This window comes from Stenotrophomonas sp. ATs4 (assembly GCF_051861585.1).
GTDB classification, from domain to species: Bacteria; Pseudomonadota; Gammaproteobacteria; order Xanthomonadales; family Xanthomonadaceae; genus Stenotrophomonas; species Stenotrophomonas maltophilia_AS.
This window is the reverse complement of record NZ_JBLYPK010000002.1, coordinates 1-56,765: the sequence shown is the minus strand read 5'-3', so window position 1 is coordinate 56,765 and position 56,765 is coordinate 1. Positions and strand designations below refer to the sequence as shown.

Annotated in this window: 50 protein-coding genes and 1 pseudogene; 31 read left to right on the top strand and 20 right to left on the bottom strand. The window is 64.3% G+C overall.

Going from position 1 to position 56,765, the window contains the following annotated elements; genetic code table 11:
* Positions 1-102: 102 nt before the first annotated feature.
* The 3 genes from ABR323_RS03430 to ABR323_RS03420 all read left to right on the top strand — a co-directional run bounded on the left by ABR323_RS03430 (position 103) and on the right by ABR323_RS03420 (position 2,517).
* On the top strand, positions 103-1,017 hold the full coding sequence (locus ABR323_RS03430; RefSeq protein WP_439448220.1) for a LysR family transcriptional regulator: 915 nt from the start codon (positions 103-105) through the stop codon (positions 1,015-1,017).
* Positions 1,017-1,901, top strand: coding sequence for a methylenetetrahydrofolate reductase (locus ABR323_RS03425; RefSeq protein ID WP_439448219.1), 885 nt, complete (start codon positions 1,017-1,019; stop codon positions 1,899-1,901). The genes ABR323_RS03430 and ABR323_RS03425 overlap by 1 nt, the downstream gene beginning before the upstream one ends.
* Positions 1,902-1,989: 88 nt before the next feature.
* Positions 1,990-2,517, top strand: a complete 528-nt coding sequence (locus tag ABR323_RS03420; RefSeq protein ID WP_439448218.1) for a DUF6622 family protein — start codon at positions 1,990-1,992, stop codon at positions 2,515-2,517.
* A 77-nt stretch (positions 2,518-2,594) separates the two neighbouring features.
* On the opposite strand, the gene ABR323_RS03415 is transcribed toward ABR323_RS03420, so the two are convergent.
* Together ABR323_RS03415 and ABR323_RS03410 are read right to left on the bottom strand one after the other, a co-directional pair.
* Positions 2,595-3,125, bottom strand: a complete 531-nt coding sequence (locus tag ABR323_RS03415; protein WP_439448217.1) for a contact-dependent growth inhibition system immunity protein — start codon at positions 3,123-3,125, stop codon at positions 2,595-2,597.
* A 123-nt stretch (positions 3,126-3,248) separates the two neighbouring features.
* On the bottom strand, positions 3,249-4,151 hold the full coding sequence (locus tag ABR323_RS03410; RefSeq protein WP_010485668.1) for a LysR family transcriptional regulator: 903 nt from the start codon (positions 4,149-4,151) through the stop codon (positions 3,249-3,251).
* A 109-nt stretch (positions 4,152-4,260) separates the two neighbouring features.
* Between ABR323_RS03410 and ABR323_RS03405 the strand changes: the two genes are divergently transcribed.
* The 5 genes from ABR323_RS03405 to ABR323_RS03385 all read left to right on the top strand — a co-directional run bounded on the left by ABR323_RS03405 (position 4,261) and on the right by ABR323_RS03385 (position 9,690).
* Entirely contained in the window at positions 4,261-5,382 is a 1,122-nt protein-coding gene (locus tag ABR323_RS03405; RefSeq protein ID WP_439448216.1) for a 4-oxalomesaconate tautomerase, read from the top strand.
* Between the two features lie 75 nt (positions 5,383-5,457).
* Complete coding sequence (locus ABR323_RS03400) at positions 5,458-6,516, top strand: ABC transporter substrate-binding protein (RefSeq protein WP_439448215.1); 1,059 nt, start codon at positions 5,458-5,460, stop codon at positions 6,514-6,516.
* A gap of 14 nt (positions 6,517-6,530) precedes the next feature.
* Complete coding sequence (locus ABR323_RS03395; RefSeq protein WP_049447912.1) at positions 6,531-7,364, top strand: ABC transporter ATP-binding protein; 834 nt, start codon at positions 6,531-6,533, stop codon at positions 7,362-7,364.
* Positions 7,348-8,124, top strand: coding sequence for an ABC transporter permease (locus tag ABR323_RS03390; protein ID WP_439448214.1), 777 nt, complete (start codon positions 7,348-7,350; stop codon positions 8,122-8,124). The genes ABR323_RS03395 and ABR323_RS03390 overlap by 17 nt, the downstream gene beginning before the upstream one ends.
* 132 nt (positions 8,125-8,256) lie before the next feature.
* Entirely contained in the window at positions 8,257-9,690 is a 1,434-nt protein-coding gene (locus ABR323_RS03385; protein ID WP_439448213.1) for an OprO/OprP family phosphate-selective porin, read from the top strand.
* Between the two features lie 25 nt (positions 9,691-9,715).
* On the opposite strand, the gene ABR323_RS03380 is transcribed toward ABR323_RS03385, so the two are convergent.
* Together ABR323_RS03380 and ABR323_RS03375 are read right to left on the bottom strand one after the other, a co-directional pair.
* Positions 9,716-10,963, bottom strand: coding sequence for an arsenic transporter (locus ABR323_RS03380; protein WP_439448212.1), 1,248 nt, complete (start codon positions 10,961-10,963; stop codon positions 9,716-9,718).
* Between the two features lie 191 nt (positions 10,964-11,154).
* Entirely contained in the window at positions 11,155-13,731 is a 2,577-nt protein-coding gene (locus ABR323_RS03375) for a glycoside hydrolase family 3 N-terminal domain-containing protein (RefSeq protein WP_439448211.1), read from the bottom strand.
* A gap of 216 nt (positions 13,732-13,947) precedes the next feature.
* Between ABR323_RS03375 and ABR323_RS03370 the strand changes: the two genes are divergently transcribed.
* Positions 13,948-14,994 carry a LacI family DNA-binding transcriptional regulator gene (locus ABR323_RS03370; RefSeq protein ID WP_439448579.1) on the top strand — a complete coding sequence of 349 codons (1,047 nt, stop codon included), beginning with the start codon at positions 13,948-13,950 and terminating at the stop codon, positions 14,992-14,994.
* 61 nt (positions 14,995-15,055) lie between these two features.
* On the opposite strand, the gene ABR323_RS03365 is transcribed toward ABR323_RS03370, so the two are convergent.
* Together ABR323_RS03365 and ABR323_RS03360 are read right to left on the bottom strand one after the other, a co-directional pair.
* Positions 15,056-16,564, bottom strand: a complete 1,509-nt coding sequence (locus ABR323_RS03365) for an MFS transporter (RefSeq protein WP_439448210.1) — start codon at positions 16,562-16,564, stop codon at positions 15,056-15,058.
* A gap of 66 nt (positions 16,565-16,630) precedes the next feature.
* Positions 16,631-19,297, bottom strand: coding sequence for a TonB-dependent receptor (locus tag ABR323_RS03360; protein WP_439448209.1), 2,667 nt, complete (start codon positions 19,295-19,297; stop codon positions 16,631-16,633).
* Positions 19,298-19,541: 244 nt separating this feature from the next.
* Between ABR323_RS03360 and ABR323_RS03355 the strand changes: the two genes are divergently transcribed.
* Together ABR323_RS03355 and ABR323_RS03350 are read left to right on the top strand one after the other, a co-directional pair.
* Entirely contained in the window at positions 19,542-20,423 is an 882-nt protein-coding gene (locus ABR323_RS03355) for an AraC family transcriptional regulator (protein WP_439448208.1), read from the top strand.
* A gap of 89 nt (positions 20,424-20,512) precedes the next feature.
* Positions 20,513-20,908, top strand: coding sequence for a cupin domain-containing protein (locus ABR323_RS03350; protein WP_439448207.1), 396 nt, complete (start codon positions 20,513-20,515; stop codon positions 20,906-20,908).
* A gap of 90 nt (positions 20,909-20,998) precedes the next feature.
* On the opposite strand, the gene ABR323_RS03345 is transcribed toward ABR323_RS03350, so the two are convergent.
* The 4 genes from ABR323_RS03345 to ptsP form a co-directional block, all read right to left on the bottom strand.
* On the bottom strand, positions 20,999-22,252 hold the full coding sequence (locus ABR323_RS03345; RefSeq protein ID WP_439448206.1) for a carbohydrate porin: 1,254 nt from the start codon (positions 22,250-22,252) through the stop codon (positions 20,999-21,001).
* 14 nt (positions 22,253-22,266) lie between these two features.
* Positions 22,267-23,961: a PTS fructose transporter subunit IIC gene (locus tag ABR323_RS03340; RefSeq protein WP_439448205.1), complete on the bottom strand. Its 1,695-nt coding sequence runs from the start codon at positions 23,959-23,961 to the stop codon at positions 22,267-22,269.
* An 86-nt stretch (positions 23,962-24,047) separates the two neighbouring features.
* A complete protein-coding gene (locus ABR323_RS03335) occupies positions 24,048-25,004 on the bottom strand; it encodes a 1-phosphofructokinase family hexose kinase (RefSeq protein WP_439448204.1) in 957 nt (318 codons plus the stop codon).
* Positions 25,001-27,511: a phosphoenolpyruvate--protein phosphotransferase gene (gene ptsP / locus ABR323_RS03330; protein ID WP_439448203.1), complete on the bottom strand. Its 2,511-nt coding sequence runs from the start codon at positions 27,509-27,511 to the stop codon at positions 25,001-25,003. The genes ABR323_RS03335 and ptsP overlap by 4 nt, the downstream gene beginning before the upstream one ends.
* Before the next feature lie 156 nt (positions 27,512-27,667).
* Here ptsP and ABR323_RS03325 point away from each other — a divergent pair, with 156 nt between their 5' ends.
* The 5 genes from ABR323_RS03325 (at position 27,668) to ABR323_RS03305 (ending at position 32,450) form a co-directional block, all read left to right on the top strand.
* Positions 27,668-28,651: a LacI family DNA-binding transcriptional regulator gene (locus ABR323_RS03325; protein ID WP_439448202.1), complete on the top strand. Its 984-nt coding sequence runs from the start codon at positions 27,668-27,670 to the stop codon at positions 28,649-28,651.
* Between the two features lie 156 nt (positions 28,652-28,807).
* Positions 28,808-29,401, top strand: a complete 594-nt coding sequence (locus ABR323_RS03320; protein ID WP_439448201.1) for a TetR/AcrR family transcriptional regulator — start codon at positions 28,808-28,810, stop codon at positions 29,399-29,401.
* A 1-nt stretch (position 29,402) separates the two neighbouring features.
* Positions 29,403-30,587: an SGNH/GDSL hydrolase family protein gene (locus ABR323_RS03315; RefSeq protein WP_439448200.1), complete on the top strand. Its 1,185-nt coding sequence runs from the start codon at positions 29,403-29,405 to the stop codon at positions 30,585-30,587.
* Positions 30,588-31,116: 529 nt separating this feature from the next.
* Positions 31,117-32,157 carry an alpha/beta hydrolase gene (locus ABR323_RS03310; protein ID WP_439448199.1) on the top strand — a complete coding sequence of 347 codons (1,041 nt, stop codon included), beginning with the start codon at positions 31,117-31,119 and terminating at the stop codon, positions 32,155-32,157.
* A gap of 17 nt (positions 32,158-32,174) precedes the next feature.
* Complete coding sequence (locus ABR323_RS03305) at positions 32,175-32,450, top strand: hypothetical protein (RefSeq protein ID WP_439448198.1); 276 nt, start codon at positions 32,175-32,177, stop codon at positions 32,448-32,450.
* A 63-nt stretch (positions 32,451-32,513) separates the two neighbouring features.
* On the opposite strand, the gene ABR323_RS03300 is transcribed toward ABR323_RS03305, so the two are convergent.
* Positions 32,514-32,906, bottom strand: coding sequence for a response regulator (locus ABR323_RS03300; protein ID WP_439448197.1), 393 nt, complete (start codon positions 32,904-32,906; stop codon positions 32,514-32,516).
* Between the two features lie 261 nt (positions 32,907-33,167).
* Between ABR323_RS03300 and ABR323_RS03295 the strand changes: the two genes are divergently transcribed.
* From ABR323_RS03295 to ABR323_RS03270, 6 genes are all read left to right on the top strand, one after another.
* A complete protein-coding gene (locus ABR323_RS03295; protein ID WP_439448196.1) occupies positions 33,168-33,458 on the top strand; it encodes a hypothetical protein in 291 nt (96 codons plus the stop codon).
* Between the two features lie 159 nt (positions 33,459-33,617).
* The gene (locus ABR323_RS03290; RefSeq protein WP_439448195.1) at positions 33,618-34,139 is read left to right on the top strand and encodes a ferritin-like domain-containing protein; all 522 of its coding nucleotides are present in this window, start codon (positions 33,618-33,620) and stop codon (positions 34,137-34,139) included.
* 38 nt (positions 34,140-34,177) lie between these two features.
* Complete coding sequence (locus ABR323_RS03285; protein WP_439448194.1) at positions 34,178-35,086, top strand: manganese catalase family protein; 909 nt, start codon at positions 34,178-34,180, stop codon at positions 35,084-35,086.
* A gap of 363 nt (positions 35,087-35,449) precedes the next feature.
* The gene (locus ABR323_RS03280) at positions 35,450-35,917 is read left to right on the top strand and encodes a BLUF domain-containing protein (protein ID WP_439448193.1); all 468 of its coding nucleotides are present in this window, start codon (positions 35,450-35,452) and stop codon (positions 35,915-35,917) included.
* Positions 35,914-36,681 carry a DUF72 domain-containing protein gene (locus tag ABR323_RS03275; protein WP_439448192.1) on the top strand — a complete coding sequence of 256 codons (768 nt, stop codon included), beginning with the start codon at positions 35,914-35,916 and terminating at the stop codon, positions 36,679-36,681. Before ABR323_RS03280 ends, ABR323_RS03275 begins: the two co-directional genes overlap by 4 nt.
* Entirely contained in the window at positions 36,674-37,408 is a 735-nt protein-coding gene (locus ABR323_RS03270) for a DNA-formamidopyrimidine glycosylase family protein (RefSeq protein WP_439448191.1), read from the top strand. Before ABR323_RS03275 ends, ABR323_RS03270 begins: the two co-directional genes overlap by 8 nt.
* A 39-nt stretch (positions 37,409-37,447) precedes the next feature.
* On the opposite strand, the gene ABR323_RS03265 is transcribed toward ABR323_RS03270, so the two are convergent.
* The 3 genes from ABR323_RS03265 to ABR323_RS03255 form a co-directional block, all read right to left on the bottom strand.
* Entirely contained in the window at positions 37,448-37,945 is a 498-nt protein-coding gene (locus ABR323_RS03265; RefSeq protein ID WP_439448190.1) for a YciE/YciF ferroxidase family protein, read from the bottom strand.
* Between the two features lie 112 nt (positions 37,946-38,057).
* Positions 38,058-38,474, bottom strand: coding sequence for a low affinity iron permease family protein (locus tag ABR323_RS03260; RefSeq protein WP_439448189.1), 417 nt, complete (start codon positions 38,472-38,474; stop codon positions 38,058-38,060).
* A complete protein-coding gene (locus ABR323_RS03255) occupies positions 38,471-38,725 on the bottom strand; it encodes a hypothetical protein (RefSeq protein WP_439448188.1) in 255 nt (84 codons plus the stop codon). Before ABR323_RS03255 ends, ABR323_RS03260 begins: the two co-directional genes overlap by 4 nt.
* Positions 38,726-38,993: 268 nt before the next feature.
* Between ABR323_RS03255 and ABR323_RS03250 the strand changes: the two genes are divergently transcribed.
* Positions 38,994-41,642 (top strand): excinuclease ABC subunit A, encoded by a 2,649-nt coding sequence (locus ABR323_RS03250; protein ID WP_439448187.1) that lies wholly within the window; start codon positions 38,994-38,996, stop codon positions 41,640-41,642.
* Positions 41,643-41,714: 72 nt separating this feature from the next.
* Here the strand turns inward: ABR323_RS03250 and ABR323_RS03245 are convergent, their stop codons facing one another.
* The 3 genes and pseudogenes from ABR323_RS03245 to ABR323_RS03235 all read right to left on the bottom strand — a co-directional run bounded on the left by ABR323_RS03245 (position 41,715) and on the right by ABR323_RS03235 (position 44,872).
* Positions 41,715-43,223, bottom strand: coding sequence for a S1 family peptidase (locus tag ABR323_RS03245; protein WP_439448186.1), 1,509 nt, complete (start codon positions 43,221-43,223; stop codon positions 41,715-41,717).
* 826 nt (positions 43,224-44,049) lie between these two features.
* Positions 44,050-44,148, bottom strand: a pseudogene (locus ABR323_RS03240) (alpha/beta fold hydrolase); the annotation flags it as partial.
* Between the two features lie 274 nt (positions 44,149-44,422).
* Entirely contained in the window at positions 44,423-44,872 is a 450-nt protein-coding gene (locus ABR323_RS03235) for a multidrug/biocide efflux PACE transporter (RefSeq protein WP_439448185.1), read from the bottom strand.
* A gap of 166 nt (positions 44,873-45,038) precedes the next feature.
* On the opposite strand from ABR323_RS03235, the gene ABR323_RS03230 reads away from it, so the two are divergent.
* The 8 genes from ABR323_RS03230 to ABR323_RS03195 all read left to right on the top strand — a co-directional run bounded on the left by ABR323_RS03230 (position 45,039) and on the right by ABR323_RS03195 (position 54,131).
* Positions 45,039-45,935: a LysR family transcriptional regulator gene (locus tag ABR323_RS03230; RefSeq protein WP_439448184.1), complete on the top strand. Its 897-nt coding sequence runs from the start codon at positions 45,039-45,041 to the stop codon at positions 45,933-45,935.
* A gap of 124 nt (positions 45,936-46,059) precedes the next feature.
* On the top strand, positions 46,060-46,356 hold the full coding sequence (locus ABR323_RS03225; protein WP_439448183.1) for a transporter suffix domain-containing protein: 297 nt from the start codon (positions 46,060-46,062) through the stop codon (positions 46,354-46,356).
* A 71-nt stretch (positions 46,357-46,427) separates the two neighbouring features.
* Complete coding sequence (locus tag ABR323_RS03220) at positions 46,428-47,024, top strand: TetR/AcrR family transcriptional regulator (RefSeq protein ID WP_439448182.1); 597 nt, start codon at positions 46,428-46,430, stop codon at positions 47,022-47,024.
* Positions 47,025-47,131: 107 nt separating this feature from the next.
* A complete protein-coding gene (locus tag ABR323_RS03215; protein WP_439448181.1) occupies positions 47,132-48,259 on the top strand; it encodes an efflux RND transporter periplasmic adaptor subunit in 1,128 nt (375 codons plus the stop codon).
* Positions 48,256-51,306: an efflux RND transporter permease subunit gene (locus ABR323_RS03210; protein ID WP_439448180.1), complete on the top strand. Its 3,051-nt coding sequence runs from the start codon at positions 48,256-48,258 to the stop codon at positions 51,304-51,306. Before ABR323_RS03215 ends, ABR323_RS03210 begins: the two co-directional genes overlap by 4 nt.
* Positions 51,307-51,311: 5 nt before the next feature.
* The gene (locus tag ABR323_RS03205) at positions 51,312-52,685 is read left to right on the top strand and encodes a TolC family protein (RefSeq protein WP_439448179.1); all 1,374 of its coding nucleotides are present in this window, start codon (positions 51,312-51,314) and stop codon (positions 52,683-52,685) included.
* Between the two features lie 67 nt (positions 52,686-52,752).
* Entirely contained in the window at positions 52,753-53,403 is a 651-nt protein-coding gene (locus ABR323_RS03200) for a TetR family transcriptional regulator (protein WP_439448178.1), read from the top strand.
* Positions 53,404-53,906: 503 nt separating this feature from the next.
* Positions 53,907-54,131 (top strand): hypothetical protein, encoded by a 225-nt coding sequence (locus tag ABR323_RS03195; protein ID WP_439448177.1) that lies wholly within the window; start codon positions 53,907-53,909, stop codon positions 54,129-54,131.
* 252 nt (positions 54,132-54,383) lie between these two features.
* On the opposite strand, the gene ABR323_RS03190 is transcribed toward ABR323_RS03195, so the two are convergent.
* The 3 genes from ABR323_RS03190 to ABR323_RS03180 all read right to left on the bottom strand — a co-directional run bounded on the left by ABR323_RS03190 (position 54,384) and on the right by ABR323_RS03180 (position 56,422).
* Complete coding sequence (locus ABR323_RS03190; protein WP_439448176.1) at positions 54,384-54,773, bottom strand: hypothetical protein; 390 nt, start codon at positions 54,771-54,773, stop codon at positions 54,384-54,386.
* Positions 54,774-54,854: 81 nt separating this feature from the next.
* On the bottom strand, positions 54,855-55,211 hold the full coding sequence (locus ABR323_RS03185) for a hypothetical protein (protein WP_439448175.1): 357 nt from the start codon (positions 55,209-55,211) through the stop codon (positions 54,855-54,857).
* A gap of 455 nt (positions 55,212-55,666) precedes the next feature.
* Complete coding sequence (locus ABR323_RS03180) at positions 55,667-56,422, bottom strand: tetratricopeptide repeat protein (RefSeq protein ID WP_439448174.1); 756 nt, start codon at positions 56,420-56,422, stop codon at positions 55,667-55,669.
* Positions 56,423-56,765: the final 343 nt, after the last annotated feature.

Genomic DNA, 56,765 nt, shown 5'->3' with positions numbered 1-56,765 from the left:
AGCAGGCTGGCAGGCAACCGAAGGCATGACCCGATGCTAGCCACGCCTTTCCATGACGTAAAATGGTATTACTTCACCAATCCATGAGTGAGATTCATCGTCATGCTGGAACGGATCCACCTCAGCATCGTGCAGCAGGTCGAGCAGCAGGGCTCGCTCACCGCCGCGGCCGGCGTGCTCAACCTGACCCAGTCGGCGCTCAGCCACAGCATGAAGAAGCTGGAGCAGCAGCTCGGCACCGATGTCTGGCTGCGTGAGGGCCGCAGCCTGCGCCTGACCCAGGCCGGGCAGTACCTGCTGGCGGTCGCCAACCGCGTACTGCCGCAGCTGGACCTGGCCGAGGAGCGGCTGGGCCAGTTCGCACAGGGTGAGCGTGGCGCCCTGCGCATCGGCATGGAGTGCCACCCCTGCTACCAGTGGCTGCTGAAGATCGTCTCGCCGTACCTGGCCGCGTGGCCGGACGTGGATGTGGACGTCAAACAGAAGTTCCAGTTCGGCGGCATCGGCGCGTTGTTCGGCTACGAAATCGACCTGCTGGTCACCCCCGATCCGTTGCTGAAGCCGGGCCTGAAGTTCATCCCCGTGTTCGACTACGAGCAGGTGCTGGTAGTGGCCAAGAGCCACGCTCTGGCCAAGGTGGATTACGTGAAGCCCCGCCAGCTCAGCCAGGAAGTACTGATCAGCTACCCGGTGCCGTTCGAGCGCCTGGACATCTACAACCATTTCCTGCTGCCGGCCGGCATCACGCCGCGCCGCCACAAGGCCATTGAAACCACCGACATCATGATGCAGATGGTGGCCAGCGGCCGCGGCGTGGCCGCCATGCCGCGCTGGCTGGTGGAGGAGTACGCCGCGCGCATGGGCGTGGTGCCCGTGCGCCTGGGTGCCAAAGGCATCCCCAAACAGATCTATCTGGGTGCGCGCGAGGCGGATACCGGCATCGACTACCTGCAGTCCTTCATCGAACTGGCCCGTAACAGCTCGCCGCTTGCCGGCAATGCAGGCGGAGCCCGTTGATGCCCGCACCTGGATCACTACGGGCGGAAGCCTTCATCAACACCTTTTCACTGGAAGTCAGCGCGAAGGCCATGTCTGCGCTGCGCGCCGAGGCCGCCCGCATAGCGCGTGGCACGACGATCTCCATCCCCTACCTGGCCAGTGAGGATGACGACGCACGCCTGGCCGCCGCGCGCACGGTGCGCGCGCTCGGCTTCGAGCCGATGCCGCATCTGTCTGCCCGCCGCATCGGCTCGCATGCGGCGCTTGAGCGCTTCCTGGAGCGTGCTGCCAGCGAGGCCGGTGTCGAGCAGTGCCTGGTGATCGCCGGTGACCTCGCCACGCCTGCCGGACCGTTTGCTGACAGTGCTTCGATCATCGAGACCGGACTTCTTGAGCGTTTCGGCGTCAGAGTCGTGGGTATCGGCGGGCACCCGGAAGGCCATCCGGTGATGAGCAGTGACGATCGCTGGCAGGCGCTTGAACGCAAGTGCCGGGCCATCGAATCGCGCGGCATGGCACCCTTGATCATTACCCAGTTCGCCTTCGATGCCGATATCGTGCTTGCTTGGCTGGCTGTACTGCGCGCTCGTGGCATCAACGTTCCAGTGCTGGTCGGTGTGCCGGGGCCGGCCAGCATCAGCAGGTTGCTGCGCTACGCCGCGATGTGCGGCGTGGGTGCCAGTGCATCGATGCTGGCCAGGTACGGCGTCTCGATCGGTCGGCTGCTCGGCACGGCGGGGCCGGAGGTGTTTGTCGACCGTCTCGTGCAGGGGCTGACCGACGCCCATGGTCTGGTCAGCCCGCACCTGTTCCCGTTCGGTGGCATTGCGCCGTCACTGGACTGGATAGAGCGGCACCGGGTGCGTGCTTCCACTGCCGGCAGCGTAATCGGCGATGGCTGACAGCTGTCACTGGCTGCAACCGGGGTGAAAGCGAATAGTGAGCGCCAAGGCGAGGGCACCTCGCCGCCACTCAGCAAGGGGATCGCTCATGAACATGCTCCAGCAACTTGCCTCGCAGACGCCGCTCTGGGTCTGGCTGCTCCTGGCCTTCCTGATCACCCGTGGCATCGCCGCCATGAAGCCGGCCGAGACCTCACTGCAGAAGCTGGCGATCGTGCCTGCCCTGTTCGCCGCATGGGGTGCGTGGTCGATCAGCCATCGCTTCGGCGCGTCGCTCACGGCTTGGAGCGAATGGCTGGCCGGCATCGCCACGGGGGCCGCGCTTGGTTGGTTGCTGCTGAATCGGTTGAAGCTGACGTTGGACAGCGGTACCGGCAAGCTCTGGCGCAGCGCGGACTTCAGCCTGCTGCCGCTGCTGCTGGTCACCTTCCTGGTGAAGTACGGCTTCGAAGTCGCATTTGCGGTGTCGCCTTCGCTGTCCGCCAGCGCCGGTTTCAGTGCTGGCTACCTGCTGCTGGCCGGTGGATTCATTGGCATCTTCGTGGGCAAGTACTGCCGCTATCTGGCCTCGCTGCGGTTGGATGCGGCGGGCAAGGGGCTGGAAACCGCAAGCTGATCAATCGGGTAGTGCCGGCCGCTGGCCGGCTCCGCAAGTCACCGGCAATCGAGTTCGGCGTTGCCATCAGATACACATTAAGTGCACCGACCAAAAGCCAAGCGTAACGCAGCGCCTACATCAGAAGGGAAACTGCCGCTGGGGATAATGACATAGTCACTCTCACTTATGCCCTTGCCACTCCAGGCCTCCAGCCTTTCGTGATGACTGGGGCGAATAGTTATCTGTCCCCCCTTACTTTCGATGGCGCATTTTTTCATATCTTTAAATAATGCACGCTTGGTCTTGTAGCCATAGCGCTCCAAACTTCTGCCAACCCATTGATCATATCGCTGATTGGTCAGGTTGTAGTCGTAGAGCTCCATATCAAAAGTAGCTTCAGGATGAATCCAAACATCCTCTCGCTGCTCGGGAAGCACAAATCGGCTATGAGCCAAGGCGTCAAGTACAGCGAGGCCTAGGTCTTTATCGCCAGCGTCAGGGCTGAAAAAATGCTCCACACCCTGCGGATCTGCCTGGCTACTTCGATAGCCAGAAAAAGTTCTTACGCAAATAAAATCTTTATTTATTTTCGCATCTGCCCAAGCTGTTTTTACGACATCGCTCATCTTGATCTGCCTTGGTAATTTTCACCGCAACACCCCTGCTTTGACCGCACTCAATAGCTCTATTAATTTGATCCCGCTGAGCACCGTCATAACCTTATCACTGTGCGCCTGCCAGACAGTGCCTCAAGCTTCCCCGCGCCACTGGCTCATCAGCATCTGAAGGAACCGCTCGGCGGTGGGCGAGAGCAGGGCGCCCCGGCGGCGGACGATGCCGATCGTGCGCGATACCACCGGGTTGCCGATGGCACGTGTCACCAGGGTGGGATGATCCCCGTCCGGCGTGGCCATCTTCGGCAGCACCGACACGCCGATGCCGGCCTCGACCATGCCCAGCGACGTGGACAGGTGGGTCACTTCGTAGTGCCAGCTCAGCTTGAGGTTCTCGCGCGCCAACGCGCCGTCCAGCAGCGTGCGGTTGCCACTGGTGCGATGCACGGTGATCAGCTGATGCTCGGCCAGATCGGCCCATTCCACCTTGCGCTTGCGGGCCAGCGGATGATCGCGCCTGCACGCAAGCACAAACGGATCCTCGGCCAGTACGTCGAAGTCGAGATTTGGATCGTTGGCGCCCATGAAGTTGATGCCGAACTCGACTTCGCCGCGTTCCACCGCCTGTAGCCCCTCTGTGGCAGGAATATCCAGGATGCGGAAGCGCACATTCGGGTGCGCTTCGTGGAAACGCGCCATCACGCTGGGCAGGAAGTAGAACGCCGCCGTAGGCAGGCACGCGATGGTGACGGTGGCGCCGCGGGTGTCCTCCCGGCCACGCAGTGAGAACAGCGAACCATCGAACTCTTCCAGCATGCGACGCACCAGCGGCAGCAGGTTCTCGCCGACGGCGGTGGTGCTGACGCTGCGCGTGGTGCGCTCCAGCAGCGGCGAACCCACGGCCTGCTCCAGTTTCTGTATCCGTCGGCTGAGCGCTGGCTGGGAGACGTGCAGGATTTCAGCGGCGCGATGGAAGCTGCGTGTCTCCGATACCAGCAGGAACGCGCGCAGATCCAGGATTTCGCAATTGATGCTCATCAGGTATCAATCATCCAAAAATCAGCAATTCACAGATCAATTGGGGTCATGCCAGTATCGAATCACAGAGGGGTCATTCATCCCATATACGCATCAATCTAGCACACGTATGTCCAACGATCTGCTCAGCATTCCCTGCGTACTCATGCGCGGCGGCACCTCCAAAGGCCCGTTCTTCCTGGCCAGCGACCTCCCGGTGGACATCGCCGAACGCGATCGCCTGCTGCTGGAAGTGATGGGCTCGGGCCATCCGTTGCAGATCGACGGCATCGGCGGAGGCAACGCGCTGACCAGCAAGGTGGCCATCATCGACCGCTCGAGCCGGGCGGACGCCGACGTGGATTATCTGTTCGCCCAGGTTCGGGTGGAGCAGCAGGTGGTGGATACGTCCCCTAACTGCGGCAACATGCTGGCAGCAGTGGGCCCGTATGCCATCGAGCGTGGGCTGGTGCAGGCGCAGGATCCGCAGACCGAGGTGCGCATCCACAACGTCAACACCGGCAAGCTGATCATTGCCACCGTGGAAACGCCGGGCGGCAATGTGGTCTACCGCGGCGATACGCGTATTGCCGGCACGCCGGGCTCGGCCGCGCCGGTCAGGCTTTCCTTCCTGGATGCGGCAGGCGCCCGCACCGGCAAGCTGCTACCCAGCGGGCACGCGCAGGAAACCATCGATGGCGTGCCGGTCAGCCTGGTGGACTGCGCCATGCCGATGATGCTGGTGCGTGCCGAAGACCTGGGCGTGCGTGGTGATGCCTCGCCCGCCGAACTGAACGCGGACGCCGAGTTCATGCGCCGGCTGGAAGTGCTGCGCATCGAGGCGGGCGCCCGCATGGGCATCGCCGATGCCGGCAACAAGGTCATCCCAAAGCCGGTGCTGCTGTCGGCACCGCAGCACGGGGGCGATCTGCAGGTGCGCTATTTCATGCCGCACCAATGCCATACGGCCCTGGCCATTACCGGTGCGGTCGGCCTGGCCACCGCTGCCGTCACGCCGGGTACGTTGGCCCACACTTTGGTCGGATGCCTGTCCGTTCCCGGCAGCATTACCCTCGAACATCCGAGCGGGACCCTGGAGGTGGGTCTCAGCCGCAGCTCGAGCGACACGCCGGTGATTGCCAGCGTCGTTCGCACCGCACGCCGCCTGTTCGAGGGACGGGTGTACGCGACATCGCCCGCACCGGCCACGGCCAGTACCACCCAAGCCCGCCAATGGACGTCAGCGGCATGATCTGAAACCGGATGGGTCGGCACAGGCGTGCCCGCCCACCACCACAACGTAGATGCTTCACTCCTGGGAGGGATGATGTACAAGCAGTTCCTGATGGTCGCGCTGTGCGCGGCCGGGCTGGCCGCGGCCGGCTGCAGCAACGGCGGGCGCGCGGAAGGCGCTTCCACCGGCGGTGGTGACAACGCACCCGTGCGCATCAGCGTCGGTTCCTACAACCTCAACAACCTTCCGTTCTTCATTGCCGACGCCAAGGGCTATTTCAAGGACGTCGGTCTCGAAGTGAAGACGGAGAACTTCGCGCAGGGCGGCTCCAAAGTGTTGCAGGCGCTGGTGGCCAACTCCACCGACGTGGCCGTCGGCTTCTACGACCACACCATCCAGATGCAGGCCAAGGGCAAGGACGTGGTTGCCTTCGTACTGCTCTCGCGCAATTCGGGCCTGGTGATGGCCGGCCGCGAGGATGCCACCTTCGATCCTGCACGACCGGAAACCATCAAGGGCCAGAAGGTCGGCATCACCGCACCGGGCTCCTCGTCCGACTTCTTCGTCCGTCACTTCCTCGCCCAGCACGATATTCCGGCCGACAGCATTTCGCTGATCGGTGTCGGCTCCGGTGCTGCTGCGGTCGCCGCGCTGGAGCAGGGCAAGATCGACCTGCTGGTCAATTACGATCCTGCCGCCACCCTGATCACCGAGCGCAAGGTCGGCAGGATCCTCCTCGATGCGCGTAGCGACGACGGTGCCCGCCAGGTCTATGGCGGGCTGTACCCGACCTCGGTGATGTACGCCAACCAGAGTTTCCTGGACAAGCGCCCCGAAGCGGCCGAGAAGATCGCCCGCGCCGAGCAGATGGCACTGAAGTTCATCGCCGACAACAGTGCCGAAGAGATCGTTGCCGCGCTGCCCGACAGCTACGTCTCCGGTGACCGCGCAACCTATGCCCGCGCGGTGGAGAACGCCCGCGCGATCTTCACCCGGGACGGCCGCTTCACGCCCGCCGATCTGGAGACGCCGTTGAAGGTGCTGCGTGAATTCAACACGGATGTGGCCAAGGCCAACATCGACCTGTCCAGGACCTACACCAATGCCTTCGTCGAGCGTGCCAACGCTGCGGCGCCGGCTGCCCAACGTTAAGCGGAGGTAACCCCATGGCCCTCAATGCCACCGTGCGCCAGTTCAATGGCGCACCGCAGCTGGAGCCCGCACAGACCATGGTCGCCATCAACAAGGTGACCATGTCCTTCGGCGAATTCACCGCCGTACGTGATGTCGACATCCAGGTGGGTGACGGCGAGTTCCTTGCCATCGTCGGTCCTACCGGCTGCGGCAAGAGCACCATCCTCAATTCCGTTGCAGGCCTGCTGAAGCCGTCTTCCGGCCAGGTCAGCATCGACGGCCGCGCCGTCAGCGGTGTGCAGGAGTCGGTGGGCTACCTGTTCCAGCAGGACGCGCTGCTGCCGTGGAAGACGGCTTACCAGAACGTTGAACTCGGCCTGCGCTTCCGCGGCGTGCCCGAGGCCGAACGCAAGGCCAAAGCCAATGCGTGGCTGGCCAAGGTCGGCCTGACCGGCTTCGAGCATCGTTACCCCCACCAGCTGTCCGGTGGCCAGCGCAAGCGCGTGCAGATGGCGCAGGCGCTGATCGTCGAGCCGAAGGTGATCCTGATGGATGAACCCTTCTCGGCGCTGGACATCCACACCCGCCACCTGATGCAGAACGAGCTGCTGCGGCTGTGGCAGGAGGACCGGCGCTCGGTGATCCTGATCACCCACGATCTGGAAGAGGCCATCGCCCTGGGCGATCGCGTGGTGGTGCTGTCCTCCGGCCCGGCCAGCCGCGTGGTGCGCAGTTTCGATGTGGATCTGGAGCGGCCGCGCAACGTGGCCGAGATCAAGCTGGATGACCGTTTCACCGACCTGTACCGCGATATCTGGGCCTGCCTGCGCGGCGAAGTGGAGAAGAGCTATGCACGCCAAGACTGACAAGTTCATCCAGCTGGCCCTGGTGGTCGCCGTGTTCGGTGGCTGGGAAGGCGGCATCGCGCTGGGCGTGATCGATCCATTCTTCTTCCCTGCGCCGACGGCGATCGTGCAGCAGGCCTGGACCTGGCTGTCCGATACCTCGTTCTACCAGCATGTGTACATCACGCTGACCGAAACCGCGCTGGGCTACATCATCGGTACCGGCCTTGGCGTGGCCGGCGGTGTCTGGCTCGGCCTGAGCCGGCGCTCGGCGCGCATCCTGGATCCCTTCATCAAGGGCTTCAACGCGATTCCGCGCGTGGTTCTGGCGCCGATCTTCGTGCTGTGGCTCGGCCTGGGCCTATGGTCGAAGGTGGCGCTGGCGGTCACGCTGGTGTTCTTCACCACGTTCTTCAATGCCATGCAGGGCGTGCGTGAGGTGAACCCGGTGGTGCTGGCCAATGCCCGCATCCTCGGGGCGAGCCGCAGCGACCTGCTGCGCCATGTCTACTTCCCGGCAGCGGCGAGCTGGATCCTGTCTTCGCTGCGTACTTCGGTCGGCTTTGCGGTGGTCGGTGCGATCATCGGCGAATACCTCGGCGCCTCGGCGGGCCTTGGCTACCTGATCGCGCAGGCAGAAGGCAACTTCAACGCCGTCGGTGTGTTCGCCGGCATCATCATCCTGGCCGCCTTCGTGCTCGTCATCGACGCCCTGCTGGACGTGGTTGAGAACAAGTTGATTACCTGGCGTCCCAACGCCCAGGCACAGGCCACCAGTTGACCGGGCCAGGCTGAGCCCGCCTGCCGCGCCGCCGGGGCAATCCGGCGGCGTGAGCTTCCTCGCCCGATCTTCCCCCGCACCACCGCAACAGGCCAGCGCCAGGCCAGGGGGCCGGCTGGCCGGAGAGAGCCCATGAATCATTCCACCGTGCTGCCGATGGCAGCGCTGTCGGTCGCGCTCGGCCTGCTGTTGGCCAGTGGCCATGCCGACGCCCAGTCCACGTCCTCGCTTCCTGCGCCGCTGAGCCAGGCCGAGCTGTCACGCCTGGTGCAGCAACAGGCGCTGCAGATCCAGCAACTGGAAGCCCGCCTCCGCGCCGTGGAGGGCGGGCAGGGCACCGCGGCCGCACCGCCCGCGCAATCCGTGCCTGCGCTGGAGACGCGGGTGGCCGCACTGGAATCCGGACAGTCCAAGCTGCCCAAGGTTTCCTGGGCCAAGGGCGCACCGGAGTTCAGCAGCGCCGACGGCAATACCGTTTTCCGTCCCCGCGGCCGCTTGTTCGTCGACGCCTCCAGCACTGACGGATCCGCAGTCAGCGACCGCAACGTTTCGGGTACCGAGATCCGTTCGGTGCGACTGGGTGCCGAGGGGCGCTACGGCACTCTGGGCTGGGTGGTGGAGGGCGACTTCGCCGACAACGCGGTGGCCTGGAAGTCGGTCTACGCCACGCTGGACCACACGCTGTTCGGCCTGCCGGCCGATCTCACGATGGGCAACCGCTTGAACGATCGCGGTATCGATGGCTCCAGCAGCACCTCCAACACGCCGTTCCAGGAGCGCAACGTGGTCGGCACGTTGATGCTGCCGCAGCGAGGCCTGTTTGGTGTCGGCTTGACCGAGCGCGTGTATGGAAAAGGATGGCATGCCAGCCTGGCGGTGGCCGGCAACGATCTCAACAACGCCGGTACCGACAACGACAGCCAGACCTGGGCCACGCGCGTCCATTGGAATCCTGTGGACACCGCTGCTGCCACGCTGCATCTGGGGGCATGGGCCTTCCACGAGAAGATTCCTGCAGGAGCCAGCGGCGTGGTGCGCAGTTCGGCCATCGCCGGGCACTTCAACGATCTGGTCAAGATCACGCCGGGCACGCTGCTGGGCGCCGAGCGCAGCACCGCCTACGGTGCGGAACTGGCCGGCTTCTTCGGCCCGGCGTGGGCAACGGGCGAGTGGGGTACGCGAAGCCTGCGCGGGGCCGATGCCAGCGGTCGCTACGATCGCGACCACGAGGCGTGGGCGATCTCGGCCGGCTGGTTCCTGGCGGGCGCGCTGCCCTCCTATTCGGGCAAGGCCGGCACCTGGGGCAAGGTGAAGGTAGCCGATCCGGTGACGCGCGGCGGCAGCGGCGCGTGGGAGCTGAAGGGCCGTTACGAGGACGTGGACTATGCCGAGCTGCCCAGTGGCGGTACCGGCCACGCGTGGACACTGGGCGCAAACTGGTACCTCAACGATTTCAGCCGGGTGATGTTCGAAGCCGTGCGTTGGCAGACCCACCACCGCAGCGGCAGTGCGGCGGGCAGGGATGAAGGCACCACCTTCAATACCCGCCTGCAACTGGTCTTCTAGGGCCGGGGCGCCGCCTGCATTCTGGTCACAGCAGCAACAATGCTGCGATGAGTGCAGGCGGCATCACCAGCGCGCCCACGCGCAGGAAGTCGAGCGCGCTGACATGCTCGCCCTCGCGGCGCAGCGCCACCAACCACAGCATCGTGGCCAACGAGCCGGTCACCGACAGGTTCGGCCCAAGGTCCACGCCCACCAGCAGCGCGGCGCGGGTCTGTGCCGGCAGGTCGGCCATCTGGCCCAGCGAGCCTGCGGCCAAGCCGACCGGCAGATTATTGGCCACGTTGCTCAGCAGTGCGGCCACACCACCGGCCAGCCAGCTGGCCTGGTGCGGTGACATATTCGCCAGCGCCTGCAGCGCGCTGGCCGCACTCTGGATGACACCGGTCTGCGCCACCGCTTCCACCAGCACGAACAGTCCGGCCACCAGAGGTAGCACGCCCCAGGAGACATGTCGCAGCAGCGGCAGCGGGCTGCGGCGCTGGCGTACCACCACCACCGCCACGCTCAGCGCGCCGGCGCAGAACGTGGCCAGACCCAGCGGTCCGTTCAGTGCGGACGTCACCAGCAGCACGCTGCCGGTGAACAGCACGCCCAGTGCGCTCAGCCGTCCGCCGTCCGTCAGCGGGCGATGCTCCGGCGCGGCTACCAGCGGTTGCGCGATCTCGCGCCGATGGACCCAGCGCAGCACCAGATACGTGGCACCGATCGCCGCCGCGGAGGGCAATGCGAACTGCACCAGCCACTGCAGCAGCGGCGGCATGTGCTGTCCGTAGACCACCAGGTTGGCCGGGTTGGAGATGGGCAGCACGAAACTGGCCGCATTGGCGATGAACGCACAGACGAACAGGTAGGGCAGGGGATTGGCGCGGGCCGCCTTGCAGGCCGCGTAGACCGCCGGCGTCAGCACCACGGCCGTGGCATCGTTGGACAGGAACACCGTCACCAGCGTGCCGACCAGGAAAACCAGGTCGAACAGGCGTCGCCCCGACCCGCCCGCATGGCGGACCGCATACAGCGCCAGCCAGTCGAACAGCCCTTCGCGGCGGGCGAGCTCGGCCAGCACCATCATGCCGACCAGGAACAGGTAGACGTCACGCCCTTCGGCGACTGCGTGCCAGGTAGTGCCGAACGACACGATGCCGCTGAGCGGAAGCAACGCGGCCGCACCGAGCGCCCACACATACTCCGGGATGCGGAAGGGACGGAACAGCAGGCCGACAGTGGCAACGGCCACCGCCATCCAGATGATGAGCGAAGAATGGGAAGCGAGCATGGAGTAGGGGCGTGCGCGGTGCCGTCCATCGACCCTGCCGCCGGTTCTCCGGTGCATTTGATCGGCGTGCAGGCGCCCGCTGCGATCAGTGCAAGTGCCGGGGTTGCGGCATCATACCGTGCCGGCCGCCCAGCGAATGCCCTGGCGCGGTGCGTTCCGTGACGGCCGCGCCAAGGCATTCAACACCGCGCCTACTGCGTCGCACACTCCACCTTGCGGTCGAACTCGGTGCCCAGTACGACCGAGGTGATCGCAAGCGTTGTGCCCTTTCCGGCGCGCAGCGCAAACGGCACGTTCAAGCGGCTCATGTCTGCCCCGGCCTTGGCCAGGCACTTGAGGGGAACGCCCAGCCTGACCCACTCATTGCGCGGCGCCGCCGACAGCGCAGGGCCCAGCGCAACCTCGCCAGCACACGTCGCCCCGCAGGCGGTACCGAGTGTCACTGCGGATTCCGCCGGGAGCTGTTCGACACGCACGGTCGCTACCACGGAGAGCTCGCCGTTGGTCTCGCGCGTGAAATCCAGCGGAGTATTGGCCTGCAACGCCACCGTGGCCGGCGCCCGGAAACTGAACTGACGCGCGCCCTCCTGCACATCGGTATTGATCGCGACCATCGCCAGTGACTGGTCGGCAGTCGTTGCATTGGGATGCACGACATCGGTCGATTCGCCATTGGCGGCAGTCAGGCGAAGCATCAGGCCGGTGCCGGCCACACCACGATCGAACAGGGTACCGCTGCCCGTGGCGTCCGGATCAATGCCCGCGTCCTCGGAAAGAGCAGGCAGGTTTCCCTTGTCGGCATAGGTCAGGCCGTATCCGAAGGCGAACTGCGGGTCGTAGTCCTTCTGCCCCACGTTGTTCTTGTACTGGTTGGCGCGGCGTGGCCAGGAGTAGCTCAGCTTTCCGCGGAAGTCGTGTTGCACGCGCCCATCGACCCCACGCAGCAGCACATCGGCCACGCCTCCACCTTCCGATCCCGGCAGCCACGCAGCCACGAAGGCATCGGCGGCGTTGATTTCGCGGTTGAGCCACAGCGGGCGCCCGCTCAGGAAGACCGCAACAACCGGAATGCCGTCGGCCTTCAGGCGCTGCATCAGTTCCAGGTCGCCGGACTTGCCGTTCTTGAACATCAGGTTCGGCAGGTCGCCCTGGAACTCGGCGTACGGCTCTTCGCCGAACACCACGATGGCCACATCGGGTCGGCTGCGGTAACGACCATCGGTCACCAGCTCGGCCTGGCCGCCGCCCGATTTGACTTGGGCTGCGATTCCCTCCCAGATCGTCTCCGCATTCGGGAAGTCCTCGCGGCGCGTGCCATCGCCCTGCCAGCTCAACGTCCAGCCGCCGGCTTGGCGGCCCATGTCGTTGGCACCATCGCCGGCCACCAGCACGCGCTGCTTCGGCGACAGTGGCAGCAACTGGTTCTGGTTCTTCAGCAGCACCAGTGATTCGCGCACGGCCTGCCGCGCGATCTGGCGATGCGCCGGCGCGCCGAGCAGCTCGAACCTTCCGCCCAGTGCGCGCTCGGAGGGCTTGGGCTTGTCGAACAGGCCCATGCGCACCTTCACCCGCAGGATGCGGCGCACCGCGTCGTCCAGCCGTGCAACTGGCAGGCTGCCGTCCTTGACGTGTGCCAGCGTGCTTTCGTACATGCCTTTCCAGCTGTCCGGCGCCATGGCCATGTCCAGGCCGGCGACGTAGGTCTTCGCGCAGTCGGTGTTGCTGCAGCCCTTGATCTGTCCGTGGCCGTTCCAGTCACCGACGACGAAGCCGCCGAAGCCCATCCGGTCCTTCAGCACATCGGTCAGCAACGGCCTGTGCCCGTGCATCTTCTCGCCATGGAAGCTGTTGAACGACGCCATCACCGACTGCGCCCCCGCATTGATCGCCGGCAGGTATCCGGCCGCGTGGATGTCGCGCAATGCCGCCTCGCTGACGGTGGTGTTGCCCTGGTCCTTGCCGTTTTCGGTTCCGCCATCACCAAGGAAATGCTTGACCGTTGTCATCACATGGTGGTCGTCAAGGAAATCGGCTGCGCCCGCCTTGCCCTGCAGGCCTTCGACGAACGGCCCTGCATAGCTGGCCACCAGCGCAGGGTCTTCCGAGTAGCCTTCATAGGTGCGGCCCCAGCGGTCATCCTGCGGAACCGCCACGGTTGGCGCGAATGTCCATTCCATGCCGGTCACACGGGTTTCGGCTGCGGTGATCCTTGCGATCTCGCGCAGCAGTTCCGGGTTGCGCGCCGCGCCCAGGCCGATGTTGTGCGGGAAGAGGGTGGCGCCCACCACATTGCTTTGGCCATGCATCGCGTCGATGCCCCAAATGATCGGGATGGCCTTGCCGCCATTGCGCGTGTCCATCGAGGCTTCCCAGAACGCGTCAGCCAGCGCCAGCCACTCAGCGGGCCTGGCGTTGTAGCGGCCACCCGGATCAGATGCGCCACCAGCAAGGATTGAGCCCAGTCGATATTTGCGCACGTCATCAGGCGTGACGCTGGCGATATCGCCCTGCACGATCTGGCCGACCTTCTCCTCCAGCGTCATCGACGCGATCAGGGCGTCGATGCGTCGCTCCATGGCCGGATCATTGGCCAGCGGCCAGGCCGCCTTCGGCCAGTTTGCAGCTGTGATCGTGCCTGCTTCGTGCTGCGGGGCCGGGGCCGCGCCGATAGCGGGTCCCAGCGCCAAGGCGAGGGCGGCGGTCAGCATCAGCTGGTGTGGACGGAAACCGGGGTTGCGCTTCGCACGATCGGAATGACGGAAGTTCATGGGAACGATCATCTCGGATGGGTGGCTTGAAGAGGCGTGCAGACCAGAAAGCAACCTGACAGCGTTGTCAGTCGAATTCGAGCATACCCAGCCCTTGGGACGATTGCTTGCTGCACAGCGGCATCGGATTTGAGGATAAAGTTGCATCTGCATCCACATCCCGTGGTGCAGGGTTCCGGTACTGATGGTGAGGCTATGACGGGCAGAGGGCGGGGGATGCCGGGACCTGAACAGGTACTTGCAGGCAGGCCGGGGCGCGTGCGCATCGAGGATGTTGCGGCTACGGCCGGGGTCTCCATGAAGACCGTATCGCGGGTGCTCAACAACGAGCCGAACGTCTCCAAGAGCACGCGTGCCCGGGTTGATGCGGCGGTGGAGAAGCTGCGCTATCGCCCCTTGCCCTCGGCGCGGGTGCTCGCCGGCCGGCGTTCCTACCTGATCGCGATGCTGTTCGATAATCCGTCCTCGAACTATCTGATGGAGATCGAGATGGGGGTGCTCGATGCCTGCATGGAACAGCACTACAACCTTATGCTGGCGCCGCTGATCTACGACGCAGCCGATATCGTGGAGAAGGTCGAGTCGTTGATCATGCAGTCGCAGCTCGACGGCGTGGTGCTGACGCCACCGCTGACCGACGACAGCGCCCTGCTGGAGCGCCTGGTCGACCTGGGCATCCCGTATTCCAGCATTTCGGCAAAGGAACAGAACCGGAACGTGGGCGTGGTGGTGGATGAAATCGGCGCGGTGGTTGCGTTGATCGCACACCTGGCCTCGCTCGGCCATACCCGCATCGCCCATATCAAGGGGCACGCCGCGCACGGGGCAAGCATGTGGCGCCTGGCGGGCTACCGTGAAGGCCTGCGCAGGGCGGGGTTGCGCTACGACCCCAGCCTGGTGCTGGAGGGCGAGTTTTCATACGAATCAGGCTACAACGGTGCCAACGCGCTGCTTGATCGGCCTGATCGGCCGACCGCCATCTTCGCCGCCAACGACGACATGGCGGCGGGGGTCATCTGCGCGGTCTTCGAGCACGGTCTTTCGGTGCCGGGTGATATCTCGGTCTGCGGTTTCGATGACACCCCGATTGCCCGCCAGATCTACCCGGCGTTGACCACCGTCTGCCAGCCCACCCGTGAGATGGGCCGGCGCGCGGCCATGGAGCTGATCAAGGAGGTGCGCGAGCTCGGTAGCGGTGGTGTGGTCGATATTGACTACGCCCTGCAGGTCCGGCGATCCACGGGACCGGTCCGTCACGATTGAACGCAAGCCAACGACCTGCCGGCGCGATCAGCAGGCCGCGCTGGCAGGGCGGGGGCGCGGCTCAGTGGCCCCCTTCGGTCGCCAATCGCTCCAGGTCAACGCCCTGGCGACGAAGCGTACGGCCGGCTGCCCAGGCGTAGAAAGCGAGATAGCAGAAACACAGCACGCCGATGATGAAGCTGTAATGCACGCCGACCTTGTCGGCCAGTGCACCCTGCGCCCAACTGACGATGCCGCCTCCCATGATCATCATGATCAGCAGGCTGCTTGCCTGGTTGGTGTGGCGGCCCAGGCCGCTGATGGCCAGGGTAAAGATGCACGGCCACATCGTGCTGCAGAACAGCCCGACACTGATGAAGGCGATAACACTGGTCATGCCGGTGGTGAACATGCCGATCAACTGCGCCGCAATGCCACACACGGCGAAGTACAGCAGCATCCGCGACGGATTGCCCTTGCTGGCCAAGGTTGCAATGATCATCAGAGCGATCACCGGTGCGTAGTGCAGGAACTGTGCGGAGTCGTGGCCTGATACCGCGTTCACAGCAAGGTAGATGGCGAACGCGACGAACGGAAGCACCAGCATCAACAGCTTCCGGGTGCCTGCGCGCACATCGAACGCGCCTGCGGCGCCGCCCCAGCGACCGATCATCAGGCTGGCCCAGTACAGCGACACGAACGGGGCGATCACCGAAGTTTCCAGGCCCAGTCCACCCTTGCTCAACGGCTGTTCAAGGTAGGCAGGAAGATTGTCGATGGTCGATACCTCCACGCCAACGTAGAGGAAGATCGCGATCATGCCCATGACCAGCTGCGGGTAAGCGAGCGCAGATCCGGGGCTTCCTTCCTGATCAGCTTCAGCCACACCTGCCGGGATGGCCGCATGCGGCTGGACATGATTGGGTACGGACGAAAACCAGAGCAGCACGGCCACCAGCACGAAGGCGGCGCCCAGCACCAGATAGGGAATCTTCACGCTCTCGATGCTGGCTTCGGTATTGCCCGCAGACACACTGCCGAAAATGGCGATGCTGACCAGCAGCGGGCCTACCGTTGCGCCCAGATTGTTGACGCCGCCGGCCATGGTCAGGCGCTGCGATCCGGTAGCCGGGTCACCCATGATCACTGCCAGCGTATTGGCCGCGATCTGCTGGAGCGAGAAACCCAGGCCCACGATGAACAGTCCGGACAGCATCAATGCGAACGAGCCGGTATTGGCTGCAGGATAGAAGAGCAGGGCGCCCAGTGCCGAGACCAGCAGGCCGATGCAGATGCCGTTGCGATAGCCCACCCGATGCAGCAGGTCGTTGCCGATGGCACGGGAAACGGCGATGTAGATCAGCGAACCGGCGGTGTAGGCAACGTAGAAGGCCATCGCCACGTACATGCTCTGCGCCTGGCTGAGATGGAACGCCTTCTTGAACACCGGAATGAGGATGCCGTTGCTTGCGGCAACGAAGCCCCAGAAGAAGAATACGGTGATGAGTACACCAAACTGCGACCAGCGGGTTGTGTGTTTCATGATTCTCATGTCATGTCGGACAGGGCGACGCTCTGCGCGTTGACGCACTGGGCGGGAACAGGTGATCGCGCGTGGAGGGCCGGCGAAACCGGCCCTCCTTCATGGCGGCGTTGCTCAGAACTGGTAACGCAGACGCAGGCCGTAGCTGCGCGGGTCGTTGAGGAAGCGAACGTTGATGCCCGATCCAACCAGCGCCTTCTGCGAGACATCGTTGCCGAGCAGGTTGTTGCCCCATGCTTCGACCCGCCAGTTGCCGCTCAGTGACGTAAAGCCGATGCCGGCGTTCAACGTGGTCTCGCCGCGCTGACGGTCCGGGAAGCCTGCAGCAGCAGCGCTCTGCGTGCGGTCATGAACCAGTTCGCCACTGACCGGATCCTTGCGGATGAACTCCACGTCCCGGTTGTTGTACTGAGTGAGGAAGAAGGCCGAGCGGTACGAGGCCAGCAGTTGCCAGTCGAACGTGCCAAAGCGCAGTTCAGTCGTATGCTGCAGACGCACGTTGAAGGTGAGCTTCGAGGCCAGCGGCAGTTCATTGCCGGACAGGTCGATCAACGAGGTGGCGCCACCGGCGTCGTAGTTCTGGCTGCGGACGTCGGCCACCGTGCCGCGTTTGATCTCGCTGTCCATCCAGAGTGCGTTGATGTTGACCATGAAGTTGTGCGGGAAGCGCAGGCTGCTCTCCGCCTCCAGGCCATACACCGCCGACTTGCCGACATTGCGGTTGACCAGGGCATAGCCGGTGGCTTCGCCGGTGGTCGGGTTGGTGGCGATCACCGCGAGGTCCTGGAATACCTGGTCGCTGTAGTCGTAATAGAAGCCGCTGACGTTGAAGGTCGAGGTCCGGCCCAGCATCTGGAACGCGTTCTTGCTGCCGATCTCGTAGGCGATGATCGATTCAGGCTTGAACGTCTCCGGAATCTCCTTCGGATCGAACGTATCGTTGAACCCACCCGCCTTGTGACCAGTCGATACCAGGCCGTACAGGAGGCTGTTGTCCGAAACGTCGTACTCGAAGCCAGCGCGCCAGTCGGTGAAACTGAACTTGCTCTTGCCGAACTGCTGGGCGGGAATCGCGCTCACCTGGGCCCAGCTCTGGTAGGGGCAATTGACGGTGTCCCCGCCGATATCGGGACGGTCTACGCAACCAAACGGTCCACCATCGGGTACCGCCCCGATCTGCTGCAGCAGGGTATCGTTACGGCCGTGACGCAGTATGCCCTGCAGCAGGAAGCGGGCCATCTCGGCTTGCGAAGTGATGTTGCTGACATCAAAGTTCGGACGGCTCATAAAGGCCGGCTCGAAGCCCGGAGTTCCCAGGCGCGTGGCGAAATCGCCACCCTGGCCGGGCAGGCCCAGCGACCAGTTTCCGCCGATGCCGTAGCGCGACTTCTTCTCTTCGGAGTATCGCAGGCCGCCCTTCAACCGCAGGCGATCGGTGACGTCGAAGGTGCCGTCGGCAAATATCGCCGAAGATTTGCCGTTGACCTTGGGCATGGTGAACTCGGTGCCCGAGTACCAGCGTCCCTTGTCGACCAGCGAGAGATAGCCGACCCGCTGGTCCTCATTGAAATGGAACAGGCCGGTGGTCCAGCGCAGCCGCGCGTCCTGGTCCGAGGTGAAGCGGAGCTCGTGCACCTGCGACTCCGACTCGGTCAGCCAGTACTGGGTGGAGTAGTTGTCGTAGTCGATGCCGCCGGGGTTGCTCGGCGAGACTGTATCGATGTTGCGGTCCGGCCAGAGGATGCCTTCGCTCTGCGCATTGGTCTGGCGGTAGTCCACGTTGCGGTAGCTGCCGTTGTATTCCACCGCCACCTTGCCGAAGTCGTAGGAAATGCTGGTCTGTGCGCCCCAGTTGGTGCTGTCCAGCTTGCCCTGCGCGCCGCGGTAGATGATCTTGCGCAGATCTACATCGTCCGGCATGTGGCCGGCTCTGGCGGCAGTGTAGACGTTGGCGCCGGGATAGCCGGTACCGCCTTCCTTGCCGATGTCGGCCATGGCAAAGACCGACAGCTTCTCATCGGGCTGGTAGAGGAACGACAGGCGCGCGCCACGGTCGTCCTGGACGCCGGCCGGATCCAGATCCTGCGCGCGGCCCGCATTCTTGAAGGGCGAATCCTTCTCCACCTTGTAGCCGGCCACACGGAACGCAGCGCCGCCGCCGATCGGCAGGTTCAGGGCGAACTCGCCGCCGCGGTGGTCACGATTGCCAACCTCAGCCTGTACGTACCCACCAAACGCTTCCAGATCGGGGCGCTTGGTGATGATATTGAGCGTGCCGGCCAGCGCATTGCGACCGCGCAGCGTGCCCTGCGGGCCCTTGTTGATCTCCACGCGTTCGACGTCGTAGAACATGCCCCCCAGGCCGCGGGGACGGGCGATATACGCGCCATTGATGTGCGGCGCAGCGCCCGGATCACCCAGTTCGGTGTTGTTCGAGGAACCTACGCCACGGATGAAGATCTCCAGGTTGCCTTCCTGGTTGGCCATGCTCATGCCGGGCACCAGGGCCTGGATGTTGCGCAGTTCATTGTTGATGCCCAACGCGCGGGTGTCGTCTGCGGAAATCGCCTGCGCGGTACCTGCGTATTTCTGCAGATCCTGCTCGCGGCGCTCAACGGTGACGATGACGGCATCCAGCGTTGACGCCTCCCGCGCCTCGCTGGCGGTTGTCGTGCTGCTGTCCTTCGATGACTGCGCTGCAGCTGGCAGCGCCCACGCGGCGGCGACTACAGCGGCAAATACTGCCTGTGCGAGTGCGTTCTTCCTGATATGGCCGGTCATAGGGTCCCTCTCTCCCCATAGGTGATGTCTGCACGTTCCGACGCCAAGCGCTGGACGTGGGCCCTTGTAAGCGCCGCCTGACAACGCTGTCAATCAGAATGAACGCTGGATGACCGGATTCTTTTCAAATCAGAGAGTTGAGCACTCAGCAGCGCCTTGTGGCCTGCAGCAATTGCTGCGCTGCGAAACGATTCCGGGCGCTGTCGCGCACCGTCGTGCGGCTGCACAATGACCGCATGTCGAAATGATTGGACTGAACGTGGCCGGGCGCCGGGTAACGGCGTTGGGGGGGGCTACCGGAATGAATGCGATGGCGAGAACAGCAGGATCATCGGACTGGGTGCGGTATGCCGCCCAGCCAGGAAGCATCGAGCGGATCGAGGCCTATTTTGGTGGGCACGGGTATGCACCGCATCGGCACGACACCTATGCCATTGGCCTCACGCTGGCCGGTGTGCAGAGCTTCCATTATCGCCGCAGCCAGCGGTACAGCCTGCCGGGTACGGTGATGGTGCTGCATCCCGATGAGCTGCATGACGGGGAGGCAGGCACGGCAGCCGGGTTCCAGTACCGGATGGCATACATCGAACCGTCGCTGATCCAGAAGGTCCTGGGAGGCAGGCCACTTCCCTTCATCGAGGGAGGTCTCTCCGCTGACATGAGGATCCGTGCCGCGCTGGTTCCGCTGCTGCAGGACATGGCGACCCGTATCGACCCACTGGAAGAAGAGGACGGGCTGCATGCGCTGGCGCAGGCGCTCGTCGATGCCGCCGGGCAAAGGCGTATCCGGCACCGGCCCGACTTCGTAGCCCTGGAGCGCGCCCGGGCCTGCATCCATGATTCGCTGGAACAGGCCATCACGATCGAGGCGCTGGTAGAAGCCAGTGGCCTGGATCGCTGGGAGCTGAGCCGGGACTTTCGTGCGCTCTATGGCACCAGCCCCTATCGTTATCTCACCCTGCGTCGGCTGGACCTGGTACGCCGGTTGCTGCTGGCGGGTCAGAGCATCAATGCGTCGGCGCTGATGGCTGGCTTCTTCGACCAGAGCCACATGGCGCGTCACTTCACCTCCACCTATGGCGTTCCACCGGCGCGGTGGCTGAGGCGGATGAAGAGTTCGCCGTAGATACCCGACAACAGGTTGCACGATCGTACAAGACGTGGAAGCAAGGCCCGCTGCACCATGCGGCCTTCTGCTTGCATCAGGATCCCAACGTGTCGGAAATCTCCAGGCCACGCCAGCGCAACGCCATCAATCTGGAAGAAAAATTCAGCCACTTCAGCGAACAGTGGGCACCCAAAGTCATTGCCGAAATGAACGACTACCAGTTCAAGGTTGTTCGCCTGCAGGGTGATTTCATCTGGCACAGCCATGCGGAAACCGATGAAGCCTTCCTCGTTGTCGAGGGGGAACTGCGCATCGACTTTCGTGATGGCCATGTCCTGCTGCGGCAGGGGGAGCTTTATGTCGTCGCCAGAGGCGTCGAGCACAAGCCCCATGCCGAGCAGGAGGTGAAGTTGATGCTCATCGAGCCCAGGGGCGTTAGGAATACGGGCGAAGCGGGTGGGGAGCGTACAGCGCCGAATGACCAATGGATCCAGGAATTCTGATTCCTCTGCGAGGGGGCGGCGCACGAGGTCAACTAGATCCTGCCCCCCTGGGCAGGATGGGCTGATCCTTGCTCACCCACTCGCACGCCTCTAAAGGCTCCAATCGATCCGCATGCCTGCAATCAGTGCATTCGGCAGGTCATGCTGGCGTGCGGGTTCATTGAACTGGTCGGGATGCACGATGTAGTGCAGGTTCGGAGCGACCCGAAGCTGCGGGGTGACCTGGATGCCATAGCCCAGCTCCATCATCACCTGGCTGCCATGAGGGGTGCCACTGCCGCCCGCTGCGGCACGGGCAAGGCGCAGGTTCTCCAGCGCGATGCCGCTGTATTTCTGCTGGGTCACCACGAAAGCAATGCTGTCCTGCGGTCGGCTGGCCCACGTGCCTTTCTGCACCAGACCCGCCTGCAGGAAATGATCCTCGATCAACTGGCCGGAGGTGCCCTTGAGCGCGGCGCCGAACAGGGTCAGGCCACGGCCGCTGCCATCACTGGTGAGCTGCTGCTCGAAGCGGGCGAACGCGCCGGAGCGACCGTGACGTGTCGCGTACTCCTGGCCACTGAGCCGCGCGGGCATGCCGTTGGCATCGCGGAGCGGATCGCGATAGGTCGAGTTGTCCTGCCAGCCACCGAGCTCGTACTTGGCTTTCAGGCGCGCCGACGCGGGGCTGCGCCAGCCGATCGTGTAGGGCACGATCCAGCCGGTGGCCTGGTTCGTATTCCACTTCAGGCCATGCTGGCCGTCTTCGGCCTGACTGGGATCGACCTGATACGCGCCCACGCGCACGTAGACATCCGGCGTCACCCAGGCCGTGGCATCGGCCATCCAGCTCGATACCGGCCACCAGGTGAAACTGCTGGTGCGGAACACGTAGGTCGGGTTGCCACAGGCCGAGTTGCCCTGGAAGTACTGGCACAGCTCCGAACCAAGGTGGTGGATGTTGGCGACGCTGCGCCCGGCTTCCAGCACCAGTCGGTCGTCCAGCAGTTTCTGCTCAAGGGTCAGGTTGGCCAGGCGCGTACCCTGGCCACCGTAGATTTCCTGCACCGAGGTGCTGTTGCCTGTGCTGCTGTTGGCGAGGTTGGTGCCATGGCGGTTGATGCCGTAGGCCTTTATCGTCGCGCCTCGCCAACCGAACGCAGCGTCCAGGTTTACATCGGCGCCGAACATCAACTGGCCGGCATAGGCCGTGCCGCTGCGCTTGCCGCCGTCGAGCGTGGCGGCCGCTTCGCCCGTGTAGGCAAGCTTGGGGGTGAAGACGTCGCTCGCGTCGGCGGCCGTGGCCAGCGAGGGCAGGGCCGGCAGAATCGCCACCAGCAACAGGCGGCAGGAAGGGGAGGTCATGGGCGGGGCTCCTTTTACAGGGTGGGGGCCGTGACCGGCTTCTTGAGAACGCGCAGCGCGACCGCGGTGACAGCCACGCCGACCACCAGCGCCAGCAGGTAGATGCCAAGGTGGGTGACCGCGTTCGGGATCGGCAGCACGAACACACCGCCGTGCGGAACCTTCAGTTCAACACCCGCTGCCATCGAAATCGCACCGGCCACAGCAGAGCCGAGAATCAGCGGCGGAATGGTGCGCAGCGGATCGCGTGCGGCGTAAGGGATCGCACCTTCGGTGACGAAACTGAGGCCAAGCACGCCTGCGGCACCGGCGGTGCCGCGCTCCTCGGCGGTGAAGCGGTTGCTGAACAGCCACGTTGCCAGCGCAATGCCCAGCGGTGGCGTCATGCCGCCGATCATCGTCGCCGCCATCGGCGTGTAGACCTGGCTGGAAATCAGCGCGGTGGAAAACGCATAGGAGGCCTTGTTGACCGGCCCACCCATATCCACCGCCATCATTCCGCCCAGCAGCAGGCCGAGCAGAATCGCGCTGCTGCCCTGCATTCCGCGCAGCCAGTCGGTCAGCCAGGCCAGCAGTCCAGCCACCGGCGTACCGATCACATACATCATCAACAGGCCGACCAGCAGCGTGCCCAGCACCGGCAGGATCAGCACCGGCTTGAGGCCATCGAGGCTGCGCGGCAGCCGCAGCGCACGATTGATCCAGTGCACGCCGTAGCCGGCGATGAAGCCGGCGACGATGCCACCAATGAAGCCCGCATCCATGTTGACCGCAACCAGTCCACCGATCATGCCAGGCGCGATGCCCGGGCGGTCGGCGATGGAGTAGGCGATGTAACCAGCCAGCGCCGGCACCATCAGCATGAAGCCGGACTTGGCGCCGATCTGGAACAGCGACCAGGCCAACGTGCCCTTGTGTGCATCGTCGAAGGCGTAGATGCCGCCGAGCGCGAACGCCAGCGCAATCAGCAGGCCGCCGGCAGTGACGAACGGCAGCATGAATGACACGCCGGTCATCAGGTGCTTGTAGGGGCCGGTGACCTTGCTCTTCTCGGTGGTACGGCCGGAAACCGCCGTACCCGCGTGCACGCCGGCCTCGGCCAGCGCCTTTCGGATCAGGTTCTGCCCGTCATTGATGGCTGGCTTGGTGCCGCTCTTGAACAAGCGCTTGCCGGCAAAGCGCGACAGATCCACTTCGCGGTCGGCGGCAATCAGCACCAGATCGGCAGCCGCGATTTCCTCGTCGCTCAACGCGTCCTGCGCGCCCACCGAGCCTTGGGTTTCCACCCGGATCGCATGGCCCAACGCCTTGGCCGCCTGCTGCAGGCCTTCGGCCGCCATGAACGTGTGGGCGATGCCGGTCGGGCAGGAGGTGACGGCGACGATGCGCTTGCCGGTGTCTGCCGCGGGTGCGGCCGCCAGCGGTGCCAGCGCAGCACGCGGATCGTCCAGTACTTCGCCGAGGCTCGCGCGCACGATCCGGGCGTTGCCGAAGCGGGAGCTGTCCGCTTCACCGTCACCCACCAGCAGCAACTGTGTCGCGGCAGTGGCATGTCCGGCGGGCAGCGCGCCGGTCACGCCCTGGTCGCTGCGGATTTCGATCATCAGCTCGAGCCCGCGCTGGCGGGCGGCGCGGCGCAGCGCTTCGGCGGCGAGAACCGCTTCGATGCTGCGATCGCCTGCGGCGATGACTACAGTGGAAACTTGCATGGGAACTCCTGGAATGCTTCGGGTTCGTCCTTGCAGGAGGCGCTGTGCGCTGCCCTAAGCCAGCAACAGCGCCTCCTGCAGTCGTCTCAATCCAACCGCTCGATCACTACGTCGCCGCTCCACTGGCGCACCTGCGCCGGATCCAGCCGTCGCGCGTCACCGCTTTCCAGGCGGCTCATCGAGAACGCCGTGGCCAGTCGTGCGCAGCCAGCCAGATCGAAGGAGGGCTCCAGCAATGCGGCAGCGATGCCGGCGACCATGGCGTCGCCTGCACCGACCGTACTGCCCTGCGCCAAATGCGCTGGTCGCGCGACCAGCACGCCGCTGCGATCAATGAACAGCGCGCCGTCGATGCCCATCGAGATCGCTACGAGCGCGACCCCGCTTTCGACCAGGGCCACGCCCGCCGCCTGCAGGGCGTTTCGATCCGGCAGCGGCGTGCCGGTCCAGGCCTCCAGTTCATGGCGATTGGGCTTGACCGCGTAGGGCAGTGCACTCTGTGCGCCGCTCAAGGCAGCGGCAAGCGCGTCGCCGCTGGTGTCCAGCAGTACGCGCGCACCGGCGGCACCGGCCTGAGCCTGCAATCGCGCCCACGCATCGGCCGGCAGCCCGGACGGCAGGCTGCCCGACAGCACTACCGGCAGGTTCGGCTGCAGCAGGGCTGCGAGTCGGCGCGACACCGCGTCCAGATCGGCGCTGGCCAGCGTCAGCCCCGGCAGGTTGATGTCAGTGGTTTCGCCGTTGTCCTCTTCGACCAGCTTGATGTTGGTGCGGGTATGGCCGGGAACGCGCAGGCAGCGATCCACGATGCCCCGCGCCGAGAACAACGCACTGAACACGCCGTCGTTGCCATCGCCGAGCACGCCCAGCGCCGCGGTCGGCACGCCCCAGTCGGCCAGGCACGCGGCCACATTGACGCCCTTGCCGCCTGCATCGTCGCGGCTGCTGCGGGCGCGGTGCACCTGGCCCGGGTGCAAGCGCGCCAGTCGCACGGTCTGGTCGATCGCCGGGTTGAGGGTGATGGTGACGGCGCCGGCGTTCATGCGCGGGCTCCGTCGAGGGCGCGCACCTGCTCGGCGGTCTCGCAGTCCAGCGCGGTGCTGGCAAGCGTTTGCAGATCGGCCAGCGCGTTGCCGCGCAGGCGTGCCTTCACCGCCGGGATGTCATTCGGGGTCATCGATAGTTCGTCCACGCCCAGGCCGGCCAGCAGCATGGCGCCGAAGGGATCGCCGGCCAGACCGCCGCAGACGCCGACCCAGCGTCCATGCTGGCGCGCGCCTTCCACCGTTGCGCGGATCGCGCGCAGCACCGCCGGATGCAGGCTGTCGGCCTCCGCCGCAAGTTCCGGGTTCTGGCGGTCGATGGCCAGTACGTACTGGGTCAGATCGTTGGTGCCGATCGAGAAGAAGTCGGCGTGACGTGCCAGCACATCACTCTGGGCAGCGGCTGCCGGAACCTCGATCATGATGCCGACCGGTACTTCGGGCGCCTCCAGCTCTGCGCGCAAGCGCTCGCAGATGGCGCGCAATGCGATCAACTCCGTTACCGAAGTAATCATCGGGAACATGATGGACAGGCGTGCGCCGTCCTTCGCTGCGCGGTACAGCGCACGCAGCTGTGGTTCCAGAAGGTCCGGACGGCGCAGCAGCAGGCGCGCGCCGCGCACGCCGAGGAACGGGTTCTCCTCATGCGGCAGTTCCAGGTGTGCCACCTGCTTGTCACCGCCGATGTCGAGCGCGCGTACGATCAACGGACGGCCTTCCAGCGCATTGGCCATCGCCATGTAGGTTATGTACTGCTCATCCTCGCTCGGCGTGCTGCCACGCTCGAGAAACAGGAATTCGGTGCGCATCAGGCCGACACCTTCCGCGCCCTGTTCCAGCGCCAATGACACCTGCTCCGGCAGGTTCACGTTGGCGCCGATGTCGATGCGATGGCCATCGGTGGTCTGCGCCGGCTGCGCGCGTTGAGCGGCTTCGCGTGCGCGGATCTTCTGCTGCTCGGCGATCCAGGCGCGTGCCGAAGCAAGATCGGCGTCGGAAGGGGACAGATAGAGCCGCCCGCTGCTGCCGTCGATGATCGCCTCGCGGCCGGCCTGGATCGCCAGCAGTTCGGCGCCACCGGCAACCAGCGCCGGCAGGCCGAGCGTGCGCGAAAGGATGGCGGTGTGCGAGGTCGGCCCGCCCTGCGCGGTGGCCAGGCCAATCACGCGGTTGGTGTCCAGGTTGGCCGTGTCTGATGGCGACAGGTCGGCCGCGAGCAGGATGCACGGGTGCGCGGGCAGGTCGGACAGGCCACCACCGGCGGCAGAAGGATCCAGCAGCGACAGTACGCGGCGGCCAACGTCACGCAGGTCGGCAGCGCGGCCGGCCAGCACCGGGTTGCCCAGCGCCGCCAGGCCCGAGGCGATCTGTTCGATGGCCTGGTGCCAGGACCACGCGACGCCATGGCCTTCGACCATCAGCTGGCAGGTGCGGGTGATCAGGTCGGTGTCGTCCAGCAGGGCCGCGTGGGCCTTGAAGATCGCTGCATCCGAGGCGCCGAGCCGGCGCTGGGTGTCATCCTGCAGCGCGGCCAGCTGCTGGCGGGTACGGGAGAGCGCGTCCTGCAGGCGCGCCCCACCTTCTCCGAGCGGGGTGGGCCGGTCGGCCACTTCGGCCTGCGTGCTGGCCAGTACATGCACCTGGCCGATCGCCAGCCCGGGGCTGGCGCCAATGCCCACGATCGCCACCTGCGCTTCGGGCGGATTCCAGCCCGCGACGGGCGCGGCCTTGCGCTGCGCCGCGCGCTCGGCATCGGCCTTTTCCTGGGCCACCAGCCCGTCCATGACCTTGCGCAGTGCGGCCAGCAGTGCGGAGGCATCCACCCCCTCGGCAGACACACTGACCGCGTCGCCATGGCGCAGCCCGAGTTGCAGCAGCGCGACCAGACTCTTGGCATCGGCCGCCTGATCGCCCGCGCGGACCTGGGCACGGGCCGCGAAGCTACGCGCTGTCTCTGCCCAGCGCGTGGCCGGGCGCGCGTGCAGGCCACTGGGGTAGGCAATGGTCCAGTCGAAGCGCTCGGCCAGATCCGTTGCCGGAATCTGGGCGGTGGTGATCGCACTGCCGCCGGTCAGCGCGTTGACGATCTCGCTCGCGTCGGTGGTCGCAAACAGGCGCTGCAGCGTGGCGTCATCCTGGATCAGCCGGGTCAACCGGCGCAGCAGCGTGATGTGGGTATCGGACTGGGCAGCGATACCGACCACCAGCCGCGTCACCTGGCCCGGATTCCATTCCACGCCTTCCGGCAACTGCAGCACAGCGATGCCATCGCGAAGCACCAGATGGCGGTCCTCGCCAAGCCCATGCGGGATCGCCACGCCGTGGCCGAGGAAGGTGTTGGCCAGTTCTTCGCGACGCCCCATGCTGGCCTGGTAATCCGGCGACACGCAGCCGGCGGCGACCAGCATCTGTGCGGCCTGGGCGATGGCATCCGCCTTGTCGCGGGCCTGTGCGCCGAGGCGGACCAGTTCGCGGCTGACGGGGGCGGGGGAGGGCAGGGGCGACAAGGCGGGCTCCAGGAAAGGTGTGCTGCGGCATATTGGGAACGTTCCCACCGCCTATTTCAATGTGCACTGCACAAAAAGCCAATAGTGCTTTGGCGTTAGCATTGTCCTGAACAGCCGTCTGGCCACGGACAGCACCACTTTCCGGGAACGTTTCCAATGAGCATCAGCATCAATGACGTCGCGCGCGTGGCGGGGGTGTCCAAATCCACGGTTTCGCGGGTGCTCGGGGGCGGCCCGGTCAGCGAGGTGGTGCGTGGCCGGGTCGAGGCGGCGATCCGCCAGACCGGCTATCGGCCGAACCTGCAGGCAAGACGGCTGCGCTCCCGGCACACCGGCATCATTGGATTGATCGTGGCGGACATCCGCAACCCGTTCTTCACGGCGCTGATCCGCGCCGTGGAGGAGGTCGCGTATCGGGAAGGTCTTCGGGTCACCCTCTGCAACACCGACGAGGACCCCGAGCGCGAGGCGCTGTATCTGCAATTGATGCACGAGGAGCGCATCAGTGGACTGATCTTCGCACCCACCCGGACCACGGTGGGTCGCCTCGAACGGCTCACGCTGGACTATCCCACGGTGCTGGTGGACCGCGCCGCACCCGGCGGGTCGATCGACAGCGTGGTGCTCGACAATCCAGCGGCGATGGCGGGCCTGGTCGAACACCTGGTCGAGCGCGGCTATCGCCGCATCGGCGGCCTGTTCGGCAGCACCAGCACCACGGCGGCCGAGCGCCGCGACGGCTATCTTGCTGCGATGCGCACGCACGGGCTGGAGCCGGATTACCGCGAGGTCGAGCCCACGGCCGAGGCCGCCATCGCAACGACCGACCAGTGGCTGGCCGGCCCTTCGCGTCCCGATGCGCTGGTCACCAGCAACAGCCTGTTGCTCATGGGTGCATTGAAAGCGGCCCGCAGCGCGGGGCTTTCGATTCCAGGAGAGCTGGCGCTGGCAGGCTTCGACAACGAACGCTGGACCGAGCTGGTCGAACCCGGCATTACCGTGGTTGAACAGCCCGTTGAAGACATGGGGCGGGCTGCGATGTCGCTGTTGCTGGAACGCCTGCGCGCACCAGAGCTGCCGGTACGCAGACTGGTGATGACGGGGCGGTGTGTGGTGAGGGGATCAACCGCCTTGCGATGAACCGTCAGTCGCTGGGCGTCACGGCCGCCCTGGTCTACGACCAGGCCCAGCGCATCCAAGACGAACAAATATCCGTGCCGCTACCGGGCGCGGTCAGCGTCCTCTTGACGATCCTAATCATATTAGGCATACTCCTATTATGAGTAGGATTGTGACATGCGTGCAGGTCTGACGGTCGAACGCCTCGTCGAGGCGGGCGCGTGCGTGGCGGATGAAGCAGGCTTCGACGCGGTCACACCGACCGCGTTGGCAAGGTTGTTCGATGTGAAGGTGGCCAGCCTCTACTCCCATGTCGCCAATGCGAATGATCTGAAAGCGAGGGTTGCCCTCTTCGCGCTGGATCGACTTGCGGATCATATTGCGGAAGCCATCGCGGGCAGATCGGGCAAAGAGGCTTTGGTCGCGCTTGCGAATGTTCATCGTGACTTCGCAAGGCAGCACCCCGGCCTGTTTGCGGCCACCCGCTACCCGCTTGAAGCCGCGACGGCTGCGCGCAGCGCGGGTGCGAGAATCGCCGTGCTAACGCGATCTGCCTTGCAGGGATACCGCCTGGACGACACTACCGAGGTGCACGCCATCCGCTTGCTGGCCAGCGTCATGTTGGGCTTCTCGTTGCTCGAGCTGACGGGAAACTTCGATCATAGCCAGCCACCGCCCGACCTGTCGTGGCGGGTGTCGATCGAAGCCCTCCACGCCATGCTGTGCCGGCTCTCCGATGACGCAGCTAAAACTAAATCAATAGGAACTTGAGATGTCAGATTCTCAGGCTGGTCGGTTCAGGACACCAATCTCAGCCGCTTTGTTGCGTGGCTGGATCGAACTGGAGGAGACGCCATCGGGCATCCTGCCGCACCGGTTGCCGCAATGGGCTCGGACACAGTGCGAAGACAAGCAGCTTGCAATGGTCGAGCAACAGCCGTCGGGTGTGCGCCTATGTTTCAGCACCGAGGCCACGACGATCGAACTCGAAGCCTTGCCAACAAAGCGCCTCTATGTAGGTATGCCGCCGCGTCCCGACGGAATCTACGATTTACTGCTAGACGGAGCCATTGTCGCTCAAGGCAGCATCGCGGAAGGTAACCTGCTGCGCGTGGATCTGGCGAAGTGGGCAGCCGATGCAAAGCTCTCAGGCGAGATGGAGCCGGGCTCGCCCGGTCGACTGCAGTTCGCAGGTTTGCCCGGCGGCGAGAAGGCGATTGAGATATGGCTGCCGCACGACGAAATTACCGAGCTTGTCGCCCTGCGCACTAACGCACCTGTCAGGCCAGCTCCGCCGTCGGGGCATCGGCTCTGGTTGCACCACGGCAGCTCGATCAGCCAAGGCTCCAATTCCGCTCATCCGAGCGGCATCTGGCCAGCCGTCGCCGCATCCCGCGGGCGCGTTGACTTGATGAATCTCGGCCTTGGCGGCAACGCGTTGCTCGACCCTTTCCTCGCTCGCATCATCCGGGACCAGTCCGCCGATCTAATCAGCCTCAAGCTCGGCATCAACATCGTCAATATGGACCTGATGCGGCTGCGTGCATTTGGAACAGCGGTGCACGGCTTTCTCGATACGATCCGCGATGGCCATCCGACGACACCGCTGTTGATCGTTTCGCCGATCTTCTGCCCCATCCATGAGCAGACGCCCGGCCCCGGCGCACCTGACTTCTCGGACGGGCAACTCAAGTTCCGCGCGACGGGAGACGAAAGAGATGTTGCCAAGGGCGCCCTGACGCTCACCGTGATCCGTGATTCCCTTTGTGCAATCGTTGCACAAAGGAGGGAGCGCGATCCCAACATCCATTATCTGGACGGACGACATCTCTACGGGGAGCAAGACCATGAGCTGCAACCTCTGCCCGATCGGCTTCATCCGGATTCCGCTACCCACAGGCTGATCGGCGAGCGATTTGCAGCGACGATTTTTGGTGGTGATTGTCCGTTCGGCTGATTGCGAAATGGCGACGATGCATCAACAGGTAGATCTGCCGCGCTGATTTCAGGTAAAGGTGGCCCGGCAAAGGGACATGGCGATGGGTGGTGGTAGGAGCATAGTCATTGGACGCATTGGCAGGCCAATCTGGTTCGTGTGCGCATGACTGTCATTTTTTGCTGCCGCCTTGTGCAGCTCCAGATCTGAGCGATCAGCGAATGTATGAGCAATACATGCCATTCATCGGAGCGGCAATGCTTGCTTTCTTCATTGGGATGGCAGTTCTGATCGTCCGTCGATCTGCCTGCAGCGGCGCCTGAAGCGTGGGACAAGAGCGCTTCTATTAGATCCTTCTACTGATCCTCACCCTCGCTGCCATGCGCCTGATTTACCACTTGACTGTGGAGCCGATCCTGTCACTAGAGGGCGCAGATCGATGTTGCAGTGCACGCAGAAATGCTCGCTACGGCTAGTCCCATCCGGCTATAGGATGCCAGCGCGAATCGACGCACACTTCGCCCCGTAAAGGCCGACGGGAGGCCGTGATATGAGTCTGCATGTGGGGAAACTGCGCGGGCTGGCAGTGCTTCTGTTCCTGCTGAATCCTCTGCTTGCCGGCGCGGTGCCGGCAGCGCCACCTGCATCGGCACCCGAGGTGATTCCGCTGTGGCCGCAGGACCACTGGCAGCAACGCGCGCGTGGCCCGGAACGGATCGGCGCCGAAGGCAGCGCGAAAGGTGCTGTCTCGGGAATCAGCAATGCGCGCATGGATATCTACCGACCGCTGAAACCAAACGGAACAGCCGTGGTGATCTTCGGCGGTGGCGGATACTTCCGCATCCAGATTGGCAGCGCCGCCAAGCCGACGGCGCAGTGGCTGCAATCGCTGGGTGTCACTGCCGCCGTGGTGTACTACCGGCTGCCTGCAGATGGGTGGGCACCGGTTTCGCCGTTCCAGGATGGCCAGCGCGCCCTGCGGCTGCTGCGTGCGCAGGCCGCAAGCCTGGGGGTCGATCCGCAGCGCATCGGCGCATTGGGCTTTTCCGCTGGCGGCAATCTGGCCGGTATCGTTGCCACCCGCTTCGATGCCCCGTTGTATCCGCCGGTGGATGCCGCCGACCAGCTGTCAGCGCGTCCGGACTTCCTTGGCATGATCTATCCAGTCGTTTCGATGCGCGCGCCACTGGACCACACCCGGTCGAAGCGGGAACTGGCGAGCCAAGACGACGCACAGCAGGCCTATTCGGTCGAACAACACGTCCGCAAGGACATGCCGCCGGTGTTCCTGGCCCAGGCCGTGGATGATCGCACCGTAGATGTCGGCCACAGCGTCGCGATGTACCAGGCCGCGCATGCGGCAGGCATTCCCGTGGAGCTGCATCTGTTCGAAGCTGGAGGTCACAGCTGGGGATTGGGCAAGCCCGGAACATTGGTCGCGCAGTGGCCGCGGCTCTTCGCCAACTGGGCACGCAGCCACGGCTACCTCGGTCCGCCGCCTGCGCGGCTCCCACCGCACGATGCCAGCGTGATACCCGCGGCTGCGGCTCAGCCACCGCGCTCGCTGGACGATGACGGCGCAGGCGACTGAGTGAAGGGATGGGAGAGATGGAGGGCCCTGCCGATGGACTGGATGTGGCCTTCTCCCGTGTCACCGGCGCCGGCAGTCACACCCACCTGATCGAACTTGCGCGGGGGCGTGTCGGCCAGCGGCGGCTACCATTCTGGCCCATGCGTTGCCTGTCCGTCACTGCAGATGAGCTGCGCGTGATCTCATGCGCTGACTGGACCCGCTTCATCCAGCGGGCAGCGACCGAACAGGCCGATGACACGGCGATGGACAAGCTGCTACTGATCGTCGAGCCCTACACGAAGGCCGCCTGAGCCCGGATATGCGTTACCGCGACGTGCCGCCGGGAGAGGTCCCATGCCCCGGGCGGCGAGGACTCAGTGCGCGGTCGGCGGTGCGCAGACGTCTCCCACCACCTGCTGGACCGCTTCCTGCAGCCGGTCGATATGGAAGGGCTTGGCGACGAACGTCGCACGTCGGTGGCGCACCGGCACCAGCTGGTCGTAGACCGCAGAGACGAACAGGTAGGGGATGCCGAGTTCAGCCAGCCGATCGGCGACTGGAAAAACCACGCCGTCGCGAAGCTCCACATCCAGCACGGCGCCATCGAACCGTTGCGTATCCAGCAGTCCCAGCGCATCGAACACGCTGTAAGCGTGGGTCACCTGGCCACCGCCGTCTTCAAGCGCCTGCTCCATCAGCGCAGCCAGGTCGAGCTGGTCTTCAACCAGCAGCAGGTTGCATCTGCGCTGGCTCATTTCCGATTGCATGCGCGCATGCCTGTGTTGCCTTGGGAACTGCAGTGTGTGCTGTGCTGCATCAACGGCGTGCGTGTGGCGCGTCAGCCCGGCGCGAAGCGGCCTGGGTCCCAACTGCCAGCGCCATGGACACAGCGTGGAAAGCGGTGCGGCGTTTGTTGACGGCGCCTTGGCGGCCGCTATGGATACTGCCGCCGTCCCCGTACTGGAGCCACTGCCATGCTTCGATCCACAACCGATCCCGCCTCACCCTGCGCACTGCGCGTGGAGTGCATGTCACTGGACTGCGGCGGCGCTGCCATCGTGGTGGAGCTGGACCGAACGCCCGCACGCGCATGGATGAAGTCGCTGAAACGAGCCCTGCAGGAGGACGACATCCTGGAGGGCGCCCAGGCCAGGTTCGATGGCCGCTTCGTCTATGTTGTCGGCGTGGAAGGCCGCGCGCACCGGGCCCAGCATCGAGTGCTCCAGGCACTGAAGGCACCCGACGGTGCGCTCGCCCCCGCGGCTGATCCTCGGCGCCCCGCAAGCAGCACGGCACTGTCAGACGCGATGATGGCCTGAGCGCGGAAGGAAAACCGCTCCGCCTCGGCGGATGTTATGACCACATCAGCGTCAGGTGCAGCGCGCACGCGCGGCAGCTCACGCCGGGCGACGAGGAGGTCATTGCCGCCTCGCCACCATGGTCTCCGGAGGCATGTCGCCTCACTACGGGAGATCGAGATGGCAGACCCGAACAACGCCCGAAGCGAGCGCCTGTTGAAGTGGCTGCAGGATGCCTACGCCATGGAGCAGGAGGCGGAGACCATGATGAAGGCCATGGCTTCGCGGATCGAGAACCATCCCCAGCTCGCTGCACGGATCAGCCAGCACGTCCAGGAGACGCAGGGGCAGGCAGCCTCCCTGCGCGAGTGCATTGAAGCGCTTGGAGGAAGCGTGCCGACCGCGAAGGGGTTGTTCGCGGGCATGACCGCAGCCATCCACGCCGCCGGCAACAGCCTGATGGAGGACGAGATCGTCAAGAGTGTCGGCATCGCGTTCGGCTTCGAGAATACCGAAATCGCGACCTACCGGGCCCTGGTGATCGCGGCCGAGCGTGCCGCAGCACCGGACATCGCCGCGGTCTGCGGCCAGATCCTGCAGGAAGAAATCGCCATGGCGCGCTGGCTGGAGGATCACCAGGACGGCCTGGCCGGTGCGTTTCTCAATCGTGACGAAATGCCCGGGGCCCAAGCCAAGCGTTGACCGCGAAGCCAGCCCATGCCAGCCATAGGAGAAACCCCATGTTCTTTCATCACAAGAAGCTGATGTACACCGTACGCGTGCGCGAATCCAACCCGCAGCTCGCCAGCCTCATGCTTGAACAATTTGGCGGCCCGCAGGGCGAGCTTGCTGCCGCCATGCGCTACTTCACCCAGGGACTTGGCGAATGCGATCCTGGCCGCAAGGATCTGCTGATGGACATCGCCACCGAAGAGATCAGTCATCTGGAGATCATCGGCACCATCATCGCCATGCTCAACCGCGGGCCGAAGGCTATCCAGTCCGAAGGGCTTGCCGAGGCCGAGGATATGCGGCTGCTGGGGCAGAACAGCACCAGCCATACCGAACAGATCCTGTACGGCGGCGGCCCGGCGCTGGTCAATTCCAGCGGGGTGCCCTGGACAGCGGCCTACATCGACTCGATCGGGGAGCCTACCGCCGACCTGCGCTCGAACATTGCGGCCGAAGCGCGTGCCAAGCTGGTCTATGAGCGCTTGATCAACGTCATCGACGACCCCGGCATCAAGGATGCGCTGCGCTTCCTGATGACGCGAGAGATCGCCCACATGAAGTCATTCGAGAAGGCGCTGCACAGCATCCAGCCCAACTTCCCACCCGGCAAGCTGCCGGGGGACCCTGCATTCACCGATCTGTACATGGACATGTCGCAGGACGACGGCGCCGACGATCTGCAGGGCAGCTGGAACAGCGGGGAGCTGTGGGAGCGGGTCAGCGACCGCGAGGCACAGGCCGCTTTGGACGGAGGCGACGGCAGCGGAACGGTCGATCTGGACGCGCGCGAGCAAGCGGCGGTGCAGGCCATGACCCTGCGTACGCTTTCCGACCCGGAAGCGCGGCCGACAACCGGTGCCGAGCTGGGCGCAGGGCCGGGGGCCGGCGCGCTGGATCTGCCACCACGGGAGCCCTGATACCGGTGGAGGCCCGGGCGGGTTCCCGCCTCAGGCAGCGTGCGAAAGAAGGTGGGCGGACAGTGTCCGCCCACTCGGGGTGCACAGGGCCAGGGATACTCTCCTTGGAGTGAGCCGCCCGATTGGCGGCGGCGACCATCTTCCAGAGCCGCCAACATGGCTTCATGTGCAAGCGCGTACTTCCTCATGCCTTCTCCACGAATGGACATCCGGCAGAAGGCGTCACAGTCGCGGCGCTGCAATCGGGCGTCAATGCGGTGCGGCGTTGGTGCGTCCAGGTTCGACGCCGCCTCCACACCGGTGTCACCGCGCGTTTGACCCGAATCGCTAAGGTAGCGCTGTCTGCAACAACCCGGTGCTGTCATGCCTCTTCGTGCGATTGCATATGTAAGTGAAGCCACCCGAAACCTGACTTCAGATCGACTGCAGCAGCTTGTCACCGACGCAATGCTGTTCAATGAATCGGTAGATGTGACCGGTGTCCTGTTGTTCGATGGCACCCGTTTCCTGCAATACCTCGAAGGTCCGGAGGCCGGCGTCAACACGGCCTATACGCGCATCCTGGCGGCCGGCAGCCACAGCGGCCTGGTCGAACTCAACCGGGGCAGGGTGGGGCGGCGACAGTTCCCGCACTGGCGCATGCACAGCGTGCGGGTGGATGAGCTGGCGCTGGGAAAGATCGCCATCTCCGACTGGACTGGTTTCGTACGCAGCGCGTCGGCGCTCGCCTCTGGCACCAGTGCGCTCGATCGACTGCAATCGGTAGCGCAGTCTCCGACGGAAGCGGGCGCCGGCCGGTTGTTGGAAACGGACGACCCGGTGGCACCATGAACGCAGCCGCTTGTCCGAACGTGCCAGGCCCGGTAAGCATCGGCTGCGCCGGATGGTCCTTGTCACGGGCAGGGCAGGCAGCGTTCGGCACGGGCGACAGCGTGCTGCAGCGCTACGCGACCCGCTTGCCCATGGTCGAGATCAACTCCTCGTTCTACCGCCCGCATCAAGCCGGCACGTATGCGCGGTGGGCCGCGAGCGTGCCCGAAGGCTTCCGCTTCGCAGTGAAGCTCCCGCGCGCGATCAGCCATGAACGCCGGCTGCGCGACGCGATGCAGCCGCTGGAGCAGTTCCTCGGTGGCATGATGGCCCTGGGCGACAGGCTGGGTCCGTTGTTGCTCCAGCTGCCGCCCAGCCTCGCGTACGAGCCGGCGACCGTGGCGGAATTTCTGCACGACCTGCGCGCACGCACCCAGCTTGATGTTGCCTGCGAGCCGCGCCATCCCTCCTGGTTCACTGCGGACGTGGATGCCCTGCTGAGCGACCACGGCATCGCACGGGTCGCGGCTGACCCTGCCCGGGTACCCGCCGCCGCGGTTCCGGGCGGTGACCGCACGTGGAGCTACTGGCGCTGGCACGGGCAGCCGCAGGTCTATCGCAGCGCCTACAGCGAGCAGGCGCTGGCGGAGCTGGCCCAGCACCTGCAGCGTGAAGCCGCCTCGCAACGCCGTGCCTGGTGCGTATTGGACAACACCGCGCTGGGTCACGCGACCGGCAACGCCCTGCACCTGCAGGCACTGCTGCAGGGGAACGCGCATGCCTGAGGGCCCGTCCATTGTCCTGCTGCGCGAAGCCGCGAGCCACTTCAAGGGTCACGTAGTGCGCGGCGCCTCCGGCAACAGCCGCATCGACCTTTCACCGCTGCAGGGCCGCAGGGTCAAGGCCGTTCGCAGCTGGGGCAAGCACTTTCTTCTGGAATTCAGCCACCACACGCTGCGCATCCATCTGATGATGTTCGGCAGCTGGCGCATCGACGAACGGAAGCCGGCCCCTGCAAGGGTGTCGCTCGCATTCGACAACGGAGAGTTGAACTTCTATGCGTGTTCGGTGCGGTTGATCGACGAGCCGTTGAACGATGTCTACGACTGGCGGGCGGACGTGATGAACGACGCTTGGAATCCGAAGCTGGCCCGGCGCAAGCTGAAGGCGCTGCCGGACACCCTGGTCTGTGACGCGCTTCTGGACCAGACCATCTTCGCCGGCGTCGGCAATATCATCAAGAATGAGGTGCTGTTCCGGATCGGCGTGCATCCGGCCACGCGACTGGGCGACCTGCCACCGCGCAAGCTCACCGCCCTGATCACCCAGGCCCGTGCCTACAGCTTCGACTTCCTGGAGTGGAAACGGCGCTTCGAGTTGAAGAAGCACTGGCAGGTGCACACGCGCAAAGTCTGCCCGCTGTGTGGCGGGTCGATCAGCAAGCTGTACATGGGTACGACCCGGCGGCGCACATTCTTCTGCCCAAACGATCAGGTGCTCTATCAACCCTGAGGCCGCCTTCCGTGGCGGCCGGGGTGCGTGCAATTCGGCTCAGGCGGCCTGCGCGGCCTTGGCATTGCCGCTGCCCTTGGCCAACAGGGTCAGCTTCTCGTCGGTCGCCTTTTCTTCGTCCAGCGTCTCCAGCAGCAACGGCAGGGCATCCTTGTAGCCCAGCTGCTTGGCCAGCGCGGCGATGGTTCCGTAGGAGGCAATTTCGTAATGCTCGACCTTCTGTGCGCCACCGATCAGGGCGGCATCGCGCACAGGGCCCTTGTCGATGCTGTCGATCACTTCCTTGCCTTCCTCTACCAGCCCTTCCATCGCCGCGCACTTGATGCGCTTCAGCCGGATGCCAAGAACCTCCACCACCTGGTCGATGCGCTCGATCTGGCCCTGGGTTTCTTCCAGGTGCGTTTCAAACGCGGTGGCAAGGTCAGGGTTCTCGGCCGCACGGGCCAGGCGCGGGAGGGCCTTGGTCAGCTGCTTTTCGGCGCTGTAAATATCCGAGAGTTCATGGATGAAAAGGTCTTCCGCTGTCTTGATAGCCATGCTGATCTCCGTAGTGGGTGGAGCGCTCAGGGTACGTAGCGCCCGGTTGCGATCAGGCGGGCGCCGGGTGAAGGCAGCATGTGAGCGCCCGTAGGAATGCTGCGCATGGTCTTCACGAACGTGCGCCTGCCTCACACGGCATGCAGCGCTCCTTCTTGGACTTGATGTCGGCGGCCGTCTTCGCCAGTGCCTCGTAGCGCTGCCGAATTTCTTCGAGGTTGGCCGGCTCCATCGACTCCAGGTTCAACAGCTCCTGGTTGGCGTCTTTGGTAACCCGGATCAATTCATCCAGCTTGATGTGCAGCGCGGCAGTATCGGCGTTCTGCGTATGCTGGATCAGGAACACCATCAGGAACGTCACGATGGTCGTGCCCGTATTGACCACCAGCTGCCAGGTGTCATTGAAGTGAAAGGCCGGCCCGCTGGCGGCCCAGGTGATGATCACACCCAGCGCCGCGACGAACGCCCCAAGACTGCCGGACAATCGTGCCGTTGCGGCCGCGACGCGCGCGAAGCCGCGCCGGATCACTGATCACCTCCGGCGGCCTCCTTATCCGTTCCACCGTCTGGCAGCTTGACCCGTTCCCCCAGACGCTTGGCCTGTTCCTCAGGCGTCGGCGCTGCGATGAAGGGCGAGATCGGGTCACTGGCAGGGAATGTTTCCTGCAATGCCTCTTCATGATTGCGATGGTTGTGCCGCTTCGCCTGCAGCGGGCTGACCGGGTCGGGGCTCTGCGCTTCGGGATCTGGGTGGGGAAGGTCTTTCTGATCGCGTTGCATGGTGAATCTCCAGGTTGGGTATCGCTGCCGTGGTGGCGGTCCCAGCATAGGAGCCGCGGCGTGGGCGGCCACATCAAAGGTGCGGCAACGTGGCGTCAAACCTTCAGGCAAGACGCGTTAACAATCAGCCGCATGGCGCGGTTGGCGTGGGCAGCTTGGCGTTCCGACGCTGCATGCAAGCAGACATCCCCTCACACCATTCACTGCGCAGCAGCGAGAATGGCCTACCGCCATGCGCGACCCGCCCACCGAATCCAGGAATGCTGAGATGTCCACCCCCCCCTTTGGCGAGTCGTCATGCGCTGCCGCAGCCAGCGGTTGCATTGAGGTCCGCGGTGCGCGTGAGCACAATCTCAAGAATGTCGATGTGTCCATTCCGCGCAATGCGCTGGTGGTGTTCTCCGGCGTGTCGGGTTCCGGCAAGTCATCGTTGGCCTTCGGCACCATCTTCGCCGAGGCGCAGCGGCGCTACTTCGAATCCGTCGCACCGTATGCGCGCCGCCTGATCGACCAGGCCGGCGTGCCCGACGTGGATGCCATTGACGGGCTGCCGCCGGCCGTGGCCTTGCAGCAGCAACGCGGCGCCAGCAATGCACGCTCATCGGTGGGTAGCGTGACGACGCTGTCCAGCCTGGTGCGCATGATGTATTCGCGTGCAGGCGCCTATCCGGCCAACCAGCCCATGCTGTATGCCGAGGATTTTTCGCCCAACACGCCACAGGGCGCCTGCAGCACCTGCCACGGCCTGGGGCACGTCTACGAGGTGACCGAAGCGCTGATGGTTCCGGACCCGTCGCTGAGCATCCGTGAGCGCGCCATCGCATCCTGGCCGCCGGCATGGCATGGCCAGAACCTGCGCGACATCCTGGTGACGCTGGGCTACGACATCGACGTGCCGTGGAAGAAGCTGCCGAAGAAGGACCGGGACTGGATCCTGTTCACCGAGGAAGCGCCCAGTGTGCCGGTCTATGCCGGCTTCACGCCCGCCGAGACCCGTACTGCACTCAAGCGCAAGCAGGAGCCCAGCTACATGGGCACGTACACCGGCGCGCGCCGCTATGTGCTGCATACCTTTGCCAACACCCAGAGCGCATTGATGCGCAAGCGCGTTTCGCGATACATGGAAGGGCGGTTGTGCCCGGCGTGCCACGGAAAGCGCCTGAAGCCGGAGGCGCTTTCGGTCACCTTTGCCGGTGTGGATATCGGCGAGTTCATGCGGTTGCCGCTGGATCAGCTGGCGGAGCTGCTGGAGCCCATCGCGCAGGGTGATTTCGGTGCACACAGCAAGGGCGCACGTACCAGCAGGCGTGCGACACCACGCGATCGCGCCCGGCGGGCCGCGAGTGGCCGCGCGACCCACGAGGGCGCCCCCGACGTGCGACTGACCTCGGCCCTGTCGGAGGAAAAACGCTTGGCCGCACAACGGCTGGCAGACGGAGTCATGGCGCGGGTGCGTCAGCTGCGTGGACTGGGCCTGGGCTATCTCTCGCTGGATCGCGCCACGCCCACGCTGTCGGCCGGCGAACTGCAACGCCTGCGGCTGGCCACCCAGCTCAGCTCGTTGCTGTTTGGCGTGCTGTACGTGCTTGATGAGCCCTCAGCCGGCCTGCATCCGGCCGACAGCCAATCGCTGTACGACGCACTGGAGCGGCTTCGCGACGGCGGCAACTCGGTATTCGTTGTTGAACACGATCTGGAGCTGATGCGCCGCGCGCAGTGGCTGGTGGATGTGGGACCGCAGGCGGGGGAGCACGGCGGGCGCGTTCTCTACAGTGGCGAGCCCGACGGCCTGCGCCAGGTCCAGGATTCGCGTACGGCGCAGTATCTGTTCGACCAGGTGCCTGCACCTGCCAGCCGACAGCGCAGCGCCAACAGCTGGCTGGAGCTGAAGCGCATCCATCGCCATAACCTGCAGGGCGTGGACGCGCAGGTGCCGCTGGGCCTGCTGACAGCAGTGACCGGCATTTCCGGATCAGGCAAGTCCAGCCTGATGGCGCAGGCGCTGCCTGAGCTGATGCTGCTGCACCTGGGGCACGAGACCGTAGACGACAGCGCCGACAGCGCGCCCACCGACGGGCCGACCGTGATCGAAGCCACGCGAGGCCAGCTGGCCGGCGACGTAGACGCCATTCAACGCGTGGTGCAGGTGGACCAGAAGCCCATCGGCCGCACGCCACGCTCCAACCTGGCGACCTATACCGGCCTGTTCGATCACGTGCGCAAGCTGTTCGCCGCAACGCCCGATGCACGCCGCCGCCGTTTCGATGCGGGCCGCTTCTCGTTCAACGTGGCCAAGGGCCGATGCGAGACCTGCGAAGGCGAGGGTTTCGTCAGCGTCGAATTGCTGTTCATGCCCAGCGTCTATGCGCCGTGCCCCACCTGTCACGGTGCCCGCTACAACGAGGCCACGCTGAAGGTGTTGTGGAACGGCCGCAACGTCGCCGAGGTCCTGCAGATGACGGTCGATCAGGCGCACGCGTTCTTCGCCGAAGAAGATGCCATTGCCCGCCCGCTGCAGTTGCTGCAGGAAATCGGCCTGGGCTACCTGCGGTTGGGCCAGCCGGCCACGGAACTTTCAGGTGGTGAGGCACAGCGCATCAAGCTGGCGACCGAGCTGCAGCGCAGCCAGCGCGGGCGCACGCTGTATGTACTGGATGAGCCCACCACCGGCCTTCATGCATCGGACGCGGACAGGTTGCTGGTGCAACTGCAGCGGCTGGTGGAAGCAGGAAACACGGTGGTGATGATCGAGCACGACATGCGCTCTGTCGCACAGGCGGACTGGGTGATTGATGTCGGGCCGGGCGCAGGGGGTGCAGGTGGCACCATCGTGGCGAAGGGCACGCCGCAGCAGGTGGCACGCGCCAAGGGAAGCAGGACGGCGCCGTTTCTTGCGCGGGAGCTTGCTTCTCTGTAGAGCCGAGCCATGCCCGGCTGACGAAGAATCCACGCACGTGGTTCCAGCGCTGCACTCATCAACAGTTGCGGGCTATGGACAATCAGGGCATCCACTGCAGTGCAGGTTGTACTCAACTGGATCTGCAGTGATTCCTGATGCGTCCTTCAGCGTGACCCGCTCCCTCCAGGTCAGAGGCGGCGGTGGGATGACGGGGGGCGGGTAGAGCACGATGGGATAGAAACAGGTCCATGTGTAGTGGAGCGGGGAGGGGGCCTTGTCCGGCACCATTTCCGTCGCCGGTTCGCAGGGCCCACTTGGGCACACGGGTCGCTCCAGCGTCAACTCTATCGGGAATTTCGGAACCCCCTTGTATGCAACCGGAACGGAGAATGGCCTGAAGTAGTTCTCAGTACGATCTGTGATGCCCGTAATTTTAAACGCCTCGGTCAAAATGGATAGACCAAGGACTGACACGCGCTCGATGGGCATGTAGAACAAGTCGTTTTCAAACCCCGTGTCTTCACCGCCCCGGCCGTGAATGACGCCGACGGCTGCATTGTTCGAAAAGACGGGCCCACCGCTGTCACCTTCGACGCTGAGAGGGCCTGGGACAAGGTTGCGCGCACGAATGTACCTGCCTATGGCTCCATTGTGATCGGACCTTGAGTTCATATCCTCAATGGTCCCGCATGCGTAGTGGCCATGAATGCCACTCTTGCAGATCACATCCCCCACATGCATCGAACTGGAGGGGAGTGTGCTGGTTATTTCGAGCGTCTGCGACGGACCATTGATCAGGGTGATTTCATTCTTCTGCGCCTGGCGTGGGCCTCTGGACGGCTCTTTATGCCACTGGACGTCGTAGTCGCCTACGTTCTGCTCGCCCTGGAAAACGAGAGGCGCGGCAATTCCCTGGTAGGTCAGCGTATTGTCACAGTGCCCCGCAGTGATGACGCCAAGCTCACGATCTGCGTCGAAGACGTTGAAGCCAGTGGTGCAATTGAAGACAGTGCCGGTCAATTTATGGCCGCCCGAGATCGCGGTAGTGACCGTAAAGCCCTTCACTTGCTTGATCGCCACGAAATCAACAGCGCCCAGCAGTGGCCGGAGTGCGCGTCTAGCGGCCGCCTCATCCTTCACGTAAAAGGTCACAATGGACCGCTTGATATCGACGCCCGACTCGAACCCAACCTTCTTTGCGAGAAGCTGGGCCTCCGCCTCGGCCTGGGTCGCCAAGAGCATCTCGAGCGATTGAGCGGAAGTGCGGCCGGTAAAAACAGGATCCTGCGTGTACTTTGCCAGAGTCTCTGTCGGCTTCTCTGTGAACAGCACTACGATCTTGAATTCTGGCTTATGCTCAACGTACAAGCCACCAAACGTATCCGGCTCGGATGTCTGAATCCTGGCCTCCAGCGATGCCGCAGAGATCGATTTCATCGACCTGTATTTCGCTTCGGCCTCAGATACATTGAAGGTTCGCGAGTAGGTGTGTGCCGTGGGGTTGCCAGTCATCGGCTGGCCGTGCAGGGAGAATGTAATCGCACCGAGGGCGGACAATGCCAAGGCGCGCGTGGATATCTTCGTGCGCAAACGGATCATGGCTGCTCCTTTGCCTGACGTATCAAGTGAATCGTCATGAGTGGGCCCGTACAGCCCGCCGGAATGGTCGCGGCAAGACTCGAACGGAGCAGTTCGCCTCCATGCCCCCCTCCGAATGATGCGGCGATCCCGAATTCCATTATTCCGCCGGATCGTACGTCCTGCACCCCTATGGGAGCGTCTCCCTTCATGGCCAACGTGTAACCATGCGGCCATATTGCAAGATATGCCGTGCCACCCGGGGCCACGAAGTAGACACAGCCATTGATTGGTCTCAGTACCCCCCTGAGCAGCCCAGTTGCAACAACCGTACTTTGCGCAGGCGAGAGCGTGACAAGCGCCAGTGATCTGGACTCCTTGGCGCTTGCCGACGGGGTCGCGGAGGCGCCGGAGGCAGTCATCAAAAAAAGCAGAGCCGCAAGCTTTACTGAAGGCCTGCCAGATACCATGCACATCCCCCACCTCCATGTCACAACCGATTGTTGGTCCGGCTGGAATTCATCCGCGGTATCATTAATTAAGTTGCAGCGGACTTGAAGGTATTGACTTCCCCTGCCATTAACCGTGACCGCCTTCACGAACGCGCATTTTCACCGTACCCCTCCATCCCTGCAACGCAGATTTATTATGCGAAGCAAGGATAATGGGTTGCGGGTAGGGGGCGAGGTTCTGGTGCGGCTATTTCCGAGCCCTTGCTACTGGACCCGGATGAAATCCTGCACCTCCCGAATCCGCAGGGTCGACTCTGGCCGGGAAGGAGCACGCGCCAGGGTAGAGACACTCTGGTATGGGATTGGCTCCGGCGCGATGCCGGAGCCCTTGCCACTCACTTTTCCTGCAGGAACGTCAGCAGATCCCGGTTGACCTTGCCCTTGTGGGTGTCGGTCAGGCCGTGCGGCGCGCCCGGGCAGACAATCAACTCTGCAAGACGGCGTCTTGACGCTGCTCGACAAACTGGAAGCCCTGCCGTGGCCGCGCCTCTACGAATTGCATGGCTTGGCGGCGAAGCTGTGAAAAGCGATCGGCGGAAATGCTCTGGAACGCAAGCTGCGCAGGCACCGGTGGCACTGTCCACTGAATCTGTGCCGCAGCACCGCTGCAAGACACAGCGCCGTGATCGCCCAGCGGCACCGCGCCACTCAGCCCTCCGGATGCGGCCGGGTACTGGCGTGAGCGGTGAGCCCCAGTCCGGCCTTGATTCACGCCCGCCTTGCCGGATCCACAAAGTTCCGCTGCAGCAGCCGCTCCCGCACCTTGTCATACACCAGGTTGTAGACATAGGTGTAAGGCAGGAAGAACGCGATCAGGCCCAACTCCAGCAGGAACGCGTCCCAGTAGGAGATGGACAGCCACCACGCGGCGAGCAGCACCACAACCACCACCAGGCCGCCTTCAAACCCCACCGCATGCGCAATCCGCACCGGCACGGTTCGCTTGAACCCGATCTTCTTCTCAACCCGCTCGAACAGCGCGTTATAGATCATGTTCCAGAGCATCGCGCACGTCGCCAGAGCGACGGTCAGCACGCCGGTTTCAAACAGCGATTTGCCCAGGAAGTAAGACATCACCGGAGCGCACAGGCACAGGGCAATGGCTTCGAAGAGGACGGCGTGGAGGAGACGGTCCCAGAGGGTCTTTTTGGAATTCATGCTGCAACACCTGATGTTCACCGCCGGAAGTGCCGAGCGGATGTAAGAGCGAATCGAGAGGGGGTAGGGCAGAGCGGCGATCCACGCTCGTAATGTGCCCGGGCGCCATGATATAAGCTTCAAAAATGAATCAAAACACCCAATAACGCAGGCGCCCGTTTCATCCATGAAACACTTTCCCTGGGACAACCTGATCGTGCTGTTGGCCGTGATCCGCGGCGGCACCCTGCGCGAGGCGGCGAAGGCGGCCCGCATGAGCACGGCCACGCTATCGCGCCGGCTGGATGCGCTGGAGGAGCGACTGGGAGGCAAGGTGGTAGAGCGCACGTCAACCGGCTGCGTTCCCACGGAACTCGGGCAGCGAGTGTTTGCACTGGCGGAGCAGATGGAAGAGGCCGCCGACGAGATCGCTCGGCAGGTTGATACGCCCAGGGAGCTGGTGGGCACAGTGCGCATCAACGCCGATGAGTGGGCCAGCTTCATGCTGATTACGCTGCTTCCCGGCTTGAACCGCCAGCACCCGTCGCTGGATGTGGAGGTGCTCACCTCGCGCGAGCCTTACAACCTGGCCCGCCGCGAGGCTGACGCCCTGCTGCGCTATGGCCCACCCGACACCGGTGATCTGCGTGGTGACCGCGTGGGGCAGATGGATTACGCGCTGTACGCCAATCAGGCCTACGCTGCGCGGCGGCAGGCGGCGATTGCCAGCCTGGCATGGCATGAGCTGGAATTCGTGGGCCTGGATGAGCCGCGCGTGGAATTTGAGGTGGAACGCTGGATGCGTTCACTGCCCGGTGCAAACCGTCCTTGGCTTCGCTGCAACTATTCAGTTGGGGTGCTCGATGGGGTCACCTCAGGCGCCGGGCTGGGCGTCATAGAATGCGCGGTTGCCCAGCATGTGGGCGGGTTGATACGCGTGCGCGATGCGCCGGCACTGAGCAAGGAAGTGTGGCTGTGGACGCACCGGTCGCTGTATGACACCCCGCGTTTCCAGGCCCTGCGGGATTTTCTGAAGCAGACCTGGCTCAGTGGCACGACCGGGCGCCAGCGGGCGGCAAAGTAGGCCGCACTGGTCCTGTTGCAAGACGAAGCAGAACGGATCCTGACTGAACGCATCGGCCGCATTGACGCGGCAGGCATACCGCGTATTATGCGACGAACTACTCCGTTAATTAATGGAAGCCACGATGCGCATCGCCACTGCTGAAGCCGGGTGTACCCGTCAGACCCGCCAGTCCGGCTCTTCTTTCAAGAAGAGGGTCGGCCTGGTACTTCTGGCGCTGGTAGCCGCCTACTGGGTGTCCTTTCCCTTCGTCGCATTGCTCGACATCCCCTACAAGGCCCTGATCATCAGCAGCCTCGTGGTGCTGGGCGAAGCGCTGTTCCTGATCGCAGTCGCCTTGCTCGGAAAAGAGTACTGGGGGCGAATCAAGAGTGGAACACGTACGCTGCTGGCGCGTGTAGGGGTAGGGCGACGCCGCTAATATCGAGCCTGGCACTTCGAATGCCACTGCAGCGACCACCTGCCCCAACCCCGTTTTGAAAGAAGTAAACCATGGCACGAATCCGTAACGACAAACTCCACGAAGAGCGCCGTGCTCAGATCCTGGAGGCCGCCGCCCATGTCTTCCGCGAAAAGGGCTTTCATGCGGCACGTACGGAAGATATCTGTACCCAGGCCGAGATGAGTGCTGGTGCAGTATTCCGCTACTTCAAGGACAAGCGCGAGATGATCGATGCGATCGTCTCGCGTGAGATCTCCAGCTACGCAAACGACGCCAAGGCGCTTGTGAGTCGTGAAGGCCTCGAGTGGCTGGCTCGGGCGAGCTCGGAGGAACTGGAGGAGCGCTGGAGGGAGTCTGACAACGGTCTCGGCCTGGACGCCTGGATGGAACTGGTTCGCGATCCCGACCGTCATCGGGAGATGCTGGCGCTGGATGTGGCGACGCGAAAGGAACTGGCACGCACGCTGGAATCGGGCATTGCCGAAGGATGGGTCCGGCCCGGAATCGACCCCGAAGGCACGGCGTCACTGATTGTCACGCTGACAAACGGGTTGTGGCTTGAGCAGTCGTTGAAAAAGACCGCGGACGTCGAACAGTCGGCCAAGGCAGTCCGCGACTTCCTCAGGAACCACGTGCTGAAAACATGATCATTCCCAGAAGTTCTTCCTGAAGGGGAGGGCGCCAGGTTGCGCCCTCATTTTTTGCATAAATATGCGACGAAGTACTCCATCCAATAACATCAGAGCAACCACCCATGCGCTTTACGACCCGCCCCCCTCAATGGCCGCGCCAACTGGCGACAGGCCTGCTCGTGATCGGCCTTGCTGCCTGCTCGCCTGACGCACCCCAGAAAACGCAGAAGCCCACCGCGCTCACCGCGAGCGTCAGCTTTGTCCATCGTCACGAACTGACGCCGGAAGTCCGCATCGTCGGACAGCTCGTGCCGCGGGAGATGGTGCGCGTCCAGCCGCAGGTTGATGGATTGATCGTGCAGAAGGTGCTGGTCGAGGCCGGGCAGCACGTGCGTTCTGGCCAACCCCTGCTGGCGCTTGATGTGACCACGACCAAGCTGCAACAACAACAAGCTGCCGCAGAGCGCCTACGGGCGTGGGCGGATGTGGAGCGCATGCGCCGCGAGCTGGAAAAAATGCGAGCGGTTGCCGACATTGGAGGCATCTCGCGCAACACCATTGAAAGCAACACGCTTCAGCTGAAGGCGGCCGAGGCGACCGCCCATGCCGCCGACGCTGCGGAAGCGCTGGCGAGTACCCGGCTGCAGCAGGCGGCCTTCCGCGCTCCCTTTGATGCGCTGGTGCTTCAGCGAAACGTAGAGGTGGGCGACCGGACCGGCGCCGCCGAAACACCGTACTTCGTTCTTGCCAAGGACGGCGGCGTGGAGTTCGAAGCGTTCGCCAGTCTGCGCCAGCTGGACCAGATCAAGCCTGGCATGGCCGCACGTGTCCTGGTTGACGGCCAGGTGCCGGCCGCAGGTCAGGTCAAGAGCGCTGCAGTCGCCGTTGATGGCCAGACCCGCAGTGGTCGCGTACGTGTCACTGCCGATGCCTCTGTGCTCGGCGCAAGTGGCGCGCCCGCATCGATCCTGATCACCTTGCCCAGCCGCCAGGCGGTAGCCGTGCCGGTCGATGCACTGCGCTTTGACCCAACCCCCTGGGTATGGAAGGTCGACGAGCGCAACGTCGTGCGCCGCCAGGACGTGGAGCTTGGCGTTGCCAACGGCGACCACTACGAGGTTATCCGTGGGCTGAAGGAAGGGGATCGCGTCGTCGGCGATTCCGGTGCGCTGCTCGTCGAAGGTGACCAGATCACGGCCGTCGATCCGCGCAGCCCGGTTGCTGCTCCGTCAGCGAGGAAGTCCAAGTGAAGATCGGCATTTCCGAATGGGCGGTCAAGCATCCCACGCCCGTCATCCTGCTCTTCGTGCTACTGACCCTGATGGGCATCGGTGGCTATGTCGGCCTTCCGTTGGCCGGATCCCCGAAGGTCGAGCTTCCTATCGTCGAAGTGCGCGTCGATCAACCCGGTGCCACCCCAGCGGAGCTTGAGGGAAACGTCGCCCGCCGTATCGAAGATGGACTCAGCGATATCGCCTCGCTCAGTCATCTCAACACGGTCATCAGCGAAGGCTCCGTGGTCATCACGGCAGAGTTTGCCTTTGATGCGAACCTGGATCGTGCAACGCAGGACGTGCGCGAGTCGGTCTCGCGCGTCCGTCCTCAGCTGCCGGGCAATGTCTCCGAGCCAGTGATCAAGCGCGTCGATGTTTCCGGTGGCGTGCAGCTGAGCTACGCCGTGCGTTCGGACACCTTGTCCCAGGTGGCGCTGAGCCGCTACATCGACGAGGAGGTGCGCCCGGCACTGCTCGCCGTGCCGGGCGTCCAGGAAGTCACCCGCCGCGGCGGTGCCCGTCGCGAGTTCCGTGTCGAGCTGGAACCCGAAAGGCTGGCGGCCAGTGGCCTCAGCCTGGCCGAGGTCCATCGGCAGCTCATTGCCAGTGAAGCCAACCTGCCGGGCGGCAGTGTCCGCAACGAGGTCGGCGACCGGTCGATCCGCATCACCAGCGCAAGTGCCTCGGCCATTGCGCTGGGCGAAAAGCTGATCAGCCTCCCGGCTGGTGGCAGCATCCGCCTGGACGAGGTCGCCCACATCCTGGACGCCGGCAACGCAAGCGAAGGCTACGCAATGCTGGACGGCCGTCCGGTCACCGTCATCGAACTGCGCAAGAAGCGCGGCGCCAGTGAAACCGGCATGGCCGATGCCGTGGCCAAGACGCTCGCTGACATGCAGCGTTCCCCGCACCTGGCCACCTTCGAGCTGTTCAATGACGGTGTGCAGACCACGCGCGAGAGCTTCCATAGCGCACGCAGCACGCTGCTGGAAGGTGCCGCACTGACCGTTCTCGTCGTGCTGCTGTTCCTGCGCAGCTGGCGCGCCACACTGGTCGCTGCGCTCGCCATCCCGTTCTCGCTGCTGCCTACGTTTGCCGCGATGTACGCGCTGGGCTTCTCGCTCAACGTCATTACCCTGCTGGCCTTGATCCTGGTCATCGGCATCCTGGTCGATGACGCGATCGTCGAGGTCGAGAATATCGAGCGTCGCATTGAACAGGGGGATAGTCCTCGCCAGGCGGCACTGCTCGGTGCCGACGCAATCGGGCTGGCCGTGATCGCGATCACGGCCACCATCGTCGCCGTGTTTCTCCCGGTCAGCCTGATCCCCGGCATGATCGGCCAGTTCTTCAGGGAGTTTGGCTTGACCGCCAGCATTGCGGTGATCGCCTCGTTGATCGTGGCGCGACTGCTGACCCCGCTGCTCTGCGCCGTGCTGCTGAAGCCGCGCCCGCATGCGCAGGCCGGCACCACCGAATCCGCGCTCACCCGCCATTACGATCGATTGCTGACCTGGACGCTGCGCCATCGCAAGACCAGCGTGCTGGCCGCCGTGCTGGTGATGGTTGCCACCGCCGGGTTGCTTTCGATGATTCCGTCCGGTTTCATCCCCACGCCACAGCCCAATGCCTACCAGGTGCGTTACCAGCTCTCGCCGGGCATCACCTACGAGCGCGCGGTGCATCGCGCCGAAGCCATCCGCCGGGCGGTGGATGGCGTTCCGGAGGTCAAGCACGTGTTCCTTTCCGATGGCGGAAGCGCCTTTACCGGCACGGCCCTGCTTGTACTGAAGCCACGCGGCGAGCGCTCGCGGCCGAACGCGGCGATCGAGCAATCCATCCGCGAGCGATTGGAGGGACTGAAGGACATTCGTCCGGAGCTGCTGCTGGGGGAGGGCAACAAAGAAATGTCGCTGTCGTTCCGCAGCCGGGATACCGCTGCACTCGATGCGTTCGTGACCCAGCTGGGGCGTGAGGCCAAATCGATCCCGGGCCTGCGCGATGTCAGCACCACCATTCCGTTGCCGCGTCCGGGCTACGACCTGAAGATCAATCAGCAGGATGCCGCCCGGCTGGGCGTCCTTCCGCAGGATCTTGCGTCCATGCTCAATACCGCCAGCTACGGTGGCCTGGATACGTTGCTGCCACGCGTGCCGGTTGGCAATGAACAGGTTCCCGTCCGCGTCCGGGTAGCCGGTGGTACGCGTATCAGCGCGGAACAGATCCTGGATCTTCCAGTGCAGACCAAGTCCGGAAAGACCGTTCCGCTGCGTGCATTGGCGACCCTTGTCCCCACTGAAACGCCTGCCAGCGTGCGTCGCCTTGACCGCGAGCGGGTCGTTGAGCTCACCGCCAACCTGAACGGGCTGACGCTCAGCCAGGCGGTCGAGCAGGTCCGCCAGCTGAAAACGTATGCGCAGATGCCCGCCGCTGTGCGCTACACGGAGTATGGCGACACCAAGTACATGACCGAAATGTTCACGCAGTTCGGTGTGGCCATCCTGCTGGGGCTGGTAGCCGTCTACGCCGTGCTGGTGCTGCTCTTCAGTGACTGGCTGCAGCCGATCACCATCATGACGGCACTTCCGCTGTCTCTCGGTGGTGCGGCGCTCGCGCTGCTGCTTACCGGCCATTCGCTGACTATTTCCACGGTGATTGGCTTGCTGATGCTGTTCGCAATCGTCGGCAAGAACTCGATCCTGCTGGTGGACTACATCGTTGAAGACCGCGAGAAGGGACAGGACCGCGAGCAGGCTGTTCGTAGTGCGGGCCGTGAACGTATTCGCCCCATCCTGATGACGACCGTCGCCATGGTTGGCGGCATGTTGCCGGCAGCCTTTGGCTTTGGCGGCGACGACGGCTTCCGTGCTCCCATGGCGATCGCGGTGGTCGGCGGTCTGCTGGCCTCCACGTTGCTGAGCCTGCTGTTTGTCCCGGTGGCCTACACCCTGATGGATGACCTGGAGAACCGATGGCTGCGCCGTCGCAAGAGCCACCCCGTAAACAGAGAGACTGCCCCGTGAAGTACATGACCCTGCGCCGCCGATTCATGGCCATCACCATCACCGTCGTGTTGGGGATCGTCGGATCTCCTGCCGGTCTTGCACAGGCCAGCCAGCCCGCCTGGGCGCATTGGGAGGATCCGGAACTGGAGCGGCTGCTGTCGCTCGCGTCCAGAAGCTCACCGACGTTGGCACAGGCGGCTGCACGCGTGGAAGAAGCGCGTGCCGCGACAGCCGGTGCGCAGGCCAATCGCTGGCCCGAGCTGACGGCCAACGGCGGCGTGCAGCGCACTCAGCGGCCGGAGTCGAGTGCCCTGGTGAGCAGCACGGCATCTCCACGCTACTTCACCCAGAGCAATCTGGATGCAACGCTGCGGTGGCAGATCGATCTGTTTGGCCGAAAGCGCGCCGCCCTGGCCAGCAGCGCTGCCCGCCAGGAAGCGGAACGCCTGGAGTTCATCCGCACGCGAGCCCGGTTGGCCGCCGAGATCGCGCGGCAGTACATGATGCTGCGCGCGGGTGACCAGCAGCAGCGGGGGGAGGAAGAGCTTGCGATTGTCCTCAACGAGATTGCCAGCATCGATGAGGCACTGGAGCAGGCAGGGCTGCAGTCGGCTGCAGAAACTGCGCCCCTGAAAGTGGAGATTGCCAGTCGCCAGGCCAGCCTGCAGGAGGGCCTGCACAACCGTGCGTTGGCCATGGCCAGGCTGGCGACCCTGACTGGCGTCAGCCCGCCGCTGCTCGACGATATTGCCTCGCGCTATCGACCGGCACCGCAGTGCGCCAGCCCCGAGCCAATTGCCATTCCGATCAGCGTTGTGGCCAGTCGTCCCGAAGTCATGGCTGCGGAATCATTGCTGCGCGCTGGTCAAGCGGACCGCTTCATTGCCGAACGCGCAAATTGGCCGACGCTGACACTGTCCGGAACGGGGGGATGGGCGAGAGAGGGCAGTGGTGGCGGCCTGATCGCGGGAAGCAACCTGGCCAGCCAGCTGCTCGGATCCCTGGGCCTGCAACTGCTCGACTTCGGCCGGGCCCGTGCAGAGAAGGACGCCGCACAGGCACGCCTTGACCGGGCCGGCGCCACCTATGCAGAGGCAATTCTGCTGGCAGCAGAGGACGTCGACGCTGCCGTTGCAGATGTCTCGCGTGCCTCGAAGTCCCACGAGCAGCAGATGGTAGCGGCGAGCACTGCCGATCGCGCCATGCTGATCGCTGACGCGAGGCTCGAATCCGGCCTGATCAATCGACGCGAAGATCTGGCTGTCAGGCGAAGCACGCTTGAGGAGCGTCTGAGGCTGATCGCAACGGTCCAGCAGAAGTGCGAGGCAGACATCCGCCTATCGCTGGCGACAACGTCCGGACGCCCGCGCGCTGTGAATCAGATCAGCAGTCGCTGACGGAACATTCAAGGGTGGAGCTGCGATGCAGCTCCGGAGAAGCGCTACGGAAAAGGTTGGATCCAACATGGCACGACAAAGGAAAGAGGACGCTGAGGCGACGCGGAAGCGCATTCTCGACTCTGCACGCAGTTGCTTTCTGAGGTTTGGTTTCTCCAACACGTCGATGGAGATGATCGCATCGCACGCGGGAAATACCCGTGGTGCCATCTATTGGCACTTCAAGTCGAAAGAGCACATCCTGAGCGTGCTGACGGAGCTGGAGCTGGCCCCCTGGCGCGGCAGGCTGCGCTGGGAGACCGTGAGGAAGTCGGATAGGCCACTGGCGCTGCTTCGCGCCGAGCTCATGAAGTCCCTGGGTGAGTTCGCACGGAATGTTCGACTTCGGGATATGTTCGAGGTTCTTCTCCACGCGGGACCGTCGGCCAATCTTGATGGTGTGCGCCTGCTTGCCCAACGCGGCGCGCTGGTGGAGCTGGATACGCTGGAAAAAGTACTTCAACGCGCGGATGAACTTGGCCAGCTGATCGCAAGAACGGACATCACCATCGCAGCCCGTTGCCTGTATACCGGTATTGCAGGCGTTCTTTATGGAACGATCCTGGACCCGGAGGAATTCGACATGGAACGCGACGGGGCGCAGGTACTGGATTCGTTCTTGCTGCTGTATGCGCCGCTGCATGCCTTGGGTCCAGCAGAATCTGCAGTCACGCAGTAATGCCGTATGCCGCCCTGGCCAACCTCGGCGGGTCAGGCGGCGGATTCGATCCATTCACAAGTCCGAATCCTCGCAGCTAGCGCTTTTGTCGAGTCGAGCGATGCTCGACTACTGCGTGCCACGCCGCGCCCCATCAAGCACCTCGCCAGCAAGAATCCCCAGCACCCGATCCATCAAAACAGGCTTGGGCACATCAGCCAGTACCTGCTCCAGGTTGAAGGCCGAGTCAGTAGCCGGCGCACTACTGCCCTCCAAGATCACCGGTTACTCTAGGCATGGGCTGAATCAGGCGATCTCTCGCGATGGCGTGGTGTGGCGGCGGGCGCAATACTTGATGCAGTCAGGAACCCGCTGAGCGTCACCGGACAAAGTGGCGGGCGCTTCATGATGACAGGGAAAGATGCCGTGGTGATCGTCAATGACCAAGGTAAGGCGATTACCACCTGGGCAACAAACACAGCGGGGGCTCGATGACCAGGCGTTCTGCGAAAAACGAACAACAGATGTTGTCCTTGGCCGAAAAGGTTCTTGCCGCTCGACATGCCGCACATCTGCTTGCAGAGCGATTGGCAGGTGGTCACGTTACGTCGGACGACCGCAAAGCGATCATCGAAGTGATTGCGGCCGAATTGTGCGAAAAGGGCTTCGATGCCGAGTCGGAGCCCTCTGTGTACGGGGAAGAGCTTGAGGCGCTGATCGACTACTTGAACAGGCCGAACCTGGAGTAGCGCGCCGCGCTCAACTCTCCCGTTCGAAGATGCCCGCTCTGTTCGGGCATTGCATCGACTGACAGCAGATCGCCACCCATCTTCACGGCATGCTGCGGGTGGTGGTCTCAATCCGACCGCCGCCGGCATCGGTATAGCTCGCAGAGGCCGCTTGCGCACCCGGTTGGATACCTGCGCCGCCCTGCTTGAGACCTCCACCCAAGAACCCGACCCGCCTCAGCCAACAGCTTTGTAGAGTCGAGCCATGCTCGACTACCGTGTGCCGCATCGCACCCCATCAGGCACCTCGCCAGCAAGAACCCGCCGCACCCGATCCATCAAAACAGGTTCCGGCACATCAGCCAGCACCTGCTCCAGATAGTCCATAGGTTCCATATGCCACTGAAGGCGTGCACGCAGCTGCAGAACGGCGGGCGCCCGTTGCCGTGCGTCCAGTGATGCCTGTAACAGCACGTACTGCGAGCGCCTCTCCAGCCACAGCACTGGAACGCCACGGCAGTGAATCTGTAAGGCGGCGTCTTGACGCTGCTCGACAAACTGGAAGCCCTGCCGTGGCCGCGCTTCCACAAATTGCCTTGCCTGTCGGCGGAGTAGTGAAAAGCGATCGTCGGGGATGCTCTGGAATGCGAGCTGCTCAGGCACCGGTGGCACTGGCCACTGAATCTGTGCCGCAACCACCGCTGGTAGGCAAAACATCGTGGTCGCCCAGCGCCACCACGCCACTCAGCCCTCCGGATGCAGCCGCGTACTGGCGTGTGCGGTGAGGCCGAGTCCGGCCATGATCAGGCCTTCCATAACGCGCGGGCCAACGTATTGCTCCAACTCGCCGTTCTCGCGGGCGCGCTCCGCGGCCAGCAGAATCTCCAGCACCACGCGAAGCCCGGCCAAGGAGCAGTCGGTATCCGCCAGGGCGATGCGTCGGCCGGGCATCTGATGGCGTTCCGGCCACGGCTGACCATCGGAGGCGGCGCCGGAGCCGATGCTGTGCAGCAGGGCGATGAGGGTGTTCGGATCAAGCGCAGAGCCGTTTGCGGGCGCGTCATTGATCGGGTGCGGGGCAGGGGAGTGGGGCTTGGTCATGGCTGGGCTCCTTGCGTGCATGCAGAAGCCGCCACCGATAAAGGTGGCGGACGGTGCGTGGTTCGAAACCCGGTGTTCGCTAAACCGGCAGGCACAAGGCCTCCACGCACCGCCCGCCATAGCCGGCCGACGGATTGCCAGCCGGCACCACACAGGGTGATGCCGGCTGGCAAGCGTTTACTTCAGCGAACTACCGGGGTTTCGAATCCCGGCCACCTGTTTTCGGTGGCACGGAAAGGAATACGCCCGGCTGTGCGCGATGCCAATGCAGTAAGGCCGATGCCGTCACCACATTCAACATTTTCAGAATCGTTGCATACAGCACAATGAGGCTGGTGCCTTGGGCCGCAAGGCTATCGGACATGTCGCTGGTACAAGCCTGACGAGTGTCGGCATCCGCCCGGCGAGGCTGTGACCGGGGCGAATGCGACAGGATTGCCAAAGCCTGCCAGGCGTCAGTAGCCCTTCAACGCGACCTTGCTCCGCTCCAACCACGCGGCATTGTGGCTGCGCGCGTGGCGCGACCAGTGCTGCGCATCGTCGATGATGCTGGCGAACAGGGTGCGGGCCTGCTTGCGGTCGTCGGGCTGGGGCTGTGCCATCAGCCATTCGGCGTACAGGCAGCGGGCGGCCGCACCGTTTCCGCATTCGACGGCGCGCTCGAACGCGGCGCGGGTGTCGGGCGCTTGGGTAGCCGCCAGTGCCTGCGCGTAAAGCAGCGTCTGTTCCGGCTTGCGGCGCACATCCGGGTGGCGGGCGAACAGGCCGCCCAGCGTCTCCACCGCAAGCGCGGGCTGCCCGGACTCGAGGCGCGCACGTGCCAGGCCGGTCAGGATGTAGGGATCGTCGCCCAACGGCGAGCTGGCTGCCTGCTCAAGCAGGGCTCTGGCTTCCTCGGCCTGGCCGGCATCCAGCAGCGTCATGCCCAAGCGAACCCGATTCTGCACGGTGGGCGTACGCGCCAGTTCGGCACGGGCGTTGCGCAGGTCCTGGCCCGGGTCCATGAGCTGCTTGGCGGAGCGGACGACCTGCCGGGCACCGCGCGAATGGCGGACTTCCGGGAAGTAGATCGCCAGGAAGTAGACGACGCTGCCGAGCAGCGGGAACGAGAAGAGCAGGATGAGCCAGTAGAGGCTCTGGCCTGAGCGGATGGCGTGCACCGCGAAGTAGATGGCCGCCAGTACGTGGAGTCCGATTGCGATATAGGGCATGTGGGGTGCCTCGTCCTTGTAAGGGGTGGAACTATAGTGGGGGAGGGGTGGGGCGCCAATGGGCTGCTGCCGAATGGGCGTGACGCGTCACGTTAATGGGGGCGATTCCTGCGACGCACCTTGCTGCATGTCACTATCAGATGGGACGGCACATCGCGGAACTGCACCTCCAACTTATCAATCCATTCTCTAGCCTCGATCGACCTTTGCCCGGAGATGATCAAATGAGGCCGTACAACATCGCCCTTTCGGCGGTCGAGTCCTTTTACTCAGTCGAAACCGGTGATTGGCCCGGAATGATTGAATTGTTCGAAGAGCGGCTCGAACAGGTACAGGTGTACAG

Excerpts from the sequence above, each read along its gene's own strand:
- ABR323_RS03430 (WP_439448220.1), top strand. The coding sequence starts at position 103 with ATGCTGGAACGGATCCACCTCAGCATCGTGCAGCAGGTCGAGCAGCAG.
- ABR323_RS03280 (WP_439448193.1), top strand. The coding sequence starts at position 35,450 with ATGCCTCTTCGTGCGATTGCATATGTAAGTGAAGCCACCCGAAACCTG.
- ABR323_RS03390 (WP_439448214.1), top strand. The coding sequence starts at position 7,348 with ATGCACGCCAAGACTGACAAGTTCATCCAGCTGGCCCTGGTGGTCGCC.
- ABR323_RS03385 (WP_439448213.1), top strand. The coding sequence starts at position 8,257 with ATGAATCATTCCACCGTGCTGCCGATGGCAGCGCTGTCGGTCGCGCTC.
- ABR323_RS03320 (WP_439448201.1), top strand. The coding sequence starts at position 28,808 with ATGCGTGCAGGTCTGACGGTCGAACGCCTCGTCGAGGCGGGCGCGTGC.
- ABR323_RS03400 (WP_439448215.1), top strand. The coding sequence starts at position 5,458 with ATGTACAAGCAGTTCCTGATGGTCGCGCTGTGCGCGGCCGGGCTGGCC.
- ABR323_RS03200 (WP_439448178.1), top strand. The coding sequence starts at position 52,753 with ATGGCACGACAAAGGAAAGAGGACGCTGAGGCGACGCGGAAGCGCATT.
- ABR323_RS03375 (WP_439448211.1), bottom strand. The coding sequence starts at position 13,731 with ATGAACTTCCGTCATTCCGATCGTGCGAAGCGCAACCCCGGTTTCCGT.
- ABR323_RS03290 (WP_439448195.1), top strand. The coding sequence starts at position 33,618 with ATGGCAGACCCGAACAACGCCCGAAGCGAGCGCCTGTTGAAGTGGCTG.
- ABR323_RS03425 (WP_439448219.1), top strand. The coding sequence starts at position 1,017 with ATGCCCGCACCTGGATCACTACGGGCGGAAGCCTTCATCAACACCTTT.
- ABR323_RS03340 (WP_439448205.1), bottom strand. The coding sequence starts at position 23,961 with ATGCAAGTTTCCACTGTAGTCATCGCCGCAGGCGATCGCAGCATCGAA.
- ABR323_RS03235 (WP_439448185.1), bottom strand. The coding sequence starts at position 44,872 with ATGAATTCCAAAAAGACCCTCTGGGACCGTCTCCTCCACGCCGTCCTC.
- ABR323_RS03325 (WP_439448202.1), top strand. The coding sequence starts at position 27,668 with ATGAGCATCAGCATCAATGACGTCGCGCGCGTGGCGGGGGTGTCCAAA.
- ABR323_RS03225 (WP_439448183.1), top strand. The coding sequence starts at position 46,060 with ATGCGCATCGCCACTGCTGAAGCCGGGTGTACCCGTCAGACCCGCCAG.
- ABR323_RS03370 (WP_439448579.1), top strand. The coding sequence starts at position 13,948 with ATGCCGGGACCTGAACAGGTACTTGCAGGCAGGCCGGGGCGCGTGCGC.
- ABR323_RS03405 (WP_439448216.1), top strand. The coding sequence starts at position 4,261 with ATGTCCAACGATCTGCTCAGCATTCCCTGCGTACTCATGCGCGGCGGC.
- ABR323_RS03295 (WP_439448196.1), top strand. The coding sequence starts at position 33,168 with ATGTCACTGGACTGCGGCGGCGCTGCCATCGTGGTGGAGCTGGACCGA.
- ABR323_RS03310 (WP_439448199.1), top strand. The coding sequence starts at position 31,117 with ATGAGTCTGCATGTGGGGAAACTGCGCGGGCTGGCAGTGCTTCTGTTC.
- ABR323_RS03275 (WP_439448192.1), top strand. The coding sequence starts at position 35,914 with ATGAACGCAGCCGCTTGTCCGAACGTGCCAGGCCCGGTAAGCATCGGC.
- ABR323_RS03355 (WP_439448208.1), top strand. The coding sequence starts at position 19,542 with ATGATTGGACTGAACGTGGCCGGGCGCCGGGTAACGGCGTTGGGGGGG.
- ABR323_RS03185 (WP_439448175.1), bottom strand. The coding sequence starts at position 55,211 with ATGACCAAGCCCCACTCCCCTGCCCCGCACCCGATCAATGACGCGCCC.
- ABR323_RS03380 (WP_439448212.1), bottom strand. The coding sequence starts at position 10,963 with ATGCTCGCTTCCCATTCTTCGCTCATCATCTGGATGGCGGTGGCCGTT.
- ABR323_RS03305 (WP_439448198.1), top strand. The coding sequence starts at position 32,175 with ATGGAGGGCCCTGCCGATGGACTGGATGTGGCCTTCTCCCGTGTCACC.
- ABR323_RS03205 (WP_439448179.1), top strand. The coding sequence starts at position 51,312 with ATGACCCTGCGCCGCCGATTCATGGCCATCACCATCACCGTCGTGTTG.
- ABR323_RS03300 (WP_439448197.1), bottom strand. The coding sequence starts at position 32,906 with ATGCAATCGGAAATGAGCCAGCGCAGATGCAACCTGCTGCTGGTTGAA.
- ABR323_RS03195 (WP_439448177.1), top strand. The coding sequence starts at position 53,907 with ATGTTGTCCTTGGCCGAAAAGGTTCTTGCCGCTCGACATGCCGCACAT.
- ABR323_RS03285 (WP_439448194.1), top strand. The coding sequence starts at position 34,178 with ATGTTCTTTCATCACAAGAAGCTGATGTACACCGTACGCGTGCGCGAA.
- ABR323_RS03180 (WP_439448174.1), bottom strand. The coding sequence starts at position 56,422 with ATGCCCTATATCGCAATCGGACTCCACGTACTGGCGGCCATCTACTTC.
- ABR323_RS03255 (WP_439448188.1), bottom strand. The coding sequence starts at position 38,725 with ATGCAACGCGATCAGAAAGACCTTCCCCACCCAGATCCCGAAGCGCAG.
- ABR323_RS03345 (WP_439448206.1), bottom strand. The coding sequence starts at position 22,252 with ATGACCTCCCCTTCCTGCCGCCTGTTGCTGGTGGCGATTCTGCCGGCC.
- ABR323_RS03270 (WP_439448191.1), top strand. The coding sequence starts at position 36,674 with ATGCCTGAGGGCCCGTCCATTGTCCTGCTGCGCGAAGCCGCGAGCCAC.
- ABR323_RS03220 (WP_439448182.1), top strand. The coding sequence starts at position 46,428 with ATGGCACGAATCCGTAACGACAAACTCCACGAAGAGCGCCGTGCTCAG.
- ABR323_RS03335 (WP_439448204.1), bottom strand. The coding sequence starts at position 25,004 with ATGAACGCCGGCGCCGTCACCATCACCCTCAACCCGGCGATCGACCAG.
- ABR323_RS03215 (WP_439448181.1), top strand. The coding sequence starts at position 47,132 with ATGCGCTTTACGACCCGCCCCCCTCAATGGCCGCGCCAACTGGCGACA.
- ABR323_RS03395 (WP_049447912.1), top strand. The coding sequence starts at position 6,531 with ATGGCCCTCAATGCCACCGTGCGCCAGTTCAATGGCGCACCGCAGCTG.
- ABR323_RS03415 (WP_439448217.1), bottom strand. The coding sequence starts at position 3,125 with ATGAGCGATGTCGTAAAAACAGCTTGGGCAGATGCGAAAATAAATAAA.
- ABR323_RS03315 (WP_439448200.1), top strand. The coding sequence starts at position 29,403 with ATGTCAGATTCTCAGGCTGGTCGGTTCAGGACACCAATCTCAGCCGCT.
- ABR323_RS03420 (WP_439448218.1), top strand. The coding sequence starts at position 1,990 with ATGAACATGCTCCAGCAACTTGCCTCGCAGACGCCGCTCTGGGTCTGG.
- ABR323_RS03245 (WP_439448186.1), bottom strand. The coding sequence starts at position 43,223 with ATGATCCGTTTGCGCACGAAGATATCCACGCGCGCCTTGGCATTGTCC.
- ABR323_RS03410 (WP_010485668.1), bottom strand. The coding sequence starts at position 4,151 with ATGAGCATCAATTGCGAAATCCTGGATCTGCGCGCGTTCCTGCTGGTA.
- ABR323_RS03250 (WP_439448187.1), top strand. The coding sequence starts at position 38,994 with ATGTCCACCCCCCCCTTTGGCGAGTCGTCATGCGCTGCCGCAGCCAGC.
- ABR323_RS03360 (WP_439448209.1), bottom strand. The coding sequence starts at position 19,297 with ATGACCGGCCATATCAGGAAGAACGCACTCGCACAGGCAGTATTTGCC.
- ABR323_RS03230 (WP_439448184.1), top strand. The coding sequence starts at position 45,039 with ATGAAACACTTTCCCTGGGACAACCTGATCGTGCTGTTGGCCGTGATC.
- ABR323_RS03265 (WP_439448190.1), bottom strand. The coding sequence starts at position 37,945 with ATGGCTATCAAGACAGCGGAAGACCTTTTCATCCATGAACTCTCGGAT.